The organism is Amycolatopsis sp. NPDC059235 (assembly GCF_042754125.1).
Lineage (GTDB): Bacteria > Actinomycetota > Actinomycetes > Mycobacteriales > Pseudonocardiaceae > Amycolatopsis > Amycolatopsis albidoflava.
In genome coordinates, this window is record NZ_JBHZAG010000040.1 from 1 (window position 1) to 56,899 (window position 56,899).

General features: G+C 69.7%; 48 protein-coding genes and 1 pseudogene (1 of these 49 cut by a window edge). 21 read left to right on the forward strand and 28 right to left on the reverse strand.

Annotated elements, in window-relative coordinates; genetic code table 11:
* Positions 1-124: 124 nt before the first annotated feature.
* Entirely contained in the window at positions 125-727 is a 603-nt protein-coding gene (locus tag ACFXI3_RS24705; protein ID WP_378402450.1) for a hypothetical protein, read from the reverse strand.
* Positions 728-951: 224 nt separating this feature from the next.
* Here ACFXI3_RS24705 and ACFXI3_RS24710 point away from each other — a divergent pair, with 224 nt between their 5' ends.
* The 13 genes from ACFXI3_RS24710 (at position 952) to ACFXI3_RS24770 (ending at position 12,626) form a co-directional block, all read left to right on the forward strand.
* Positions 952-1,812 carry a TetR/AcrR family transcriptional regulator gene (locus ACFXI3_RS24710; RefSeq protein ID WP_344275504.1) on the forward strand — a complete coding sequence of 287 codons (861 nt, stop codon included), beginning with the start codon at positions 952-954 and terminating at the stop codon, positions 1,810-1,812.
* Complete coding sequence (locus tag ACFXI3_RS24715) at positions 1,812-2,705, forward strand: 3-keto-5-aminohexanoate cleavage protein (RefSeq protein WP_344275507.1); 894 nt, start codon at positions 1,812-1,814, stop codon at positions 2,703-2,705. The genes ACFXI3_RS24710 and ACFXI3_RS24715 overlap by 1 nt, the downstream gene beginning before the upstream one ends.
* On the forward strand, positions 2,698-3,639 hold the full coding sequence (locus tag ACFXI3_RS24720) for a 3-hydroxyacyl-CoA dehydrogenase NAD-binding domain-containing protein (RefSeq protein WP_378402452.1): 942 nt from the start codon (positions 2,698-2,700) through the stop codon (positions 3,637-3,639). Before ACFXI3_RS24715 ends, ACFXI3_RS24720 begins: the two co-directional genes overlap by 8 nt.
* On the forward strand, positions 3,632-4,057 hold the full coding sequence (locus ACFXI3_RS24725; protein ID WP_378402454.1) for a thioesterase family protein: 426 nt from the start codon (positions 3,632-3,634) through the stop codon (positions 4,055-4,057). Before ACFXI3_RS24720 ends, ACFXI3_RS24725 begins: the two co-directional genes overlap by 8 nt.
* A 75-nt stretch (positions 4,058-4,132) precedes the next feature.
* Positions 4,133-5,725 carry an ABC transporter substrate-binding protein gene (locus ACFXI3_RS24730; RefSeq protein ID WP_378402456.1) on the forward strand — a complete coding sequence of 531 codons (1,593 nt, stop codon included), beginning with the start codon at positions 4,133-4,135 and terminating at the stop codon, positions 5,723-5,725.
* Positions 5,722-6,678: an ABC transporter permease gene (locus ACFXI3_RS24735; RefSeq protein WP_344275520.1), complete on the forward strand. Its 957-nt coding sequence runs from the start codon at positions 5,722-5,724 to the stop codon at positions 6,676-6,678. Before ACFXI3_RS24730 ends, ACFXI3_RS24735 begins: the two co-directional genes overlap by 4 nt.
* Positions 6,675-7,571: an ABC transporter permease gene (locus ACFXI3_RS24740; protein ID WP_378402458.1), complete on the forward strand. Its 897-nt coding sequence runs from the start codon at positions 6,675-6,677 to the stop codon at positions 7,569-7,571. The genes ACFXI3_RS24735 and ACFXI3_RS24740 overlap by 4 nt, the downstream gene beginning before the upstream one ends.
* The gene (locus tag ACFXI3_RS24745; protein WP_378402460.1) at positions 7,568-9,133 is read left to right on the forward strand and encodes an ABC transporter ATP-binding protein; all 1,566 of its coding nucleotides are present in this window, start codon (positions 7,568-7,570) and stop codon (positions 9,131-9,133) included. The genes ACFXI3_RS24740 and ACFXI3_RS24745 overlap by 4 nt, the downstream gene beginning before the upstream one ends.
* 10 nt (positions 9,134-9,143) lie before the next feature.
* Positions 9,144-10,244 (forward strand): serine hydrolase domain-containing protein, encoded by a 1,101-nt coding sequence (locus ACFXI3_RS24750; RefSeq protein ID WP_378402462.1) that lies wholly within the window; start codon positions 9,144-9,146, stop codon positions 10,242-10,244.
* 15 nt (positions 10,245-10,259) lie between these two features.
* Positions 10,260-11,165, forward strand: a complete 906-nt coding sequence (locus ACFXI3_RS24755; RefSeq protein WP_378402464.1) for a cobalamin-binding protein — start codon at positions 10,260-10,262, stop codon at positions 11,163-11,165.
* A gap of 140 nt (positions 11,166-11,305) precedes the next feature.
* The gene (locus ACFXI3_RS24760; protein ID WP_378402466.1) at positions 11,306-11,905 is read left to right on the forward strand and encodes a hypothetical protein; all 600 of its coding nucleotides are present in this window, start codon (positions 11,306-11,308) and stop codon (positions 11,903-11,905) included.
* Positions 11,902-12,105 (forward strand): DUF6186 family protein, encoded by a 204-nt coding sequence (locus ACFXI3_RS24765; RefSeq protein WP_344275539.1) that lies wholly within the window; start codon positions 11,902-11,904, stop codon positions 12,103-12,105. Before ACFXI3_RS24760 ends, ACFXI3_RS24765 begins: the two co-directional genes overlap by 4 nt.
* 41 nt (positions 12,106-12,146) lie before the next feature.
* Positions 12,147-12,626, forward strand: a complete 480-nt coding sequence (locus ACFXI3_RS24770; RefSeq protein WP_378402468.1) for an SRPBCC family protein — start codon at positions 12,147-12,149, stop codon at positions 12,624-12,626.
* Here ACFXI3_RS24770 and ACFXI3_RS24775 read toward each other — a convergent pair.
* The 6 genes from ACFXI3_RS24775 to ACFXI3_RS24800 form a co-directional block, all read right to left on the reverse strand.
* Positions 12,623-13,399 (reverse strand): SDR family oxidoreductase, encoded by a 777-nt coding sequence (locus ACFXI3_RS24775; RefSeq protein WP_378402470.1) that lies wholly within the window; start codon positions 13,397-13,399, stop codon positions 12,623-12,625. The genes ACFXI3_RS24770 and ACFXI3_RS24775 overlap by 4 nt on opposite strands.
* A 77-nt stretch (positions 13,400-13,476) precedes the next feature.
* Positions 13,477-13,827 (reverse strand): hypothetical protein, encoded by a 351-nt coding sequence (locus tag ACFXI3_RS24780; RefSeq protein WP_344275547.1) that lies wholly within the window; start codon positions 13,825-13,827, stop codon positions 13,477-13,479.
* Positions 13,828-13,904: 77 nt separating this feature from the next.
* A complete protein-coding gene (ligD, locus tag ACFXI3_RS24785; protein ID WP_378402472.1) occupies positions 13,905-14,846 on the reverse strand; it encodes a non-homologous end-joining DNA ligase in 942 nt (313 codons plus the stop codon).
* A gap of 33 nt (positions 14,847-14,879) precedes the next feature.
* On the reverse strand, positions 14,880-16,427 hold the full coding sequence (locus ACFXI3_RS24790; protein ID WP_378402547.1) for a hypothetical protein: 1,548 nt from the start codon (positions 16,425-16,427) through the stop codon (positions 14,880-14,882).
* A gap of 154 nt (positions 16,428-16,581) precedes the next feature.
* The gene (locus tag ACFXI3_RS24795) at positions 16,582-18,621 is read right to left on the reverse strand and encodes an MDR family MFS transporter (protein ID WP_378402474.1); all 2,040 of its coding nucleotides are present in this window, start codon (positions 18,619-18,621) and stop codon (positions 16,582-16,584) included.
* Positions 18,622-18,767: 146 nt separating this feature from the next.
* Positions 18,768-21,749 (reverse strand): arabinosyltransferase domain-containing protein, encoded by a 2,982-nt coding sequence (locus tag ACFXI3_RS24800; RefSeq protein WP_378402476.1) that lies wholly within the window; start codon positions 21,747-21,749, stop codon positions 18,768-18,770.
* Positions 21,750-22,102: 353 nt separating this feature from the next.
* Here ACFXI3_RS24800 and ACFXI3_RS24805 point away from each other — a divergent pair, with 353 nt between their 5' ends.
* Positions 22,103-23,494: an amino acid permease gene (locus tag ACFXI3_RS24805; protein WP_378402477.1), complete on the forward strand. Its 1,392-nt coding sequence runs from the start codon at positions 22,103-22,105 to the stop codon at positions 23,492-23,494.
* Between the two features lie 84 nt (positions 23,495-23,578).
* On the opposite strand, the gene ACFXI3_RS24810 is transcribed toward ACFXI3_RS24805, so the two are convergent.
* Both ACFXI3_RS24810 and ACFXI3_RS24815 read right to left on the reverse strand, forming a co-directional pair.
* Positions 23,579-24,040, reverse strand: coding sequence for a nuclear transport factor 2 family protein (locus tag ACFXI3_RS24810; RefSeq protein ID WP_378402479.1), 462 nt, complete (start codon positions 24,038-24,040; stop codon positions 23,579-23,581).
* Between the two features lie 13 nt (positions 24,041-24,053).
* Positions 24,054-24,965: a pyridoxamine 5'-phosphate oxidase family protein gene (locus tag ACFXI3_RS24815; RefSeq protein WP_344275566.1), complete on the reverse strand. Its 912-nt coding sequence runs from the start codon at positions 24,963-24,965 to the stop codon at positions 24,054-24,056.
* A 103-nt stretch (positions 24,966-25,068) separates the two neighbouring features.
* Here ACFXI3_RS24815 and ACFXI3_RS24820 point away from each other — a divergent pair, with 103 nt between their 5' ends.
* The gene (locus tag ACFXI3_RS24820) at positions 25,069-25,677 is read left to right on the forward strand and encodes a CGNR zinc finger domain-containing protein (RefSeq protein WP_378402481.1); all 609 of its coding nucleotides are present in this window, start codon (positions 25,069-25,071) and stop codon (positions 25,675-25,677) included.
* On the opposite strand, the gene ACFXI3_RS24825 is transcribed toward ACFXI3_RS24820, so the two are convergent.
* Positions 25,637-26,197, reverse strand: a complete 561-nt coding sequence (locus tag ACFXI3_RS24825; RefSeq protein ID WP_378402483.1) for a TetR/AcrR family transcriptional regulator — start codon at positions 26,195-26,197, stop codon at positions 25,637-25,639. The two genes, ACFXI3_RS24820 and ACFXI3_RS24825, sit on opposite strands and share 41 nt — an antisense overlap.
* A 36-nt stretch (positions 26,198-26,233) precedes the next feature.
* On the opposite strand from ACFXI3_RS24825, the pseudogene ACFXI3_RS24830 reads away from it, so the two are divergent.
* A pseudogene (locus tag ACFXI3_RS24830) lies at positions 26,234-27,055 on the forward strand (DMT family transporter); the annotation flags it as partial.
* Between the two features lie 22 nt (positions 27,056-27,077).
* On the opposite strand, the gene ACFXI3_RS24835 reads toward ACFXI3_RS24830, so the two are convergent.
* A complete protein-coding gene (locus tag ACFXI3_RS24835) occupies positions 27,078-29,384 on the reverse strand; it encodes a glycoside hydrolase family 15 protein (protein WP_378402549.1) in 2,307 nt (768 codons plus the stop codon).
* A 634-nt stretch (positions 29,385-30,018) separates the two neighbouring features.
* Here ACFXI3_RS24835 and ACFXI3_RS24840 point away from each other — a divergent pair.
* The gene (locus ACFXI3_RS24840; RefSeq protein ID WP_344275578.1) at positions 30,019-30,477 is read left to right on the forward strand and encodes a single-stranded DNA-binding protein; all 459 of its coding nucleotides are present in this window, start codon (positions 30,019-30,021) and stop codon (positions 30,475-30,477) included.
* A 188-nt stretch (positions 30,478-30,665) separates the two neighbouring features.
* On the opposite strand, the gene ACFXI3_RS24845 is transcribed toward ACFXI3_RS24840, so the two are convergent.
* The 3 genes from ACFXI3_RS24845 to ACFXI3_RS24855 all read right to left on the reverse strand — a co-directional run bounded on the left by ACFXI3_RS24845 (position 30,666) and on the right by ACFXI3_RS24855 (position 36,279).
* Entirely contained in the window at positions 30,666-34,394 is a 3,729-nt protein-coding gene (locus ACFXI3_RS24845; protein ID WP_378402485.1) for a S8 family serine peptidase, read from the reverse strand.
* Between the two features lie 90 nt (positions 34,395-34,484).
* A complete protein-coding gene (locus ACFXI3_RS24850) occupies positions 34,485-35,675 on the reverse strand; it encodes a CU044_5270 family protein (protein ID WP_378402487.1) in 1,191 nt (396 codons plus the stop codon).
* A complete protein-coding gene (locus tag ACFXI3_RS24855) occupies positions 35,668-36,279 on the reverse strand; it encodes an RNA polymerase sigma factor (protein ID WP_378402489.1) in 612 nt (203 codons plus the stop codon). Before ACFXI3_RS24855 ends, ACFXI3_RS24850 begins: the two co-directional genes overlap by 8 nt.
* A gap of 562 nt (positions 36,280-36,841) precedes the next feature.
* Here ACFXI3_RS24855 and ACFXI3_RS24860 point away from each other — a divergent pair.
* The gene (locus tag ACFXI3_RS24860) at positions 36,842-37,477 is read left to right on the forward strand and encodes a hypothetical protein (protein WP_344275591.1); all 636 of its coding nucleotides are present in this window, start codon (positions 36,842-36,844) and stop codon (positions 37,475-37,477) included.
* Positions 37,478-37,819: 342 nt separating this feature from the next.
* On the opposite strand, the gene ACFXI3_RS24865 is transcribed toward ACFXI3_RS24860, so the two are convergent.
* From ACFXI3_RS24865 to ACFXI3_RS24875, 3 genes are all read right to left on the reverse strand, one after another.
* Entirely contained in the window at positions 37,820-38,560 is a 741-nt protein-coding gene (locus tag ACFXI3_RS24865; RefSeq protein ID WP_378402491.1) for an SDR family oxidoreductase, read from the reverse strand.
* Positions 38,561-38,842: 282 nt separating this feature from the next.
* Positions 38,843-39,493 carry a cation transporter gene (locus ACFXI3_RS24870; RefSeq protein ID WP_378402551.1) on the reverse strand — a complete coding sequence of 217 codons (651 nt, stop codon included), beginning with the start codon at positions 39,491-39,493 and terminating at the stop codon, positions 38,843-38,845.
* 29 nt (positions 39,494-39,522) lie between these two features.
* Positions 39,523-39,855, reverse strand: coding sequence for an ArsR/SmtB family transcription factor (locus ACFXI3_RS24875; RefSeq protein WP_378402493.1), 333 nt, complete (start codon positions 39,853-39,855; stop codon positions 39,523-39,525).
* Positions 39,856-39,899: 44 nt separating this feature from the next.
* On the opposite strand from ACFXI3_RS24875, the gene ACFXI3_RS24880 reads away from it, so the two are divergent.
* Positions 39,900-40,706 carry a helix-turn-helix transcriptional regulator gene (locus tag ACFXI3_RS24880; RefSeq protein WP_378402495.1) on the forward strand — a complete coding sequence of 269 codons (807 nt, stop codon included), beginning with the start codon at positions 39,900-39,902 and terminating at the stop codon, positions 40,704-40,706.
* Positions 40,707-40,751: 45 nt separating this feature from the next.
* On the opposite strand, the gene gcl is transcribed toward ACFXI3_RS24880, so the two are convergent.
* The 4 genes from gcl to ACFXI3_RS24900 form a co-directional block, all read right to left on the reverse strand.
* A complete protein-coding gene (gene gcl / locus ACFXI3_RS24885) occupies positions 40,752-42,446 on the reverse strand; it encodes a glyoxylate carboligase (RefSeq protein WP_378402497.1) in 1,695 nt (564 codons plus the stop codon).
* Positions 42,447-42,448: 2 nt separating this feature from the next.
* Positions 42,449-43,339 carry a 2-hydroxy-3-oxopropionate reductase gene (locus tag ACFXI3_RS24890; RefSeq protein WP_378402499.1) on the reverse strand — a complete coding sequence of 297 codons (891 nt, stop codon included), beginning with the start codon at positions 43,337-43,339 and terminating at the stop codon, positions 42,449-42,451.
* Positions 43,339-44,163, reverse strand: a complete 825-nt coding sequence (locus tag ACFXI3_RS24895; protein ID WP_378402501.1) for a hydroxypyruvate isomerase family protein — start codon at positions 44,161-44,163, stop codon at positions 43,339-43,341. Before ACFXI3_RS24895 ends, ACFXI3_RS24890 begins: the two co-directional genes overlap by 1 nt.
* Positions 44,164-44,418: 255 nt before the next feature.
* Complete coding sequence (locus tag ACFXI3_RS24900; RefSeq protein ID WP_378402503.1) at positions 44,419-45,405, reverse strand: 2-dehydropantoate 2-reductase; 987 nt, start codon at positions 45,403-45,405, stop codon at positions 44,419-44,421.
* 94 nt (positions 45,406-45,499) lie between these two features.
* Between ACFXI3_RS24900 and ACFXI3_RS24905 the strand changes: the two genes are divergently transcribed.
* Entirely contained in the window at positions 45,500-45,622 is a 123-nt protein-coding gene (locus ACFXI3_RS24905; RefSeq protein ID WP_378402505.1) for a hypothetical protein, read from the forward strand.
* A 203-nt stretch (positions 45,623-45,825) separates the two neighbouring features.
* Here the strand turns inward: ACFXI3_RS24905 and ACFXI3_RS24910 are convergent, their stop codons facing one another.
* From ACFXI3_RS24910 to ACFXI3_RS24920, 3 genes are all read right to left on the reverse strand, one after another.
* Complete coding sequence (locus ACFXI3_RS24910; protein WP_378402507.1) at positions 45,826-46,773, reverse strand: sucrase ferredoxin; 948 nt, start codon at positions 46,771-46,773, stop codon at positions 45,826-45,828.
* A gap of 316 nt (positions 46,774-47,089) precedes the next feature.
* Positions 47,090-48,277, reverse strand: coding sequence for a cupin domain-containing protein (locus tag ACFXI3_RS24915; RefSeq protein WP_378402509.1), 1,188 nt, complete (start codon positions 48,275-48,277; stop codon positions 47,090-47,092).
* A gap of 270 nt (positions 48,278-48,547) precedes the next feature.
* Entirely contained in the window at positions 48,548-49,555 is a 1,008-nt protein-coding gene (locus ACFXI3_RS24920; protein WP_378402511.1) for a pyridoxamine 5'-phosphate oxidase family protein, read from the reverse strand.
* 728 nt (positions 49,556-50,283) lie between these two features.
* On the opposite strand from ACFXI3_RS24920, the gene ACFXI3_RS24925 reads away from it, so the two are divergent.
* Positions 50,284-51,018 (forward strand): GntR family transcriptional regulator, encoded by a 735-nt coding sequence (locus ACFXI3_RS24925; protein ID WP_378402513.1) that lies wholly within the window; start codon positions 50,284-50,286, stop codon positions 51,016-51,018.
* A gap of 67 nt (positions 51,019-51,085) precedes the next feature.
* Here ACFXI3_RS24925 and ACFXI3_RS24930 read toward each other — a convergent pair whose 3' ends face one another.
* The 4 genes from ACFXI3_RS24930 to ACFXI3_RS24945 form a co-directional block, all read right to left on the reverse strand.
* Positions 51,086-52,480: an OFA family MFS transporter gene (locus ACFXI3_RS24930; RefSeq protein WP_344275630.1), complete on the reverse strand. Its 1,395-nt coding sequence runs from the start codon at positions 52,478-52,480 to the stop codon at positions 51,086-51,088.
* A gap of 162 nt (positions 52,481-52,642) precedes the next feature.
* A complete protein-coding gene (locus ACFXI3_RS24935) occupies positions 52,643-54,781 on the reverse strand; it encodes an acetate--CoA ligase family protein (protein ID WP_378402515.1) in 2,139 nt (712 codons plus the stop codon).
* A 2-nt stretch (positions 54,782-54,783) separates the two neighbouring features.
* On the reverse strand, positions 54,784-56,013 hold the full coding sequence (gene frc / locus ACFXI3_RS24940; RefSeq protein ID WP_378402517.1) for a formyl-CoA transferase: 1,230 nt from the start codon (positions 56,011-56,013) through the stop codon (positions 54,784-54,786).
* A 16-nt stretch (positions 56,014-56,029) separates the two neighbouring features.
* Positions 56,030-56,899 carry the 3' portion of a thiamine pyrophosphate-binding protein gene (locus ACFXI3_RS24945; RefSeq protein ID WP_378402519.1) on the reverse strand. Its footprint extends 945 nt past the window's final position, so 870 of the gene's 1,815 nt are visible here — the last part of the coding sequence; its start codon lies beyond the right edge, outside the window; the stop codon is at positions 56,030-56,032.

Genomic DNA, 56,899 nt, shown 5'->3' on the forward strand with positions numbered 1-56,899 from the left:
TGTCAAGGCATCTTTCCCGCCTTGACAAGCACCCCCGAACCGTCAGCACAATCAACCTTCGGGGTGCCCCACGCAACCAAGAGGGGCCGATGTCGCCGCCAGGCGACGAGCCGACAACAAAAGATCACAACGGCGGCTGACGCGTGATCCCCAGATCGATCCGCATCGCAAGCCGCGCCTTGGCGTGCAATTTCACCAGCTTGTCGAGAAGCTCGATGACGTCGTCGAGAATGCGCGCCCGCACGGTCGCGTCCGGCTCGTGCTCGGCCGACCTGAGCATCCGGTAGGCGACAGTCAACTGCCGGTTCATCCCCTTCTCCGCGGCGAGCACATCATCGCTAGCCGTCATCTGCGCCTCCGCCCGAGTGTCGCGCTGCGCGCGACGGGCAGTCTGCACCTCGGCGGCCTCGGCCTCCGCCGGAATTCCGGCCTTGAGCGCGTGCGCGTAGGTCAGCATCGCGTCCCGGTAATTCCGGTTGTTCGCGGTCAACTGGATGTAGCACTCGCGCAACTGCTCGGCTTTCCGCTGCTTCTCCGCGGCTTCGAGTTCCGCGCTGCGCAACCGATCCGCGTGTTCCAGTTCCTGCAGCTTCGCCCGGAGCCCGAGCCGCTGGGTGAGAACTGCGGAAGCGAGCGTCCCGCACACCCCGACGACTCCGATGACCAGCGCGACGACAGTGGCGAACACCCGGACCTCATCGAGTTCGATCGGCTGACGGACGGACACGTTCGGCTTTCCGGCACAGCACGTTAGCGGCAAGCCCGGCTCCAGGACCAGCGCCGCGCACGACCGCGTACCCCGGCCCGGTGTGGACACCTCAGCCTCACCGACTGATCCGCCAGTCAACCCAAGATCGCAACTCCTTGACACACAACCGATATCTCAAACCGTTACGTGTCCAACCCCACCAGAGTTGCGATTTTCGCAACGCGGCGTTAGCGTCTCCGGCCATGGACGAAACCGACCAGCTGAGAGAACGAGTGCGCCAGCTGATCCAGTCCATGCCCGTCCCCCAACGCGAGTTCGCCGCCGCCATCGGCCTGGACCAGACCAAACTCTCCAAGGCCCTCAACGGCGCCCGCCGCTTCTCCCCGCACGAGCTCGTCCGCGTCGCCGAATACTCCGGCGTCACGGTGAACTGGCTGCTCAACGGCAGCGACGACGCCAAAACCGTCACCGCCGTCCCAGCCCCCGCGGCGGGAACCGCCAGCGACCCCGACGACCTGGCGCACTCCGAGCCAAGGCGGCGGATCCTCGAAACCGCCTGGCAGCTCATCGCCGAGCGCGGCTATCACCGGGTGCGCATCGCCGACATCGCGCAAGCGTGCGGCACCAGCACCGCGGCCATCCACTACCACTTCCCCACCAAAACCGAAGTTCTCGACGAAGCGTTGCGGCGCAACGTGAAGCTCGCCTTCGACCGGCAGGTCGCCGAGTTGCACGCGGTGCCCGGCGCGCACGACCGGCTGCTCAAGCTGGTCGAGCTCCAATTGCCCACCGAGGGCCTGCTGCGCGCCGAATGGTCGGTGTGGCTGCAGGTCTGGAACGAGGTCGCGCTCGACCCGCGGCTGCGTTCGCTCTACACCGACTCCTACGACCGCTGGTACCAGACCATTCTCATGACCATCCGCACCGGCCAGGAACAGGGCGCGTTCCGCCTGGCCGACCCCGAGGCCGCCACCGCGCAGCTCACCGCGCTGATCGACGGCCTCGGCATCCAGGTGCTGACCGGACGGCCCGGCAGCACGGTGGGCGCGATGCGCGCGCACCTGCACGACTTCATCGACCGCTCGATCGTCCAAGGAGCCTGATGAACCACGAGGTCATCGTCACCTGCGCGCTCACCGGCGCGGGGGACACCACCCGCCGGAGCCCGCACGTCCCGGTCAGCCCGGCGCAGATCGCCGAAAGCGCCATCGAGGCCGCCAACGCCGGCGCGGCCGTGGTCCACATCCACGTGCGCGAACCCGAAACCGGAGCCCCGTCGCGGGACGTCGCGCTGTACCGCGAGGCGGTGCGCCTGGTCAAAGAGTCCGGTGTGGACGTCGTCGTCAACCTCACCGCGGGCATGGGCGGCGACCTCGTCATCGACGCCGAAGACCCGCTCAAGCCGGTCGACGGCACCGACCTCGTCAACGCGCACGACCGGCTCCCGCACGTCGAGGAACTCCTGCCGGACATCTGCACGCTCGACTGCGGTTCGCTGAATTTCGGCGAGGGCAACCAGCTTTACGTGTCCACTCCGGACATGCTGCGCACCGGCGCGAAGCGGATCCAGGAACTGGGTGTGAAGCCCGAGCTGGAGATCTTCGACACCGGCAACCTCTGGTTCGCCACGAAGATGGTCGAAGAAGGCCTGATCGACCCGCCGCCGCTGTTCCAGCTGTGCATGGGCATCCCGTACGGCGCGCCGCCGGATCCCGGGCTGCTGCAGGCGATGGTCCACCTGCTGCCGGAAGGCGCGCAGTGGGCGTCGTTCGCCATCGGGCGCGACCAGATGCCGTGGGTCGCGCAGTCGGTGCTGCTGGGCGGGCACGTCCGGGTCGGGCTGGAGGACAACCTCTACCTGGCGCGCGGCGTCAAGGCCACCAACGGCCAGCTCGTGGAACGCGCGGTGGACATCGTGCAGAAGCTCGGCGCGGACATCGCCAGTCCGGACCGGGCGCGGGAAATCCTCGGGCTGAAGGAGCGCGTGAATGCCTGAGACCACTGTGGACACTGTCGCCTGCATCGGAGCCGGAGTCATCGGCGGCGGCTGGGTCGCGCACTTCCTCGCCCAGGGCTTCGACGTCCGGGCCTGGGACCCCGCGCCGGACGCGGCCGAGAAGCTCGAACGGCTCGTCAACGCGGCGTGGCCCGCGCTCACCGAACTGGGCCTCAAGCCGGGCGCGAGCCGAGACCGGCTCACTGTCACCGCGACGCTCGCAGAAGCCGTCGACGGCGTGGGCTTCGTCCAGGAAAGCGCGCCGGAAGACTTGGCGCTCAAGCAGAAACTCCTCGCCGACATCGACGCCGTCACCGCGCCGGACGTCGTGATCGCCTCGTCCACCTCCGGCTACGGCATGACCGAAATGCAGGTCGCCGCGAAGACGCCGGAACGGCTCGTGGTCGGGCATCCGTTCAACCCGCCGTACCTGATCCCGCTGGTCGAGGTCGCGGGCGGGAAGCTCAGCGCGCCGTGGGCGGTCGAGCGGGCCGCCGAGTTCTACCGCCGCGTGGGCAAGTCCGTGATCACCATGGACCGCGAGGTGCCCGGCTTCATCGCGAACCGGCTCCAGGAAGCGCTCTGGCGAGAAGCCCTGCACATGGTCGCGAACGGCGAGGCGACCGTCGAGCAGATCGACCTCGCGATCACCGACGGGCCGGGCCTGCGCTGGCCGATCCAAGGCCCGATGCTCACCTTCCACCTCGCCGGCGGCGAAGGCGGCATGGCGCACATGCTGGACCACTTCGGACCGTCGCTGAAGTCGCCGTGGACCCGGCTCGAAGCGCCCGAACTCACCAAGGACCTGCGCGACGCCGTGGTCGACGGCTGCGACGACGAGGCGGCCGGGCGGACCATCGCCGACCTGATCGCCGAACGCGACCGGGCGGTCATCGCGATCCAGCGCGCGGTCGGGCAGGCCCGTCGTGGCTGAGTACCGCGACCGGGTCCGTCCAGAGTGGATCGACTACAACGGCCACCTCTCCGAGCCCTACTACGTGCTCGTCTTCGGCGACGCGACCACCGCGCTGATGGACATCGTCGGCCTCGGTCCCGGCTACCGCGAGAGAACCGGGGCGTCGCTGTACACAGTGGAGGCTCACGTCCGGTATCTGCGCGAAGTCGGCGCGGACGCCGAGCTTGAAGTGACCACCGCCGTGCTGTCAGTCGGCGCGAAAAAGGTGCGGCTCTGCCACGAAATGCGGGTCGGCGACGAACTCGTCGCCACCGAAGAACTGCTGTGCCTGCACGTTTCCGGGGGCCGCGCGACGCCGTTCCCCGCCGAGGTGGCCACCGCGCTGGAGGCGCATCTCGCCCCGGTCCCGGACTACGCGGGACGCGCCATCGCCTGATCCCCTCCCCACCCCCTCGTGAGCGGCAATCCCGGTTCGCGCCGGGATTGCCGCTCACCCGCTCGAAAGTCACCCATGGAAGCCCGATGTAAACCGACCAACGTTTCCCGCCGCCGATTCCTCACCACCGCGCTCGCCGGTGCCGCGCTCGCCGGCACCGCACCCCTGCTGGCCGCCTGCGGCTCCACCGTCGCCGCGGCCGTCCCCTCCGGACCGCCCAAACGCGGCGGCGCCCTCCGCGTCGGCGTCACCGGCGGAGGCGCGTCCGACACGCTCGACCCGCACATCCCGGCCACGAACCCGGACATCGCGCGGGTGCTCAACCTCTACGAGCCGCTCCTGCTGCGCGATCACGACTACCGGCTCCAGATGCTGGTCGCCGAATCGCTGAAGTCCTCGCCGGACGCGCGCACCTGGACCGCCGTGCTGCGGTCGGGCATCCGCTTCCACGACGGCCGCCCGGTGACCCCGGCCGACGTCGTCGCGACCTTCCGCCGGATCACCGACCCGAAGGACCCGAAGAGCGGCGCGGCCGGGCTGACCATGCTCGGCGAGGTCGTCGCCACCGGCGACCGGACCGTCGAATTCCGCCTCACCTCCCCGAACTCCGGGTTCGACGACCTGCTCGGCCAGTACAGCCTCGGCATCGTCCCGGCCGACTTCGACGTCAAGCGGCCGATCGGCACCGGACCGTTCAAAGCCGACACGTTCACCGCGGGCCTGCAGAGCACCTTCGTGCGCAACGAGCACTACTGGCGGCCGGGCGAGCCGTATCTGGACCGGTTGTCGCTCATCAACTTCTCCGACGACGACGCCCGGATCAACGCCCTTCTCTCGTCCCAAGTGGACGCGATCGACCAGGTTCCCGTCGCGCTCGTGGACGTGCTCCGCAGCGACCCGCGCATCCAGGTGCTGCGGTCGGAAACCGGGACCTGGCTGCCGTTCACCATGCGGGTGGACCGCCCGCCTTTCAACGACGTCCGCGTACGCCAAGCGCTGCGCTTGGTGGTCGACCGCGAGCAGATGATCAACCAGGTGCTCAGCGGACAGGGCCGGGTCGGCAACGACCTGTACGCGCCCTTCGACCCCGCGTACAACCGGCAGTTGCCGCAGCGAAAGCAGAACATCGAGGAAGCGAAACGCCTGCTCGCCGAAGCGGGCAAGCCGAATCTCGACATCGAACTGGTCACCGCGCCGATCCAAGCCGGCGCGGTCGAGGCCGCGCAGGTGTTCCAGCAGCAGGCCAAGGCGGCCGGGGTGAACGTGCGGATCCGGAAGATCGACACCACCACGTTCTACGGCGAGAACTACCTGTCCTGGGATTTCGCGCAGGACTTCTGGTACACGCGCAACTACCTGCCGCAGGTCGCGTCCGGTTCGCTGCCGAAAGCGCCCTACAACGAAACCCATTGGAACGACCCGGAATTCACTGACCTCGTCACGCGGGCGAGCGCCACGGTCGACCCGAAGGCGCGCGCGGAGCTGCTCCGCCGGGCGCAGCAGATCGAGTACGAACGCGGCGGCCTGATCGTGTGGGGCTTCGTCGACCAGGTCGACGCCTATCAGTCCTATGTGGCCGGTTTCGTACCGGACCGCACCGGGATTTCGCTGTCGGGCTACCAGTTCCGGCAGGTCTGGCTCGGCACGGCGGAAGGCGGCGCGGCATGACCAGGCTGATCCTCAAACGGCTTCTCGTGAGCCTCGTGGTGCTGTGGCTGGTCACCCTGCTGGTGTTCGTCGCGACACTGCTGCTGCCGGGCGATCCGGCCCGGGCCATCCTCGGCCAGCAGGCGACTCCGGAGCGGATCGCCGCGCTCCAGCACACGCTGCACCTCGACGAACCGGTCTGGCAGCGCTACCTCTCCTGGCTCGGCGGCCTGTTCACCGGCGATCTCGGCACTTCGACCTCGACCCAGGGCCCGGTCACGACGCTGCTGGCGGACCGGGTGTCCGCCTCCCTGGTGCTGCTCGTGCTCGCCGCGGTGATCGCCACCCCGCTCGGGCTCGCGCTCGGCACGTGGAGCGCGATGCGCCGCGGCCGCGCCGGCGACCAGGTGGTGTCCGGAATCAGCCTGGTGATCGCCGCGCTGCCGGAGTTCGTCATCGGCGTGGCACTCATCGTCCTCTTCGCGACCACCGTGTTCCGCTTTCTGCCCTCGGTCACGCTCACGCCACCAGGCGAAGCGGTCTGGGCCCAACCAAGTCAGCTTGTCCTCCCAGTGCTCACCCTCGTGCTCGTCGTGACGCCGTACATCACGCGGATGATGCGCGCGACGATGAACGAGGTCCTCGATTCCGGGTACGTGGAAATGGCTCGGCTCAAGGGAATGCGCGAGCGGACTGTGCTGCTGCGGCACGCCTTGCCGCACGCGGTCGGCCCGGTCGCGCAGGTCGTCGCGATCCAGCTGGCGTGGCTGGCCGGCGGCGTCGTGGTGGTCGAATTCCTGTTCCGCTACCCCGGCATCGGCCAGGCGCTCATCGACGCGGTCGGCAAACGCGACGTCGCCGTGGTCCAGGCGGTGACGCTGCTGATCGCCGCGGTCTACATCGTGGTGAACCTGCTGGCCGACGTGATCGGCATCCTCGCCGATCCCAAGCTCCGGACGGAGGCAGTGCGATGACCGCGGTCGAAGAAGAACAGGTGGTCCCAGCCGTCCCGGAAACGCCGCCACGCGCGGCCGGGCTGATCCGCGCCGCCTGGGCGTTCCCGCAGGCCAAGGTCGGCACCGTACTGGCCGGAGTCGTGATCCTCGTGGCGCTTGTCGGCCCGTGGCTCGGGCCGATCATCACCGGCCACACCACCACGGACTTCGCCGGGAAGCCGTTCAAACCGGACGGACTGATGGGCACCGACGGCCTAGGCCGCGACGTCCTCACCCGCTTCCTGGCTGGCGGCACCACGCTGCTGCTGTACGCCGTCCTCGCCACCGCCCTCGGCATCGTGCTCGGCGCGCTGCTCGGCATGATCGCCGGATACGGCGGCGGCTGGCTGGACAGCCTGCTGATGCGCGGCAACGACGTCCTGCTGTCGTTCCCGCAGCTGGTCATCGCGCTGCTGGCGATCGCGGTGATCGGCCCGAAAGGCTGGCTGCTGGTGCTGGTCATCGGGCTGACGCACGCGCCGCGGACCGCGCGGGTCGCCCGGCAGGCCACCGTCTCGGTGCGCAATCACGACTACATCCGCGCGGCCGAGATGTACGCCGTCCCGCGCAGCCGGATCCTGTTGCGCGAGATCCTGCCGAACATCACCGGCCCGCTGATGGTGGAGCTGGGCCTGCGGCTGACCTATTCGATCGGCTACATCGCCTCGCTGTCGTTCCTCGGGCTCGGCATCCAGCCGCCGGCCGCGGACTGGGGCCTGATGATCAACGAGAACCGGATCGCGCTCGTCGTGCAGCCGTGGGGCGTGCTGCTCCCGGTGGTCGCGATCGCGGTGCTGGCCGTCGGCACGAACCTCGTCGCCGACTCGCTCGCCTCGGCCGCGGCCGGGCGGACCCGGGAGGGACGCGCATGACGACCGCTCTGGAGGTGACCGGACTGGCCGTGCGCACCGCGGCGGGCCGTCCGGTGCTGCATTCGGTGTCCTACGAGATCGCGCCCGGCGAGGTCCTCGCGCTCGTCGGCGAATCCGGCTCCGGCAAGACGACCGCCGGACTGGCCGCGCTCGGCCATTTCCGGCGCGGGCTGGTGTCCGGCGGCGGCAAAGTGGTGCTGCATCCGCGCGACGGCGAACCCGTCGACGTCCTGACGCTCGACGACGCCGCGCGCCGCCAGTTGCGGGGCAGCGCCGTCGCGTACATCCCGCAGGACCCGGCGCTGTCGCTGAACCCCGCGCTGCGGGTCGGGCGGCAGATCGCCGAGGTGCTGGAAACGCACGGGTATCCGGGTTCCACCGAGGAGCGGGTAGCCGAGGTGCTCGCCGAGGTCGGGCTGCCGTCCGACGAGGCCTACCAGCGGCGATACCCGCATCAGCTGTCCGGCGGGCAGCAGCAGCGGGTCGGCATCGCGATGGCATTCGCGTGCCGCCCGAGCGTCGTGGTGCTGGACGAGCCGACCACCGGGCTCGACGTGAAGACCCAGGCGCTGGTGTTGGAAACCGTCCGGCAACTGACCTCCGAACACGGCGTCGCGGCGCTCTACATCACGCACGACCTCGCCGTGGTGGCGCAGCTCGCGGACCGGGTCGCCGTGATGTACGAGGGAAACCTGGTCGAATGTGGCGTCGCCGACGAGGTGTTGCGGCGGCCGAAGCACGCGTACACCAAGCGGCTTCTCGCAGCGGTGCCCGACCTCGGTGCGGAACCCGCCGCCGCTCCCCCGCCGGACGACGCAGTGCTCGCCGCGCGCGACATCCGGCTGGCCTACGGGCAGCAGAAGGTGTTGCGCGGCATCGATCTCGCCGTGACGCGCGGCGAAAGCGTGATGCTGCTCGGCGAATCCGGCTCGGGGAAAACCACGCTGTCGCAATGCATCGCCGGGCTGAACCGCGGCTTCACCGGCACCGTCGCGCTCGAAGGCACTCCGCTGGCCCCGGCTGCCCGCCAGCGCAGCACCGACGAACTGCGGCGGATCCAGTACGTCTTCCAGAGCCCGTTCTCGTCGCTGAACCCGCGCAAGACGATCGCGCAGTCGATCGAGGTTCCGTTGGTGCGCTTGACTTCCCTCTCCCGCACGGAGCGCCGGAAGCGGGTCGCCGAGACCTTGGACCGCGTACGCCTGCGGCAAGACCTCGCGAACCGGCTGCCCGACCAGCTCAGCGGCGGCGAACGGCAGCGCGCCGCGATCGCCCGCGCGCTCGTCACCACGCCGGACGTCCTCGTGTGCGACGAGGTCACTTCAGCGCTGGACGTGTCCGTGCAGGCCACCATCGTGGAGTTGCTCGGCGAACTGCGCCGGGAACTCGGCATGGCGATGCTGTTCGTGACGCACAACATCGCCCTCGCCCCGGAGGTGGCGGACCGGATCGCGGTCCTGCGCGGCGGCGAGATCGTCGAGGAAGGCACCGTCGAGTCGGTGCTGAGCTCTCCGTCGCACGAGTACACCAGCGAACTTCTCGCTACGACGCCGAGGCTGTGAGGAGCCGATCATGACTGTGCACGGAGCGGTGAAGCCCGGTTACGAGGGCGTGCGAGAAGCGATGGGCGACATCATCGAAGCGACCACCGGCGGAGCCGCGTTCAGCGTCTTCCGCGACGGCGCGCCGGTGGTGGAGCTGTGGGGCGGCTCGGCGGCGGACGGCGTGCCGTGGACCGAGGACACCCGGGCTGTGCTGTTCAGCGGCACCAAAGGCGTGGTCGCGACCGTCCTGGCGATGCTGACCGCACAGGGGAAGCTCGACCCGGACGAGCGCGTGACCCGCTACTGGCCTGAATTCGCCTTGGCGGGCAAGGAGGAGGTGCCGGTCTCGCAGGTGCTGTCGCACACTGTCGGGCTGCCCTACGTCGAGCCCGACCTGCCCATGCTGGACAACGCGGCGAACGCGAACGCCCTCGCCGCTCAACGTCCATTGTGGACTCCCGGCACGAAGGTCGCGTACCACGCGCTCACCTACGGCTACCTCGCCACCGAGCTGGCCCGGCGCGTCACCGGCGAGGACCTTGGCACCCTCGTCCGCGACCTCCTCGCCGAGCCGCACGGCCTCGACCTGCGGCTCGGCACCCCGCCGACCGTCCCGGTGGCGACCCTGCGACGCGCGCCCGGCTACCGGATCAGCACCTTCCTCCAGGACGAGGAACGCCGCCGGATCGTCGAACGGATGTACCGCGGCCTGCTCGATTCCGGCGACTCGATGAACTCGCCGGAGTACCGCGGAGCGACGCTGGCCGCAGGCGGCGCGGTCGGCACCGCAACCGCGATGGCCCGCCTGTACGACCTGCTGCGCTCCGGCAAGCTCGTCCCGGACGACGTCCTCGCGCAGGCCACCCGCACCTGGTCCGAGGGCATCGACGCGATCAACGACCGCCCGCTGCGCTTCGGCCTCGGCTTCGAACTGGCCGACCCGATCGGCACCTACGGCCCCGCCGACGCCGATCCCGCCGCCTTCGGCCATTCCGGCGCCGGCGGCGGTCGCCACGGCGCGTGGCCGACCCGGGGTTTGTCCTTCTCCTTCGTGACGAACGAACTCCAGGCCGAGGATGTCGACTACCGGGCTTCCTCGCTGCTGGAGGCGCTGCACGAGGCCGTCTGACCTACCGTGGACCGCATGCGGATCGTGTCCCTGCTGCCCGCCGCCACCGACCTGGTCGCCGTTCTCGGCAAGGCTGGCGACCTAGTCGGCCGCACCCACGAATGCGACTGGCCCGCCGAAATCGCGTCCGTGCCGGTGGTGACCGCCGCGGACCTCGACTCCGACACGCTGACCAGCCGCGAAATCTCCACCGCGGTCGGCTCGTCGCACCAAGGATCGTCGCTCTACTCAGTGGACCTCGACCAACTGGCCGCACTCGCGCCAGACCTCGTGCTCACCCAAGACCTGTGCGAGGTCTGCGCGGTGTCCTACACGCGCGTCGCGGCGGCGGTGCGGATGCTCGACGCCGGACCGCGCGTGCTCAGCCTCGAACCGCGCACCCTGGACGAAGTCCTCGACTGCCTGACCACCCTCGGCGACGCGCTGGGCGTCCCGGACGTCGCCGCTGCCCGCGCAGCCGAACTCCGCTCACGGCTCACCGCCTTGCGGAACAGAGTCGCCGGGCTCCCCCGGCCAAGGGTGGTCGCGCTCGAATGGCTCGATCCGCTCTGGCCCGCCGGACACTGGGTGCCCGAGCAGATCACGGCCGCGGGCGGCACGCCGCTGCTCGCCGAACCGGGCGAGCACACCAAACCGATGACCTGGGACGCCGTCGCCGCCGCCCGCCCGGACGTCCTGCTCGTCCTCCCCTGCGGCTTCTCGCCGGACCGCGCCGAGGCCGAACTCGACGTCCTCACCTCCCGCCCAGGCTGGGCCGACCTGCCCGCAGTACGGAACGACCGGGTCTGGCTCCTCGACGGCCCGTCCTACTTCAACCGGCCGGGTCCTCGAGTGGTCCGCGGAGCGGAAATCCTCGCGACAGTGCTCCACGGCCTCCCTGCTGATCCCCCCGTCGGTGCCGACGAAGCCCGCCCGATCTGACCCTCTCGCCCGCTGCGTCTCGCGGAACTCGCATCCGCCGTACCCCGCAAATCCGGCCGTTCCCCCGAAAAGATCGCCCGTCCGGGAAGCCAATCGCCCCCTTTCGTGTTGTCCTCCAAGCAGGACCGGCACGAAATGGGGTGCGTCGCTTGAGCTCATCCGAACGGCACGCGGCGGACTACCCGGCGCACCGGCTGGCCGTCGATCTCCCGATCGCCGCCCTCCTCATCGCCTCCCTCGCCCACTGGATCCGCGGCGCTCCCGCCGACGGCGTCATCTTCTTCGCCGCCGCGATCCTGCTGCTCTTCACCGAACGCCACAGGGCCGCCGACGCGCTCCTCGCACCGTCCACCCGGCTCCCCGGCACCTCGCTGATCGCCGCTGCCGCACTGGTAGCGCTCGTCTTCGGCCGCCAGACCGTGCCGATGTTCCTCACCATCGCCGCGATCGGCATCGGCGCGTTGGTCGTGGAATGGCGGGACCCCTCGCTCCCGCCGCAGCCGGTCCCACGCCGAGGCTGGCTGTGGGTCGCGCTGGCGATCTCCTGGTGCCTCTGGGAACTCGTCTCCTTCATCTACGAACAGGCCGCGGGCGGACTCTCGCTCACGCACCCGACGATGAGCGACCTCGTCGACCCGATGCTCGACAACCGCGTCGTCCAAGCACTCGCGCTCGGCGTCTGGGTCGCGGCCGGGCTGGCGATGCTGCGCGCGGCCGCCGCGGCGAGGAGAACGGCATGAGCAGCAGGCTGATCACCGAAATCGGCTTCGGCGCGATCGTGGCCGCCGCGATCCTGCTGTGGCTGGGCAGCCATCTGTTCCCGAAGAAAATCCCGCCGCTGACCCGCGTGCTCTCGGCGCTGATGCGCAAGCGGTCGACCCGGATCGCGCTCGTGCTGGCCTGGTGGTGGGTCGGCTGGCACTTCTTCGTGCAGAGCTGAGAGCAAGCTAATCATCGATTATTGCTGCTATAGTCGATGACATGACCAGCACCGAACGCCTCGAGGTCTCGCGGATCGTCCCCGCCCCCGCCAGCGCCGTCTTCGCGGTCCTCGCCGACCCGCAGGGCCACGTCGACATCGACGCCTCCGGAATGCTCATGGACGCCGAAGGCGAACCGGTAACCCAGGCCGGAGACCGGTTCGTGGTCCACATGGACCGCGAAGCGCTCGGCGACCGGCCCATCGGAAAATACGACGTCGAGGTCGTCATCACGAAGCTCGTCCCGGACGAGGAGATCGCCTGGACCGTCGAGGGCAGCCTCCGCCCGCACGTCCGCCACATCTACGGCTACCGGCTCGAACCCGCCGACGGCGGCACCCGCGTCACGTCCTATTACGACTGGTCGGAGCTCTCCGAGGAGTGGAAGGAGCGCCTCACGTTCCCGGTCGTTCCCGAGTCCGCGCTCAAGGCGACGCTCGGCATCCTGGAGCGCACCGTCCGCCGCCGCGCGGCCCGCTAGCGGTACCGCAGCGCAGTCGGCTTGCCCTGCTCCGCCAGATACTGCTCGAAGGTGACCACGCCGTCGGCATGGTTCGGCGCCAGATTCGCGCCAGTCGCGTAGCCGTGCCCGATCCGCCCCGGCACCGGCACCGAAACGAGCCGTTTGCCCTTCCCGGCCGCGGCGAGCAGGGCACGCGCCAGATCCTCCGTAGTCCGCACTTCCGGGCCGCCGAAATCGGCGGCCCGGCCCCGCGGTTCGCCTTGGGCCAGTTCGACGAGCCGCGCCGCGACGTCGCGGACGTCGACGGGCTGGAACCGGAACTTCGGCACCGGCACGACCGGCAGCCGCGCGGCGCCGGCGAGGATCGTCCGCACCAGCGAGTGGAACTGTGTCGCCCGCAGGATCGTGTGCGGCATCCCGGAATCCGCGATCACCTTCTCGGCGGCCAGTTTCGCCTGGTAGTAGCCCATCGGGATCTTGTCCACGCCGACGATCGAGACGTACACCAGATGCGGCGTCTGCCCGCTCCACCGCGCGGCCTCCACGAGCGTGCGCACCGTCTGGACCTCGTGGCGATAGTCCGTGGCGCAATGGATCACGGTGCCGACCCCGGCGACCGCGACGTCGATGCCCCGCCCGTCGCGGAGGTCGCCGGCCGTCCACTCGACACCTTCGCTGGACCGCCGTCGCCGGCTCAGCGCCCGCACCGGCGCCTCCGCGGCCCGGAGCCGTTCCACGACCACCCGACCCAGTTGTCCGGTCCCGCCGGTGACGAGGATCTGCTCGGCCACGTGGTCCTCCCGCTGCCGCACCGCCCGGGCTCAGCCGGCTCTCGTCCGCCATCCTGGCATGCCCGGCACCGCGGGGGTCAAAACTTCGAGCGCCACCGCACAGTCGGCTCGTCCGTGCTGTCCCGGCGCGGCGCGTCCTTGCGCAGCAGCACCGACAACCGTCCGTAGGCGGTGATCAGCTCCGACGTCGCCTCGTTGCCCCGTCCCGCGCGAGCGTGGTCGAACGCCTGCCGCAGGGCGGCCAGCGCGGCCGGTTCCGCGGTCGAGAGCAGGCCCGCGGCTTCGGAAACGGTCTCCGCGAGCCCGTCCAGCATGGCTTTCGTTTCCGGCCGGCCGGGCGCGACTGTCAGCACCGGCGACAGCACGCGCAGCTGGTGGTGCAGGCGATAAAGCACGGCGAGCGGATCGTTGTGCCCGGCACTGTCCATCGTGCTGTCCTCCGCTCCGTCCCCGGGGAGACTCGGCGGGCGCTCCCCCATGACGCCAGGCGCCCGAATGATTTCGCTCAGGAGTCGTCCGCCTCCACCCCGTCCCGGTCGGCCCACTCCAGCAACGGCTCGAGCGAATACGCCACGTCGTCGATGCCCGCGTGCAGGTCGCCGAGTTCGGCGAACCGGGCGGGCACGGTCGCGATCGTGCAGTCGTGCGGGTCGACGTCGTCGACCTCGTCCCAGCGAATCGGCGTGGACACCAGCGCCTCCGGCACGCCGCGCACCGAATAGGCGCTCGCGATCGTGTGGTCGCGAGCGTTCTGGTTGTAGTCCACGAACAGCTTTTCCGGATCCCGGTCCTTGCGCCACCAGGTGGTGGTGACCTCGTCCGGAGCCCGCCGCTCGACCTCGCGGGCGAACGCGAGCGCCGCCCGGCGGACGTCCGCGAATCCCCAGCGCGGCTCGATCCGGACATAGATGTGCATCCCGCTGCCGCCGGACGTCTTCGGCCAGCCGCGGATGTTCAGCTCGTCGAGGATTTCCTCGGCGACGTGCGCGACCCGGCGCACCGTCTCGAACCCGCATTCCGGCATCGGGTCGAGGTCGATCCGCCATTCGTCCGGCCGTTCGGTGTCCGCGCGCCGGGAATTCCACGGATGAAACTCCACAGTGGACATCTGCACCGCCCACGCCACGTGCGCCAGCTCGGTCACGCACAGCTCGTCCGCGTGGCGGTGGTAGCGCGGAAACTGCACCCGCACCGTCTCCAGCCACGGCGGCGCACCGTTCGGCACCCGCTTCTGGTGCACCTTTTCCCCGGCCACCCCGGACGGGAACCGGTGCAGCATGCACGGCCGCTCTCGCAGCGCGCGCACGATCCCGTCGCCGACCGACAGGTAGTAGCGGACGAGATCGAGCTTCGTCTCGCCGCGCGCCGGGAAGTAGACCCGGTCCGGGTTGGACACCCGGACCGTCCGGTCCCCCACCTCGAGCTCGACGGCCTCGCCCTTCGCCATGGAACCGACCGTATCCGGAAATCGGCCGGTGCGTCAGCGGTCGAACGGCACGAGGGTGAAATGCCCGACGCCCTTGGCCGCGGAATAGACCGTCCACTGGTCCGGACCGTTGCCCGGGCCCTTGTCGTAGAGCAGCCGGTAGTCCGGCTTGCGCAGCGGCAGCCGGTGGAACCAGTGGTAGTTGATCCGGAGGATCGTTTTGCTGAAGAAGCCGTCCTCGGCGAGCCGCTTGTTCACGATCTTCGTGACCTGGCTGCGGTCGGAGAACACGTCGAGGATCTGGCAGTCGCAGTAGTAGGCCAGCGTGCCGATCTCCCCCGGCCCGGCCACTGACTTGCCTTGCAGCCGCGCGCCGAGTTCCTTGCCGACCCGCGCGTAGTCGGTCGAACTCGCCCAGTTGCCGAAAATGACCGGCGACTGCCAGGGCACGCCCTGCGCGAGGTCCACGCCCACGTTGGCGAGCGCGACCGCGCCGCCGAGCCCGAGCGCGACAAGCGGCGGGACGCGGTTCAGCTTCGGCCGCTTCTTCGTCTCGGCGTGCCAGACGCCGATCATCAGGACCGCGAACGAAGCCGTGCTGACGATCGGGGTGACGTAGTACCAGTGGTACGGGCCGACGCCGAGCGTCGAGTAGACGATGTAGTAGACAACGCCGCCCGCGCCGAGCGAGACGACCGGGGCCAGCTGCGGGAAGTCGTCCCAGCGGCGCGCGAAGCGCAGGGCCAGCCAGCCGAGCAGCACGGTCACGCCGACGAGCGCCGAGGCGAAGGCGACCATCACGGTGAACGGCAGGTACAGGAAGTACATCATCGGACCGCTGAAGTAGCCCCAGGCGCCGAAGAGGCCTTCCTGGTCCTGCTTGATCACCAGGGTGTCCGGGATGAAGGAGCCGAGGGCGAACCAGCTCGTGAGGAACCACGGCGCGGACACCACGACCGCGGCGGCCACGGCCGTCCAGAACTTCTTCCGGATCGCCGCGGTGGAGAAGGCGATCACCAGGACGAACACGACCAGGTCGAGGCGGGTCAGCACGGTCAGCGCGGCGACCGCGCCGAACAGCACCGGCCGCTTCTCCAGCGCGGCCACGACGAGCCACAGCAGGACGGTCGGGACGAGCAGCACCTCGAGGCCGGTGGCCGACAGCAGGAACGGGTTGGCGATCACCAGCAGCAGGCCCAGCACGCCGACCCACGGCGACAGGCCGAAGCGGCGGGTCAGCCGTGCCCACGCCCAGCCGATCGCGGCGCTGCTCAGCACGGTGAGCGCGCCCAGCGCCACCACCGTGTGCGCGGAGCCGCTGATCCGGGTGACGAAGGTCAGGAACCCGAGCAGCAGGACGTCGAGCGGCGACGTCGCGGAGTTCGCGATCGAGCCGGGAACGAGCGCCCATTCGCCGTGCAACGCGAGATTCTTCGCATACGACAGGGTGATGTACCCGTCGTCGGTGAGGCTCCCGCGCACGAGCAGGAACGAGAGCAGGCCGAGCACCGCGGCGGCCAGCGGCAGCCACGCGGCGAGGCGGGACCGGACGGGAACGCGCGCGCTTTCCGCGCTGTTCGAGTCGTCCGAAGTCGTGAGCACAGATTCATCCACCGACATGATCCCGGAACAGTAGAGGGTGTCTGACAGGCAGATGCTAACGGGCTGTCCGAAACGTCGGCGCCTCCGCACCCGTTGCACCAGCGGTACCGGTTTCGCAACGGTTTCCCGCCGCGCGGCGCAATTTCCCGCAGTTTCACGCCAGTGCGTGCCGTCCCCCGGCGCGGTCGGCGCCCTGGTCGAGGATCCGCGTCGCCACGCGGGTGATCGCGGCGTCCAGTTCGGACCGGTCGCCGGCGCCCCAGTCGCCGAGGCGTTCGGCGATCCAGTCGTGCCAAGCGCGGACGAGCTTGTCCCATTCGCGCGTCCCGGATTCGGTGAGCGACCAGCTGTCCCGCGCGTAGTTCAGGTGCCCGGTGAGTTCCAGCCGCGCGAAGGCCGGTTCGAGAACCTGCGCCGGGACGCCGTGGTCCTCGCCGATCGCTTCGAGCGTCGCCGGACGGCCGGCCCGCTCGCGAAGCCGGACCTGCAGAACGCACCACAGCCCGCCGACGTCCAGTTCGGACCCGGCCCGCGCGACGATCGCGGGCGCGGCTTTGCGGCGTTCCCGGAACAGCAAAGTCGCGATCGCCCGTTCGAGTTCCCGATCGGGTTCGTGCGCTTCGGGCATCGCGAATCCGTCGCCGAGGTCCGGCGCGGCGGCGCGGGCGGTGTCGCGCAACGGCATTTCCTTGAGGAAGAACGCGAGCACGAAGGCGACCAGCCCGACCGGCGCGGCATAAAGGAACACGACGTGCAGCGAATCCGCGTACGCGCTGATCACCGGTTCCGAAATCGTCGCGGGCAAATGGTGCAAGGCCAGCGGAACCTGGACGGCTTTCGGGTCGACGCCCGGCGGCAGCGGGTGTTCGGCAAGCGCTTTGGCCAGATTCGGGCCGAGCTGATTCGCGTAAATGGTGCCGAAAATGGCCGCGCCGAACGAACTGCCGATCGAACGCAGGAAGGTCACCCCGGACGTCGCGACGCCGAGATCCTTGTAGTCCACAGTGTTCTGCACCGCGATGGTCAGCACCTGCATGCCGAGCCCGATCCCGAGGCCGAGCACCGCCATGTAGAGCGCGGATTCCCAGAACCCGGTGTGCGGGCCGAGCCGCGACAGCAGATACAGCCCGACCGTCATCACCGCGGATCCGACCAGCGGATAGATCTTGTACTTCCCGGTCCGGCTGACCAGCGTGCCGGACAGGATCGAGGCGACCAGCAGCGCGAGCACCATCGGCAGCAGCCGCACACCGGACGTCGTCGCCGACACGCCCTGGACATACTGCATGTAGGTGGGCAGATAGGACAGCGCGCCGAGCATCGCGAACCCGACGACGAAGCTCATGATCCCGGCGACGGTGAACACCGGATTCCGGAACAGCCGCATCGGCAGCATCGGCTCCGGCGCGCGCAGTTCGACCGCGACGAACCCGCCCAGCAGCACCACCGAGCCCGCGGCCATGCCGATGATCACCGGCGAACCCCACGCGTACGTGGTCCCGCCCCAGCTCGTGACGAGCGTCAGCCCGGTCGCGGCGAGGCCGATCAGCAGGATGCCGAGGTAGTCGATCACCGGCTTGACCGCGGCGCGCACGCTGGGCATCGCCGACGCGGCCACCGCGAGCACCACCACGGCGAGCGGGATGTTGACGTAAAAGGCCCAGCGCCACGACAGATGGTCGACGAACAATCCGCCCAGCATCGGCCCGGCCACGGTCACGACGCCGAACACCGAGCCGAGCGCGCCCTGGTACTTGCCGCGCTCGCGCAACGGGACGACGTCGGCGATCAGGGCGGTCGAGGTGACCATCAGCCCGCCGCCGCCGAGTCCCTGCACCGCGCGCCAGATGATCAGCCAGGTCATGCTGTCGGCGAACCCGCAGAAGAACGAGCCCACGCCGAACACGATCACCGACAGCTGGAACATCAGCTTGCGGCCGAACAGGTCGCCCAGCTTGCCGACGACGACCGTCATGATCGTCTCGGCCAGCAGGTACGCGGTGACCACCCAGGACAGATGCCCGGCCCCGCCGAGGTCGCCGACGATGGTGGGCAGCGCGGTCCCGACGATGGTCTGGTCCAGCGCGGCGAGCAGCATGCCGAGCACCACCGCGCCGAACACCGCGTGGATCTTGCGCCGGGACAGCGCCGCCGGCGCCGGTTCTTCCCGGATCTCCTCCGCCGTGGCCGTCATCGGCTCCTCCTCGCGCGCCCGCGCCGGGCCGCTCCCGGCGCGTCCACGTAAGCACCTCGGTCCACTGTGGAATAGCCGCCGGGCCCCGTTGTCGCCCGTTCCGGTGACCGCGGCGGAACGACGGTCGGGCGCGCTTCACGTCTTGCCTACCCGTCGCCTCCTCGGGTCGAGTCGAGCACGGCCGTCTGTTTCGCCAGCCCGGACGTCGGCCGGGTGCCGTGTTCGACGGTCAGTCCCCGCATCGCGACCGGGTAGTCGAACCGGTACACCGCGACCGGCTCGCGCAGTTTGTCGCCGCGCAGGTACGTCGGGACTTCGGTGGCCTTCGCATCGGCGAACAACGGCACGTACGGCCCTCCGGCGTCCGCGGAGTAGGCGACGCTGGCCAGCGACTGCGCGTCCGGACCGGGGGCGAACCGGTAACGGACCGGCTGCACGATGCCGTCCGCCAACGAGGCCGGAGTCCGGCACGGCACGACGAAAGCATTGGTCCAGTCCAACGTCACCGGCGCGCTCGGGGGGATCTCCTTCGTCAGCGGCGCCAGTCGCGGAATCCGGGGTGCGGTGACCCCGACCCAGCCGGACGGACCGGGGTCCGCGTCCCGTGCGACGACCCGGACCCGTCGCGCGCCCGGAGCCTGCCAGCGGGGATCGAACCGCGCGTCGCTCCACTTCCCGCTGCCGTCCCCTTTGGCCTTCACGGCCGCGAGCACGGTCCCGTCCGCTTTCGCGAACTCCGCCGACACCTGCACTTTCCCCCGCCCGGCAAAGGAAATCACGACCGGAGCCGAATCCTTCGCCCCGATGTCGGCGGGCAGGTCGTACCACCCGGTGGTGAGCGTGCCGGTCTCGGACGGCGACCGGTAGGAACTCCACGCCGGGTGCGCCGGGTCAGTGCCGTACGGGGTCCGCGGCGCCGAGCCCGGCGGGAACGCGGCGTTCATCGCGAACCCCTCCGCCGCGGCCGGGGCGGACGGCCGGAGCACCCCGGCGCCGACGTCCGGCTCGACGTCCAGCCAGTCCTCGACGCCGCAGGAGCTTCCGGCGCTGCCAGCACTTGGCGCGAGGCCGAGCGAAGCCAGGTTCGACCGGCCGACGGAGTAGGTGTCCCACCGCAGTTTCACCGCTTGCGCCTGCCCGGCCAACTCGACCGCCACCGTCGCGGCGGCCACCGCGACGATCGCCCAGCCGGACCTCGGCAGCCAGCGCGGCGCGCGCCCCGCCTCCGGCCGCCGCTTCGCGCTCAGCCAGACCCCGGCGAGCACGCCGCCGAGCGCGACGGCCAGCCCGGCCCAGAGGACCAGATCCGCCAGCCGCACGCCCTTCACCGAGGGAACGGAATCGCCCCAGCGGACGTCGTAGTCCGACTGCATCCACCACCGGTCCGGCGCCGACCAGGCCAGCCACGTCGTCGCCGCGGCCAAGCCCAGCGCCGCCGCCCGTGCCCACACCGAGGACAGCGCTCCGCGCGCCACGGTGTGCACCAGCATCACGGTCACCAGCGTGCCGAACCCGGCCAGCGCACCGAAGTGGTGCGTCCACTTCGTCGGCGTGAACGCGAGCACGACGAGACACAGGACGCTGACGACGACCATCCGGCGGGCAGGCCCGACGGCCAGTCCCGGAGCACGGCGCCGGATCAGCAGCACGGCCGTCAGCGCCATCGCCAGGAACATCAGCAGCACCGGCACCCGGCGGTTCAGCGCACCCTCGACCACCGACGGGTCGAGCAGGGTCGTGTAGCGGGTGATTTCGCTCTGCCACGGGAGATCCGGGCCGATCTGCTGACGGACGACGGTCGACTGCAGGACGGCAGTCAGCGGCTGGTCGTAGAACGCCGTCAGCAATGCGCTGCCCACGGCTCCGGCGACGACCGCGATCGTGCCGAGCACCCGGAGGTCGGCCCGCCTGCGCACCAGCCGGACGAGGGGGCGCACTCCGGCGACGAACGGCAGGAATGCCGCGACTCCGAGCGGGTTGGTCGTCGCGGTGGCGCCGGCGACCACGAGCCCGACCGCGACCGGCGTCACCGCACCGGTCGCCACGGCACGCTCGACCAGCGCGAACACCGCCAGCGAGCCGAACACGATCCACGGCTCCGGCCGCAGCCCGACGTCGAAGGCCAGGTACCACGCCAGGAACAGCGCCGCGGCCGCCCAGCGGGTCCACCGGCCCGGCCGGTCGACCAGGCGCGGCAGCACCAGCCGATCGATCAGGAACCAGGACGCCAGCCCCAGCAGCACCGAGGGCAGCCGCATCCACACCATGGCCGGCGAGATGCGGCCGAGCAGCGCGTACAGCTCGTAGTACCAGCCCCACGGCGCTTCCGGCGCGTTGAACCAGCGGAAGTAATTGCCGGTGAACCCGCTCGATTCCCGAGCGCGCAGCATCGTCGAGATGTATCCGTCGTCCACGGTGAGCGCACCGATGACGGACCAGACTCCGAGCACCCCGGTCACGACGACGTCCGCCGGCCGCGGCACCCACGCCCGCCGGGGGAACAGCCGGACCTTTCGCGCGGCACGCCGGTCGCGCCGGATCAGCAGCACGATCATGCCGAGCAGCGCGAGCAACGAGACCGCGCCGAGCGCGACCTTGAGCACGCTCGGCGAGCTGACCCATCGGGTGTCGGGTTCGACCTGCGCGGACACCGTGCCCGGACGCTCGGTGTACAGGCCGGTGACGGCCGGGCGGCTCGCAGTCCTGGCGGTGCCGACGGCAGTGCCTTGACCGTCCGAGTGCACGGTCAGCCGGCAGTCGCCGCCGGACGGCCGGCGCATCAGTTCGGTGCCGCCGAGTTCGGCTCTGACCGTGCCGCCGACCGCCCTGATCTCCAGCCCGCCGCCGAGCGGCTCGGCGCCTTGTTTTCCTCCCGGCGGAGTGGTCGCCAGGATCAGCCCGTTCGGGTCGGCGCATCGGACGGTCGCGTCCATTCTGGCCGGGTGGTACGGGTACGACGGCAGCGCGGTGTCCTGCGCGCCGTTCCAGCGGTAGGTCGTTGTCTCGGTGTTCACCGGCGCCACGGTGAACAGCACCGCAGTCAGGGCGGAAAGGAGCCCGAGGCCGATGATGAGCCAACGATCGCCGGGTTGTCCGCGTGCGGTGGCGTCGGAATCTGGGGACGGCATCGCGCGCAGTTTAGTGTTCCGGGGTTTCCCCGCCGTGAAGCGGCCTCGCCGCGCACCGGTTCCGTCCGTCCACTGTGGAACAGCCGCCCGCCGTCGGCATCGCCCGTTCCGGCCGCCTCCGCGCTCTGGCGGACGCCCGCTTCCGCCGATACCCTGGATACCCCCGGCGGCTGCCCGAAAGTCTCCGCGCGCACCGTCCATCGTGGACATCCGCGCAGCTCCAGCGCGATTTCCGGATTTCAAACGGGTCCTGCCCGATTTACCCGGTTCCTCCACGGTGATCTGGAGCACACCTTAAGTCCAGCCTAGGTGTGCTGCGTCACGCCGCCCGGTACCGCTAGCGTCTCGCAACCATGGAATCCACAGTGGTCGCCAAAGAGGGCGACAACTACACGAAAGCACTGGGCAATCGCCAGGTGCAGATGATCGCGATCGGCGGGGCGATCGGGGTCGGGCTCTTCCTCGGCGCGGGCGGGCGGCTCCACGAAGCGGGACCGTCGCTGGTCCTTTCCTACGCGCTGTGCGGCATCGCGGCCTACTTCGTGATGCGGGCACTCGGCGAACTCGTCATGCACCGGCCGAGCTCCGGCAGTTTCGTCACCTGCGCCCGCGAGTTCATCGGGCCGTGGGCCGGCTTCGTCTCCGGCTGGATGTACTGGCTGAACTGGGCGATGACCGGGATCGCGGAGATCACCGCGGTCGCGATCTACGTGCACAAGTGGCTGCCGGACGTGCCGCAGTGGATCACCGCGCTGGTCGCGCTCGGCGTGCTGATGGCGGTCAACCTGCTGAGCGTGAAGCTGTTCGGGGAGCTGGAGTTCTGGTTCTCCGTCGTGAAGGTCCTCGCGATCATCGTGTTCCTGGTGACCGCGCTCGGGCTCGTGTTCACCGGCGCGAACATCGGCGGCACCACCGCCGGCGTGCACAACCTGACCGACCACGGCGGGTTCTTCCCGGCGGGCGTCGGCATCGCGCTGATGACGCTGCAGGCGGTCGTGTTCGCCTACTCCGCGATCGAGGTCGTCGGCATCGCGGCCGGCGAGACCAAGGACGCGCGCAAGGTTCTCCCGAAGGCGATCAACGGCGTCGTGTGGCGGATCGGCGTCTTCTACGTGGGTTCGGTGCTGCTGCTGGCGATGCTGATGCCGTGGCCGTTCTACAACGGCGGCGAAAGCCCGTTCGTCACGGTCTTCTCGCGGCTGGGCATCGGCGGCATCGGCGACGTCATGAACGCCGTCGTCCTCACCGCCGCGCTTTCCTCGTGCAACTCGGGCCTGTACTCCACCGGCCGCATCCTCCGCGCGCTCGCCGACGAGGGCGAGGCGCCGAAGTTCGTCGGCAAGATGAACTCGCGGCACGTGCCGTACGGCGGAATTCTCTTCACGTCGGTGGCCTACGTGCTCGGCGTGGTGCTGAATTACATCGTGCCGTCGAAGGCCTTCGACATCGCCACCGCGATCGCGTCGCTCGGCGTGGTCGCGACATGGGCAACCCTGGTGTTCTCGCAGATGCGCATGCGCCAGGCGGCGTTGCGCGGCGAACTGGAGCGGCCGAGCTATCGGATGCCCGGCGCGCCGTACACCGGCTGGGCCACGCTCGGATTCCTCGTGCTGGTCGTGGTGCTGATGGGATTCTCCGACGGAGCCGAGAAGATCGCGTTCTACTCGATCCCGGCGATCGTCGTGGTGCTCGCGCTCGGCTGGCGCATCGTGTCCCGCAAACGGCAGGCGCGCACCGGCGCCTGAGCAAAGCCCGCGTTCCCCCATCCCCGCGAACGCGGCACCGGCCCGGCCGCTCCTCCGACACCACCGGAGGGGCGGCCGGGTTTCTTACCACAGCGGGAAGTCGACCCCGTGTTCTGCTTCCGGCCGCGGTCCGAAGATGCGCCGCTCGGCCTCCTCGATGCGCCGGTCGTTGATCGACGCCTCGCGCCTGCTCATCAGGCCGTTCTCGGCGAATTCCCAGAGCTCGTTGCCGTAGCTGCGCCACCATTGCCCGTCCGCGTCGCGGCTCTCGTACTGGAACCGGACCGCGATGCGGTTCTCGCGGAATCCCCACAGTCCTTTGCGCAGCGCGTAATCCTGCTCGCGCTCCCACTTCGCCGCAAGGAATTCGACGATCGCGGCGCGGCCGACCACGTGCGCGTCGCGGTTGCGCCACACGGAATCCGGCGTGTAGGCGAGCGAGACTTTCTCGGGATCCCGGGTGTTCCAAGCGTCCTCGGCGGCCTGGACCTTCTTCAGCGCGGCGGACAGGTCGAACGGCGGGAACGGGGGCCGCGATTCGGTCATGACGGGGGTCCTTTCAGTTGATGAGCTGGGGATTGCGCGGATACGGCGTGTGCGCGACCTGACGCGGCGCCGGACCTCCGGAGACGATGCGCCGCACCTCGAGCCGGACGATCCGGCCGGTGTAGCCGTCGTCGCCCGAGCGGCCCGCTTCGCCCCATTCGATCGCGGCGGTCCCGGAGACCTGCAGGACGCGGCCGGTGGCGAAGTCGAAGAAGAGCAGCGCGGCTTCCGGGTTCGCGGCGATGTTGCCGAGGCTGTTGAACAGGTTGTTGCCGGGATAATCGGGCCACCACAGGGCATTTCCCTCGACACGGACGAACCCGGGCGCGCCGCCGCGATGGGACGCGTCCGCGCCGTGGCCGGGGTTGACGGTGCCGAGGAAGAACGTGTCGGCTTCTTGGATCAGCTCGGTGTCGCCAGGACTCAGCTCTGGGCGGGTCTGTGCTGGTGCTGTCGGTTCGATTTCCTCGGACAGCACGCGCTGCTGGATGTATTGCGGGCAGTTGCCGTACGCCTGCTCGATGTCCACGATCAGGTGGTCTTCGGCGACGGTCGAGAGACTGCCGTTGATCCGGACCCGGCGGCGCGTGGCGAACTCGATGCTCGTCATCCCGAGCTGCTGCCCGGCCGGGAGCCCGTGCAGCGGATCGCCCTCCGGGATCCCGCGGCGGATCGCGAGCGTGGTCGCCGACCTGGTTTCGAGGAACCCGGGCGGGCCGACGATCGGCGACGTCCACAGCTGCCCCGCTGCGTCGCGTCCGGTGATGACGAGAAGCGTTCGCTCGGCCAGGAACCCCGCCATTCCCGCGGAAATCCCGGCTGGTTCGGCCATCCGCGACAAGCGCGCGGCCTGGCGTTCGACTCCGGCCTCGCGCTGGACCGCCAGCTCGCCGGCGTGGAAGACCTGCTGGATCGCCTGGTTCATGCCACCTCCTTTTCTCACGGGTCGCACGATGATGTTCCGTGAGAAGTTCTAGCAGTCGCTTCTCACGGATGCAACCCATTCCATCCGTGATACGGTCTCGGCCATGGGGATGCTGCCGGACGAGGTCGTGCCGGTCCGCCTGATGGCGACCGTCTGGGCCGACACGAGCGGGCTCCACGACGACCTCCGGACCCGCGAAGACCTCGACGCGTGGCTCGACGACGTCGGCATCGAACGCGGGCCGCGGCAGTCGTCCGCCGCCGAACTCTCGCTGGCACAGCGGCTTCGCGACGCCGTCCGTCGCCTCGCCGCCCAAGTCACCGCCGACGACCGGCAGACCCCGACCGTCGATCTGGACACCGCACTGGGCGACTTGAACGACCTCGTCACTCACCTGCCTGTCCCCCAACTGACTTTCGTGGCCGGGAAATTGCAGGAGAGTGCCTCGCGCGGCACTTCGCCTGTTGTCACTGGATTAGCCCGCGTGGCACGAGAATCGATCGCGCTTTTGGGCGGCCCAGAAGCGGCGAAGCTGCGCGCCTGTTACGCGCCGGGCTGCGTGCTCTACTTCATGAAGACGCATCCGCGCCGCGAGTGGTGCTCCGTCGCCTGCGGCAACCGAGCGCGCGCCGCGCGGCATTACGAGAAGGTCCGCTCGACGCGCTCACGGCTCAGCCCAGCAGCACCACCGCCGTTTCCGCCGCACGCTTGAAGACACCCTTCGCGACCCGCATGCCCGCCATCACGACCGCGCCCTCGTGCAGCAACATGATCTGCTCGCCCGCCTGACGCGGATCCGAAACCCCCGCCGACTCGGCCAGTTCGACGAAAACGCCGAGCATCCACTTCTTGCTCTCGGTCACGACCGCGTACGCCGGATGCGCGGGATCGCTGATCTCCGCGTGCGCGTTGATCATGCTGCAGCCCTTGCCGCCGTACTTCTTCGCCCACGCCTCGGACGCGTCGAACGCCGCTGCCACCCGGTCCCGCGGGTCCGTTCCGGCCTTCTCCAGCCACTCGCCCAGAAACTCCCGCCAGCGCGCGTCCCGGTCGGACAAGTACTCCACGACCAGCCGGTCCTTGGAGCCGAACCGGTCGTAGAGAGTCTTCTTCGTGACGCCCGCCTTCGCCGCGATGACGTCGACGCCGACCGCGTGGATCCCGCGTTCGTAGAACAACTCCGACGCGGCCGTCAGCACCGCTCGCGCCTTCGGGGTCCAGTCGATCGTCATGGCCCCAGTGTATACCGATCTGTATAGTCCGGTGCCATGGGTAAACCGATCGGTATAGTCGGAGCGGCCGTCCTGTTCGTCGTGTGCTGGTCGTCGGGGTTCATCGGCGCGAAACTCGGCGCGGCGGACGCGTCCGTGCCGACCGTGCTGATGTGGCGGTTCCTGCCGCTCGCGCTGCTGCTGGCACCCTTCCTGCGGGTGCGGCCGGTCGGCGAGCTGGGCAGGCACGTCCTGATCGGCCTGCTGTCCCAGTCGGGCTATCTGCTCACCGTCTACTGGGCCATCGGCGAAGGCGTCAGCACCGGCACGACGGCGCTCATCGACGGCGTGCAACCGCTGGTCGCCGCCTCGCTCGCCGGTCCGCTGCTCGGCGTCGCGGCGACCGGACGGCAGTGGCTCGGCCTCGGGCTGGGCCTCGTCGGCGTCGTCCTGGTCAGCTGGTCGGACGCCGCTTCGCACGCCCCGGCCTGGGCGTACCTGATCCCGTTCGCCGGCATGCTCGGGCTAGTCGCCTCCACCGTGCTCGAACGCCGGGCTCGCGTCCCCGCTCCCCCGTTGCGCGCGCTGGCCATCCATTGCGCCACCTCGGCCGTGGTGTTCACCGCCCTCGCGCTGGCGACCGGGAGCGCGGTGCCGCCCGCGTCCGGGCACTTCTGGTTCGCCCTGACCTGGCTGGTCGTGCTGGCGACCTTCGGCGGGTACGGGTTGTACTGGCTGCTGGTCGGACGGATCGGCATGACCGCGGTGAACAGCCTGATGTTCCTGATCGCGCCGGTCACCTCGGTGTGGGGCACCCTGTTGTTCGGCGAACCGTTCACCGTGCTGACCGGCGTCGGCCTCGGGCTGGCCCTGATCGCGGCCGTCGTCGCGAACGGACGGGTCAGCCGCCGTAGCGCTGCCGGACCACCTCCGGAGTCTCGAGGTTCTTCCCCGCGGCCATGTTCTGCGCGAGCCGGAGGTATTGGCCTTCCGCCCACATCAACGGCGCCGCGCTCCCGGTCGGACGGCCCAGCCCGAAGCACGCGACGTCGGCGCGATCCCACACCTGCTCGGGAATGAAATAGCCGTCGTTCGCCGCGTCCGCCATCGACTTCAGGTACACCGCCGCCGGGCGCCCGTTGGCCAGTTCGTACTCGCCGCGTTCGCCGGACAGCACCGGCCAGAGCCGCCCGAACCGCTGCGGCCCGTTCGCCGGCCAGCCGGTGCAGGCCGTGGTGCTCTCGCCGTAGTTGTCGTGCGGGTAGCGGTGGAAGTAGATGTCGCCGTTCGGGGTCGTCACCTGCATCGGCGCGTTGCCGTCGCGGGCCGCCGCGGTCGGTGCCACCGACTCCGCGACCGCCGGGTCCGCCGGCGCGCGGAGCCCCAGCCGGACCAGGTCGAGGAAGCCGAAGTCGACCACGTCGTGCTCGTAGAAACACCCCTCGTCGAAGCAGATCTGGCCGGTGTCGTTCGGGTCGGTACCCTTGTCCAGCCGCTCGTAATAGGTGTGGCCGCCCCAGTACCCGGAGGTCGTCCGCGTCCAGCCGTCGAGCTGCGCCCGCCACGAGTCCGCGGTGGACTCCCACTGCTGCGCCGCCGCGGCATCGCCGTTCGCCCGCGCGATCGCCCCGGCCGTGACCAGCCCGGCGACCTCCGCCGCGATCGACGACGGCGACCGCCCGTACTGCTCCTCCCACCGCTCGGTCGTCGCGGGCCCGCTCGTCCGGATGTGCTCCGCCGTCACCTTGACCCGCGCATACGTCGCCGCGTCGGTGAGCCCGGTCGTCCAGGCGAGGACGATCGCGTCGGAATCCTGGTCGAGCTGCTCGCAACAGCCGAGCTGCTGCGGCGTCGCCCCCTGGACCCCGCTCACCGGGCTGTACCGGGGAAACGCGCCGGCCGGATACGTCGTCCCGTCGCCTTGCGTGGGCGAGGAAATCCACTGCGAGGACCACAGGAATTGCGCCATCCGCTTGGCCTGCGCCGCGTCGCCCGCCGCGAGCAGCCCGGTCGCCTGCTGGTACAGATCCCGGCCCCACACGCGGTGGTACCCGTCGCCCAGCGTGTCACCGTTGACGACGTCGCCCCACGGCGTGGCCAGCCCCGCGACGCTCGCGCCGCGATGCGTCTTGTCCTCCGCCGCGTGCAACGCCATCAGCGCGACGTAATACGCCCTCCGCTGCCGCTCGTCGCCCGCCACACTGCCCGGCGCCGCCTTCAGGCTGCCGACATACTCCTCCCATCCGCGCCGATACGCCTGTTCCAGATTGTCGAATCCGCTCGCCAGCGACCCGTCCGCGGCCGCCGCCGCGCCGTGAGCGTCGCTCCCGTACCCGAGCGCGACCGAGAACGTCGTGTCCTGCCCGACCGGGATCTGTCCACATTGGACTACATTGCCAGAATTGGTGGAATCGAATTGATTCGCAATACGTTGATGTGCCCGCAAGTCTACCAGGCAATCGCTCGCGGCGCCGGAATATCCGTTGTCATGCGCGACGAACCCCGTCGAGGCCCGCAACGCCGACGCAACCGTTGTCTTCGCCCCGAACAGATCCTCCGTCCCGCTGGCCGTCAGCCCAGTCCCGTCCCACGCCGCGAGGTCATTCGCCGCGCCGCCCGCCATCGACGGATTCGCCAGCAGGTAAACCTGATACTGACCGCCGTCGAGCGACTGAAACCGCGTGCGGGCAAGAAGAGTCGGCCGCCCAGAGTCGGTGACGTACGTCGTGGTGATGCGGTAACGACCGTTCTTGGCGGTGTTCGTGATCGTGTACTCGAGCGCCTTCTCGTCCAGCATCGAAACGACGTGATCCGTCGCGTCGCGCTCCAGGTCCACAAAGGACTTCCCGTCGGTGACGACGTACTGCATGTCCTGCATGTTGGCGACGTCCGCACGCGGATAGAACACCTCGGACGTAACGCCCTTCGCGACCGTGAACCACAACGGGCTCGCCGTCCCGGCGGCGGTCCCGAGGGCGGATTTGTCCCCAGTTGTCCAAGATGACGGCCCGCCGCAGCAATCTCCCGGCGTGCCTCCCGCCGCCGGCCGCGCCGCTCCTTGCCCGCTGCCGCCCGCTCTGCCTTCCACCGCCGAACCGGGCTTCGCCCCCACTTCGGCAGGCGCTATCCCCTGTCCCGCCACCGAAATCCCCACGACTGCGACCACCGCCGCCGCCCGTCCCCACTTCCCACCGACCATGCCGCTCATGCTGCCCGCCGCCTCCGCCCGGAACAACAGCCGAACGGTGGGAACCGCTCCGCCGTCGCCGCGAGGCAAGTCCCACCCGATGGAGTGACCGAGAAGCCCCGGAAACTGTCGTACCCGGATGGTCTCCTGATTCCCGAAGCGGCGCCCGCCCCGGGCCCGCACCGAACAGAGGAGCGTCACCATGGCCGGAGAAACCGTCCGCACCGGAAACCTCGCCGCCGAGCCGGAGCTCGCCTTCGCCGTCTCCGTCGCGAACACCCTTCAATTCCTGGACCGCCAATCCCACGATTTCGCACGACGGCGAGCTTCCCCGCACAGACCCGGAGCCACTGCGCCGCCCGGTCAGCCCGACTCGCCGTCGAGCCCGGGTTCAGGCGGCATGGGCAGCCCGAGTTCGCATCGTCGGCGGAGGACGATCGCCCGAACCTGCTTCGCGACGTCTTCGAGCTGCGCCTGCGCCGCTGCTCGACAGCAGCGCAGGCGCCAACCGTGCCCGACGTGAGTGATCCCGAGACGGGTCTCATTCACCCCAACTGAACGCGCACATCTTTCGACCAACGAAAACTGATCGAGTCCACTCGATCGTCACCTTCGCCGCCACGGACTTGGCGGCACAAGACCAAGGAGCTTCATCATGGCCGGAGAAACTGTCATCACCGTGGTCGGGAACCTGACCTCAGACCCCGAACTGCGGTTCACCCCCTCAGGAGCCGCGGTCGCGAATTTCACTGTCGCGTCAACGCCCCGCACACTCGATCGGCAGTCCGGCGAGTGGAAGGACGGCGAGGCACTGTTCCTCAGGTGCAGCATCTGGCGGCAGGCAGCGGAAAACGTCGCCGAAAGCCTCACCCGGGGCGCGAGGGTGCTCGTCACCGGACGTCTGGTCCAGCGGTCATTCGAGACCAAAGAAGGAGAGAAACGCACCGTAGTCGAACTGCAGGTGGACGAGATCGGCCCGTCGCTGCGGTATGCCACCGCCCGGGTCACCAAGGTCAGCCGCAACAGCGGCGAAACCGGCGGGCTGAGCGGAGAAAACTGGGGCGCCGCGCCGGTGCCCGCCGGAATCGGCGCGGGTGGTGAGCCGCCATTCTGATTCGCACCGGTGGCGGCCGGCTGAGACCCAGTCGCCCATACGGCCAACCTGCATGTCGAACCGAAGGGAACGCTGCCTCAGACACGCTTGCACCACCGGAAAGCCACCGCACGCCTCGGATGGCCTCCCCGCACCCGACCGGCGGCCGGGTGCGGGGGTTCGCCCGACGCGGCAAACCCCCGCACCGCTCAACCGATCTGATAGGCGCGGGTAATCGTCTGGCTCACCGCATTGCCCTTGTCGTCGGCAGCCTTCGCCCGCAACGAAGCGAACCCGCTCGCCGGATTGCGGACCTTGGCCGTCCACTTCGGACCGTCCGCGGTCAGCTCCACCGGTTGCCAGGTCGCGCCGTCGTCGTAGGAGATCTCTACCGTCAGCTCGGTGACCTTCGGCGGCGAATCCTGCCGGGTCACGGTCACCGGGAAGCTGATCTCCTTGCCGCCCGGCACGACGTTGCGCAGGTCCGCCGGCGGGGCGAAGCCGACCGCGAGCATGCCCAGCGGGCCGTCCTCGAACAACGTCGGGGCGACCGTCCACTCGCCGCTGACCTTCGTGGACGTCGGCCACCAGGGCTTGTCCCGGGTCACTTCAGTGGTGATCCGGTACGTGCCGAACCGCGCCGGGGCCTGGAAAACACCTCGGCCCGGAGAGTTCTGGGCACCGAGGAGCTGGCCGTCGAGATAGGCCGAGGTGGTGCCTCGGTCCAGTCCGTTCAGGTAATCCGCACTGCTGCTGTGCCCGGCCGCGTCGGAGAACACCGGCACCGTGACGTCGAGCGCCCAGTCCTTGGTCCGCGACACCCACGGGCGGCCCGACGCGGTGGGACCGGTGAAGGAGGGGCCGATAACAGCGGTGTTCCAGTCGATGCGGTAGGACTTGCCCGCCGCGAGGGTGCGCTGTCCCTCGACGAGGGTGCCGCCCTCGGCGACGCTGACATCGGTGAACTCGACGCCCTGCACCTGGAGCCGCCAGTCGCCCGGGGTGAAGTAGCGCCGTTGCTCGGACTGCGGCGCGGTACTCGCCCCGCCCCGGTTGACCTCCCCATCGGCACCCACCACGATCGCGTACACCATCGGGAGGAATTCCTTGGCGTAGCCGTGGTAGGCCATAGTCACCGCGGCCACGTCCGCGGCCCTCGCCTCGTGCGCCAGGTCGGCGGGGATGCTGCCCGCCGACGGGTAGTACAGGTCGTACTGGTAATCGCTGCGGTCCCGCGTGGTCAGCGAGGAGGTCAGCCCGCCAGCCTTGGCCAGTGTCACGTAGCGGTCGCCGGTGTAGCCGTCCAGCTGAAGGGTCGGCAGCGACCACTTCTCGGGCAGGGCGCCGAGCAGTGCGGCCGAGGCGACGGGGTCGACGAGGCGGAAGGCCGCGAGCCGCCCGCCCGCCGCCTTGACGTTGTCGATCCGCTTGCCTGCCTCGACGACGGGCATGCCGTCCGGGAAGTCCAGCACCACCAGCTTGTCCTTGGCGTCCACTTTGGACAGGTCGGCCGGCGTGCCGGCACCGCCGTAGACGGTGCCCAGCCGCTGAGTGGACGGCGGAGGGCTGTCGGAGAACCGGGTGAAGCCCGCGTCCACCGCCAGCGGCTGCGTCCCTTCCGCGGTGAGTTCGATCCACGGCTGGTAGAGCTGCACGTCCTCGGTGAAGCGGAAGTACTTCGAACTCACGCCCGGGGTGGAATAGGCGTAGAGCCGCTGGAACTGCGCGCCGGCGGCCAGCCCGAGCGACACCGGCTCGTGCGGTCCCTCGGGGCGGGTCTCCAAGCGGGCGCCCAGTCCGCCGTCGAGGGCTCCCGTCTGGTCCGTGCGCACCGTCACCGGCTTGGCCTGGCGGGCATCGAAGGACACCTTCGTATCGCGGGCCACCTTCACGACGGGGTTGGCGAACGCGGTGATCTCCGGCGGCCCGCCCGGCTTGCGAGCCGTGAGCCCCGCACTCAGCGTGTACTCCCCCGGCGGCACCCGCATCGGCTTGCCCGCGTAGCCCAAGAAATTCTGTCCGGTGTGGACGTTCACCGCGACGGAGGTTTGGAGGTCCTGCTCGCCCGGAGCCTTGCCGTCCCTGCCCAGCAGGTTCGCCGACAGGTCGTACAGCTCCGGCTCGTCCTTTACTCCGACCGGGGTGCGTACCCGGGTCTTGCCGTCCGCGGTGCCCGCCAGCAGCAGACCTGCGTAAGTCCCGGGCTTGCCGGACCTCGCGGTGAACGTGATGTCCACGGCGGCCTTGCCGCCGGCGGGCACGGTGACCGAGTTCGCCGAGATCTTGGCCAGGTTCGCGGCGGGCGGCTGCCCCTGCTTGTCCGCCAGGCTGAAGGCCAGGTTGAGCGTGACCGCCGCGGTACCGGGGTTCGTGTAGGTGACGGTGCGCTTGCCGGGCTTGTCCGACCAATGCACCACAGTGTTCACCGTCGCGGGCTCGGACTGGACAGCCTGGGTCACCGCCGCTGCCGCGTCGAGCCGGCCGCCGCCGATCGCGGCCACTCCGATGCCCGGCAGTTCCTTGGCCGCGCCGACCAGCCCGGACTTCAGTTGCTCGCCAGTCCATTCGGGGTGCTCCTGGGCCAGGATGGCTGCCGCTCCCGCGGTGTGCGGCGTGGCCATCGAGGTGCCGGAGAGCCTCGTGTAGTGCTCGTCCACCGGATCGCCCAGCGCGGTCCCCTTGGCGCGCGCGGCCACGATGTCGCTGCCTGGCGCGCCGATCTCCGGCTTCACCGCGCCGTCGCCGACGCGCGGGCCGCGGTCGGAGAACGGGGACAGCGCATCGGATTTGGTCACGCTTCCCACCGCCAGCGCGGCGTCGGCCGTCGCTGGGGAACTCACCCCCTCATCCTGGCCCGAGTTGCCGGCCGCGATCACGAACAGCGTGCCGTACTGACGGCTCAGCTTGTTGACCGTCTGAGAGCTGGGATCGGTGCCGTCCGTGGGATAGGTGCCCAGGCTCAGGTTCACTACCTTCGCCTTGGCCTCGCGCGCGGCCCACTCCATGCCGGCCATGATGTCCGACTCGCGGCCCGAGCCGCCGTCGTTCATCACCTTGCCGATGGCCAGCCGCGCGTCCGGGGCGACCCCCTTGTACTTGCCGCCCGAGGCCGCGCCGGAACCGGTGATGATGGAGGCGACGTGCGTGCCGTGCCCGTTGCCGTCGACCACGTCGCCCTTGCCGCTGAAGTCCTTGCTCTGCGCGACTTTTCCGGCCAGGTCGGGATGCTCCGCGTCCACTCCGGTGTCCAGGATGGCCACGGTGACGCCCTTGCCGGTGTACCCGGCCTGCCAGGCCGCGGGCGCGCCGATCTGCGGCACGCTCTGGTCCAGCGAGGCGTGCACCTGGTGGTTGAGCCAGATCTTGCTCGGCCCGCCCGAGAGCACGGCCGGTCCTGCCGCGCTCAGCCCGGCCCAGAACCCCCTGGCGTCCTTTTTGGACTCGGCGAGTTCGGAGTAGCCCAGTGCGTCGAAGCTGCGGCCGCGCTGAGCACCGGACGGCGCGGCCGAGCGAGCGGCCACACCGTCCGGGTACTCGGCCAGCAAGGGCAGTGTGTCGGTGGCGGCGTCGTCGTAGCCCTGGCGGATCAACCCGGTGACGTTGAAGAGTTCCTGGTCTAGCCGACCTGATTGGAGGAGAGGAATGGCTGAGGCGGGCACCAGGTAGGAGTCGGTGCGGTCGCCGTGCCGGGCGCCGAACTGGACGTACGGCGGGTGCCCGGAGCGGGCGTCGTCCTGCACGGCCAGCGACCAGTGGCCGCGCGCGTCCTTGCGCGCGCTGACCCGGTCGCCGGTGATCAACGTGACCTGGTGACTGGCACTGTCCCCGGGCGCGGCCGGTGCACCGGCCGCGCCCGCCGGACCGGGCAGGGCCGTCAAGGTCGCCGCCGCGCAGGCCGTGGCCAGCGCGACGGCGGTCAACCGTCTCCGTGGTGTCATCAGTTCTCCCTGGTGAGGTGATGCCGGATTTGCCGGAGCAGCGGGGCAATTTCGGATGGTTCGCCGAGAACAGGAGGTGACACGGCGGGGTCACTGTCCGGGCGGGACGACTCCCTGCTCGTCAGCGACCGCGGTCTGGACCGAACTGGAGAAGGTCACGGTGCCGGGATTGATGCCCGCTGTCGTGATGTCGTTGTCGTCACGCTTGAGCCGGGTCCGGCGTTCTCCGATGAATTCGCCGGTGGCGGGGTCGACGATGATCTCCATGCGGAAGGTGCCGTCGACGGGATCCACGCCCAGCGCGACGCCCGTGCGGCCGTCGAGGTTGGCGACCTGCTCGGTCACTTTGAGGCCGGGGATCTTCGCCACCGCGCGGTACAGCGACTCCTTGAGATCGGCCGGCAGGGTGCCGGTCTTGAGCAGTTGCGCGGCGATGTCCAGCACCCCGCCGAGCTTGGGTTTGTTCACCACCGAGAGGTCGGCCGCCATCAGGTCGTACAGCTGCTGCGGGTCGCGCGGCAGGTCGGCCAGCCGCTGTTCGGTGGGTGCGCCCCATTCGTCGGCGGACCGGCCGACGATGGCCATGGCCTTGCCGGAGAACTTTCCGCCCGCGGCACGCCATTCGCCGCTCGGCCAGTACTCGCTGAGGTCGGCGCCGTGGCCTCCGTTGAGCTTCTCGGTGCCCGCCTTGAGCGTTTGCTCGTCGCCGATCAGCCACTTCCGGCTGCCGGTGGGCGCCGTTTTGAGCAGCCATTGCCCGGCGAAGTCGCTGGGCTGCCAGGTCTGGGTCAGTTGCTCGCCGGCAAAGGCGGCCGGGACCCGGCTGTCGTTCCACAGGAGCCAGGTGCGGGTCGCGACATAGCGGAACTTGCCCGCCGGGACGGGAGTCTCGCCGATGACGTGGATCTTGTCCGCGGCGGTATTCAGCGCCTGCCTCACCGACAAGAACTTCACTCGTGGCGCGGACGCTGAAGTCGGCCCCGAAGAGTCGGCTCCGGTGGTCACCACGGTGACGCCGACAGCGATGACCGCTGCCGCGGCGGCCGCGCTGATCCACCAGCGTCGCCCAGCCCGGGATGCCGGCTTGCCCTTGAACTCGGTCAGCGGGGCAGTTTCCGGCGCGGGGATGCTTTTCCCTTCGAGGGACCGCACGGCGTTCACCAGCGCGTTGTTGGCCGCGGCCAGGGTCCGCCTGCCGGTGGGTTCCTCGGCACGCAGCGAGGCCAGCGCCTCGTCCAGCTCGTCGTTCGTCCACAAGCGACGGACGTTGTTCTCAGTCATCGTCGCGCTCTCCTTCCAGACTGGGCGGGGCCTTCGGCGTGGCTCGGGCTCGAAGCAGCCGCCTGACCCGATGCAGCCGGGAACGGACAGTGCCCGCGGGAATGCCGAGGACCGCACCGATCTCGCTGGCGTCCAGCTCTCCCCAGCTGGACAGCAGCAGGACGTCCCGGTCCCCCGGCGCGAGGCCGGCCAGCGCGGCGGCCAGTTCCCGGACCCTGACCTGAGCGTCGACCTGGTCGGCGACCCGGTCCGCATGACCGTGCGCGACCGGCGTGCCGTGGTCGCGGGCGGTCATCCGCAGGTACCGGATCTCGGCCCTGGCATGCTGGCGCAGCAGGTTCGTCGCGATGCCGAACAACCAGGCGCGGGCGCTGGCCCGTGCCGGGTCGTAGCTGGCCCGGTGCTGCAACGCGATCAGGAAGGTCTCGCCGACCAGATCGTCAGCCGCGCCGGGCCCGGCGCGGCTGGCCAGGTATCGGCGCACGTCCCGGGCGTGCCGGTCGAACAAGCTCTGGAAGATCGGCTGCAGGTCGGGCCCGCACAAGTCCGGTCGATCGTCACCGTCCGCCGCGCCCGCCGCGGCGTACCGCTCCGCCCTAGTCACATCGGATATTCGCCGGAGCCGCCGGAAGTGTTCATCCCGACCCAGCGACGCCACGGCCCACGGCCGCGGACAACCGGCCCGGCCTGTTCGCCACGAGAGACCGCGCCTGGTCGCCGACCCCGGCCTCCGCCACAAGAGACCGTGCCCGGCAGCCGCCACAAGAGATCGCACCTGGCAGCCGACCCTGGCCTCCGCCACGAGAGACCGTGCCCGGCAGCTGGCCCCGAGCTTCGCCACGACAGATCGCGCCCGGCAGCCGACCCCGGCCTCCGCCACGACAGATCGCGGCCCGCACCCGACCCCGGCCTTCCCACGAGAGATCGCGGCTGGAAGCCGACCCGGCCTTCCCCCACGAGGGACCGCGCCTGGTTGCCGACCCCGGCCTCTGCAAGCCGGACCGTCGCCGCCGTGCGCCCAGGTCCCGACGTCAACCGGCCGCACGCCTCGATCCCCGCTGAACTCCGCGGGTGGTCTGGTCCTTTCCCAAAAAGGTCCATACCACTGACCGAAAGCCGACTATCGGCCCTGACCGGCCGGAAATTCCGCTGGTAGCTTCCGATCCATGCCCGCATCCCGCCGGACCAAGGCCGGAATCCCAGTCCTCGCCGCGATTTCCGTACTGCTGCTGGCTCCGCTCTCCGCGCCAGCCGCGCAGGCCGCTCCCGCCGGGCACCCCGGCGTCAGCGTGCAAGACGAATGCAGCACCCCGTCGATCAACCGGCTGCAGAAGTGGCTGGCCAGCGGCGAAGGAACGACCGTCCCGCCCACCGGCAGCCTCCTCGTCCCCGAAGGCGACGGCTACGCGGCGAAGGTCGTCTTCCAGAACAACGAATGGCACGTCGCCGTGGTCTGGCTGGGCAACCAGTTCGACGCACAGGCCGACCTCGGCCATTCGTCCGGATTCTGGCTGACCTACAGCGCCGACGACGACCTTTACGTCCAGCTGCGCCCCGCCTCCCACTGGAGCGGCGGCGACAAATGGCTCACCCGCATCCCCTCGACCGGCGGCCAGCTGGTCCGCAAGTTCTTCCCCTTCGACGCCGACGCGTGGACCTGGCTTCCCGAACTGGGCCAGCCGCAGTATTCGTTCGCCTCCGCGCTGACCGAAGCCCGCGGCCTGGTCTTCGTCGGCAAGACCCCCAACACGCTCGACTTCCGCGAACTGCTCATCGACGGCTACCAACCGCCCTGCCTCTGACCCCGCCCGCCGCCTCGGCCCGAACCAGTCGCCCCGCCGAGGCTCCGGCACCCCACCGAGGTTTCGGCGCCCGGCAGGCCAGGAACAGCACCCGCTTCTTCCCGGCCTGCCGGTTCCGTCGCACCACCGACAGCCACGACAGCCACAACCGCCACGACCGCAGCAACCGCTGCCAGTCGCGGGCACCGGACACCGCCACCACCGACCGCCACGACCGCTGCCGGGCACCGGGCACGGGCACCGGGCACCGGGCACGGGCACGGCCGCCACCACAGCCGCTGACTGCCGCGACCGCCAGGACCGCCAGGACCGCCAGGACCGCCGAAAACGTTGCCGGACCCGCTAGTTCTGCACCGCGGGCCGAATAGTGATGTCCCCGATCTCGACATCGTCCGGCTGCTCGATCGCGAACCCGATCGCCCGCGCCACCGCGGCCGGGTCCAGCGCGAACTCTTCGACCCGCCGCCGAATCGCATCCCGCTCCCCCGGGTCGTCGATCGAATCCGCCAGCTCCGTCCGGACGAACCCCGGCGACACCGACGTCGTGCGAAGAACCCCGTCCGTCGATTCCTGCCGCAGCGCCTCCAGGATCGTCCGCACCGCGTTCTTCGTCCCCGCGTAAACCGCCTGCGCGGGAACGATCTTCAGCCCGGCCGTCGACACCGTCGTCACCAGATGACCGCGGCCCTGCCGCCGGAAAACCGGCAGCGCGGCGGCGATCCCGTGCAGCACCCCGCGCACGTTCACGTCGATCATCGCCGTCCAGCCCTCGACGTCGGCGTCCGCCACCGGTCCCAGCTTGGCGATCCCGGCGTTGCCCACCAGCACGTCGAGCCGGCCGAACTCGTCGACCGCCCGTTGCACGAGCCGGTCCAGGTCCGCGCGGAGCGTCACGTCGGTGACGCACGCGACCGCGCGACCTCCTCCGTCGCGGATTTCCTTCACCAGCGCGGCGAGCCGATCCTCGCGGCGCGCGCCCAGGACCACCGCCGCGCCCCGTGCCGCCAGCAGCCGACCGGTCGCCTCGCCGATTCCGCTGCTGGCACCGGTGATCGCGACTACTTTCCCAGCCAGCACTGACATTCCCACCCCTGACACCTAAATGGACACGTGTCCGCAAGCTTACCGGACACGTGTCCGCATACGCCAGCGAGCATCGGCGGCATCAACATCGGCCGGAGCGCAGTCAAGGAAGCGTGAGCGCCGCCGAAATCCGGCCCCGCGCCACGTCATGCTCAACCGGCCCGAACGACCACCGGAGAAAGGCCCGCAGGTGAGCGACCTAGCTGCCGCACTGACGCTGATCGGCGTGTTCATCGCCTTCGCCATGACTTTGCGCGCCGTCCAACGCCGCATGACCCGCGATCAGCAGCAGTGCTCGCCCCGCCAGGCCTCAAGCCCCTCGCGCACCGCGACGGCCGCGATCACCAATGCCGCGACGGGATCCGCCCAGTACCAACCAAACAGCGCATTCACCAGCAACCCGACCAGCAGCACCCCGGAAAGGTAAGTGCAGAGGAGCGTTTGCTTCGAATCGGCGACCGCGCTCGCGGACCCGAGTTCCCGCCCGGCCCGGCGTTGCGCGCTCGAAAGCACCGGCATCACAACCAAGGACACGGCGGCAAGCACGATCCCCGCTGTCGAATGCGAGGCCTCGCCGCCGCCGAACAGCGATCGCACCGAATCGACCGTGACGTAAGCCGCCAGCAGGAAGAACGACACCGCGATCACCCGCAGCGCGACCCGTTCCCGACGCTCCGGATCCGCACTGGCGAACTGCCACGCCACCGCGACCGCGGACAGCACCTCGGCCACCGAGTCGAGCCCGAACGCGACGAGCGCCGACGAGGACGCGATCGTCCCGGCCGACACCGCAACGATCGCCTCGACCACGTTGTACGTGATCGTCCCGGCTACTAGCCACCGCACTCGCCGGTGCAGGACCGCCCGCCGCGCCGCATCCACTGCGGGGCGCGACCCGCAGCTGGCCTGCGACAAGGTCTCGCCGCCCGACATCTCCGAGCGACAGTCCGGGCAGTTCTCGGTCATCGAACGGCCCGCGATTCCTCGTCGCACGCATTCGTCGGCGCGACAGCCAAAACCACCTGCGTCAGCTCCGACAACGCGTGCGCGAGATGCGGATCGGCGATCGCGTACCGGACCTGCCGCCCCTCATACGTCGCGATCACCAGCCCGCACCCGCGAAGGCACGCGAGATGATTCGAGACGTTCGACCTACTCAACTCCAGCCGCGAAGCCAGTTGCGCCGGGTACACGACCCCGTCCAGCAGCGCCACGAGAATCCGGCAGCGCGTCGGGTCCGCCAGCGCTCGGCCGAGCCGAGCGAGCGCCAGTTCGCGAGTCTCAGAGATCAGCACAGCCGCAACAGTACAGCTGCCGCTGAATCAAATACACTGGCGAAGTGGACAACCTCCTCGGCGACTTCCTCCGCGCCCGCCGCGAACGGATCTCGCCTGCCGACGTCGGGCTGCCGGACAGCGGACGGCGTCGCGTACAAGGACTGCGCCGCGAGGAACTCGCGCTCCTGGCGGGAATCAGCAGCGACTACTACATCCGGCTGGAACAGGGACGCGACCAGAACCCGTCCGCCCAGGTCCTCGACGCGCTTGCCCGGGCACTCGGCCTCGACGAACCCTCCCGCCGGCACCTGCATCAGCTCGCCGCCCCGACGCAGCCGAGCCAAGTCGAACCGCACGTGCCCGCGAGCATCGTCGAATTGATCTCGACTTGGCCGACGAATCCGGCGTACGTCCAGGACCGCCTCACCAACGTCCTCGCAGCGAATCCCGTCGCAGCAGCGGTTTCGCCGAACTACACGGTCGGCCGGAACCTGCTCCGCGCGGTCTTCCTCGACCCGGCCGAGCGAGACCTCCGCCGCGACTGGGAGCAGATGGCAGCCGACGGCGTCGCCGGCCTGCGCGCCGCTCTCGGCCCGAATATCGCCGACCCGGCCGCCGCCGCGCTCATCGCCGAGCTGACCGCCAGCAGCGAAGAATTCCGCGCTCTCTGGGCCCAGCACGACGTCAAACCGAGGACCGGCCACCTCGTCCGCTTCCGCCACCCAGCAGTCGGAGACCTCGACCTGCACAGCGACAAACTGGACATCCCCGGCCCGGCGACCCTGCAGCTGGTGGTCTTCCACGCGACCCCCGGCACCCGCGACGCCGAGGTACTCGCCTCGCTGGCAGACCTGATTCCCGCGCGATGACACCAGAAACCGGGCCGGAGCGCGCACGCCCCGGCCCGGCTCCCGTCAGTCGGCCGCTTCGAACTCGCGCACCGCGTCCAGTGCGGCGCCCATCGCGGCGTTGCCCTCGCGTTCGATCATGATTTCGACCAGCACCGGCCGCCGGGTGCGTTCGGCTTCCTTGCGCGCCCATTCGAGCGACGACCGGATCTCGCCCGGGTCCTCGACGCGCGTGCCGGAGCAGCCGTAGGCCTCCATGATCTTCACGTTGTCCGTGCCGTGGTCGTCGTAGTGGATGTCGACCTGGTAGTTCATCTCGTACGGCAGCTCGGACTGGCGGATCAGGCCCAGGTACTCGTTGTTGAGCATGACCAGCACGAACCCGACGTCGTACTGTGCGGCGACCGCCAGCTCCTCCACCAGGAACTGGAACGAGTAGTCGCCGACCACGCCGACGACCTCCGCCTCCGGCCGGGCCTTCTTGACGCCGATCGCGGCCGGGATCTCCCAGCCGAGCGGCCCGGCCTGGCCGCACACCTGGTAGTGCCGGGGCAGGTGCGCGCGCTGGAACTGCCCGGACCAGATCTGGTACAGCCCGATCGCGGTGACGAAGTAGGTCTCCGGTCCGTAGAACTCGTTGAGCTCCTTGAACACCCGCGGCGCCTTGATCGGCGTGCACTCGAAGTCCTCCTTGCGCGGCAGCTCGGCCTTGAGGTCGCCGAGCCGCTTGACCCACGCGCGGTCCCGCGCCGGAGCGGTGCGCGCGTCGAGCGCCGCCAGCAGCGCTTCCAGGAACTCCCGCGTGTGCGACACGACGCCGAGGTCCGGTCCGAACACCTTGCCCAGCTGAGTGGGCTCGATGTCGACGTGGATGAACTTCCGGTCGCCTCGGTACACCGACAGCTCGCCGGTGTGCCGGTCGCCGAACCGCGCGCCCAGCGCCAGGACCAGGTCGGATTCCAGGAACGCCGCGTTGGCCCAGCGCTGCGACGTCTGGATGCCCGCCATGCCGGCGAACAGCTCGTGGTCCTCGGGGAAACTGCCCTTGCCCATCAGCGTGACGCCGACCGGGACGCCGAGCCGTTCCGCCAACTGCCGCAGCGGGTCGCTCGCCTCGCCGAGCACGACCCCGCCGCCGGCCAGGATCAGCGGGCGTTCGGCGGCCAGCAGCATGTCCAGCGCCCGCTCGACGCGCGCCGGCGACGGCTTGACCGTGCTGACCGGCAACGCCGAATCGATCGACGAATCCCACTCGATCATCTGCTTCTGCACGTCGATCGGCAGGTCGATGAGCACCGGGCCGGGACGTCCGGACCTCGCGATCCGGAACGCCTCGCGGAAGATCCACGGCAGCTGCGCGGCTTCCTTCACCTGGACCGCCCACTTCGTGACCGGCCGCGCGATCTCGACGATGTCGACCGCCTGGAACGCCTCCTGGTGCAGCTTCGTCGTCGCGGCCTGCCCGGTGATGCACAGGATCGGGACGGAGTCCGCGTGCGCGGTGTAGAGGCCGGTGATCATGTTGGTGCCCGCCGGACCGGACGTGCCGATCGCGACGCCGACGTTGCCGGTCGTGCGCGCCCAGCCGTCGGCCATGTGCGTCGCGCCTTCTTCGTGGCGGACCACGAGATGGTCGATGCCGCGGCCCTGCATCGCGTCGTACAGCGGCAGGATCGCCGCGCCCGGGCAGCCGAAGGCGACGTCGATCCCTTCGTCGACCAGCACGTCGACGACTGCCTGCATAGCGGGGACTCGGGCCATGGTCAAACCTCCTCGGACGAGCGGCCGGACAGTTCTTCGACGACCTTCAGCAGCGCGGAGTGGTCCAGCGAGCCGTAGCCCATCGCCCGCCCGGCCGCGACCAGCTGCGCGACCAGGCCGGTCAGCGGGAGCGCCACGTCGGACTGCCGGGCCGCGGCGAGCGCGATGCCCATGTCCTTGTGGTGCAGGTCGATCCGGAAGCCCGGCTCGAACCGCCGCTCGACCATCGACTTCCGTTTCAATTCCAGGATCCGGCTTCCGGCGAGACCGCCCGCCAGCACGTCGAGCCCGGTGCCCGCGTCCACTCCGGACGCTTCCAGCAGCACGATCGCCTCCGCGACCAGCCCGTAGATCCCGCCCACCACCAGCTGGTTGGCCGCCTTCACGACCTGGCCCGCGCCGTGCGGGCCGACGTGCACCACGGTCTTGCCGAGCGCGTCGAACACCGGCTTCGCCGCGGCGAAATCGGCCTCGTCGCCGCCGACCATAATGGACAGTGCGGCCTGCTCGGCTCCGGCCTGGCCGCCGGACACCGGCGCGTCCAGCACGCGGATCCCCTTGGCCGCACCGGCTTTCGCGACCTCGATCGACGTCTCCGGCCGGATGGTGCTCATGTCGGCCAGCAGCGTGCCGGGCGCGATCGTGTCGAGCACGCCCCCGGGGGCGAGCACGACCTGCTCGACCTGCGGGTGGTTCGGCAGCATGGTGATCACGACCTCGGCCCCGGACACCGCGTCGGCGACGTCGTCGGCCGCGCGGCCGCCCGCGGCTTCCAGTTTGGCCAGCGCGTCGGCGTTGAGGTCGAACCCGCTCACCTCGTGTCCGGCGGCGGCCAGGTGCGCGGCCATCGGCGTGCCCATCACGCCCAGTCCGATGAACCCGATCCTGCTCATCAGTTTCCCCTTCGCTCGTACGGCAGCCAGGTCAGCGAGTCCACAGTGGAACCGTCCGGTTTGTATTCGATGCCCACCGGTCCGGCGTAGCCCGCCGCCTGCAGCTTTTCCAGATGTCCTTCGAGATCCAGCTCCCCCGTGCCCGGCTGGTGCCGGCCCGGCGCGTCGGCGATCTGCACGTGCCCGGTGCGCGGGGTGTGGCGGGCGATCACGGTGTCGAGGTCGTCGCCGTTGACCGCCAGGTGGTAGAGGTCCGCGAGCAGCCGGACGTTGTCCAGGCCCAGCTCGTCGAGCACCGCGACCGCGTCGGCCGCGGTCTTCAGCGGGTACGCCGGGGCGCCGGACAGCGGTTCGAGCACCAGCTGCGCGCCGATGCCCTCGGCCGCTTTCGCCGCGGTCGCGAGGTGCGTGCGGGCCAGATCGTCCTGTTCGGACGGTGCGACCCCGTCGATCCGGTTGCCGTACAGCGCGTTGAAGCTGCGGCAGCCGAGCCGTTCGGCGAGCCCGAGCGCGACCGTCAGGCTCGTCGCGAACTCCGCCTCGCGGCCGACCCACGACACGAGCCCTCGCTCGCCCGCGGCCATGTCGCCCGCGTAGAAGTTCAGCCCGGTCAGCTGGACGCCCGCCTTCTCGACCGACCGCGCGAACCGGTCGACGTCGGTTCCGGACGGGTCGGCGCTGTCGAACGGCCACCAGTACTCCACCTTGGTGAAGCCCGCTGCCCGAGCGGCCTGCGCGCGCTCGAGCAGCGGGAGTTCGGTGAACAGGATCGACAGGTTGGCGGTGTAGGGCAGCGAGTGCCGCTCCCCGGCGGGACCGGTCATGAGTACCTCGGCTCCTCACATCTCGATCAGCTAATTTCGCTTTGTGGAAGTTTTCTTCCGTAGTTCGAGAATAGCTGGACGCAGAGGCTTCGGTCAACGGTCGACGGGCAGGTTTCCCCGGCGCGCGGGGGCGGCAAGATCCACAGGGGCGTCGTTCGACATTGGTCGCGCGCGTGCCGCAGAGAGAGGATTCAAGGCCAACTGTCCACAGTGGTCATCTCTGAGTCCACAGTGGACTTTTCGTCACTTTTTGTTTCAGCCGACTGGAATCGGCGTGCTCGTGCGATTGAGCAGCCCGATCGCGGCGTGGACGTGCCGCAAGGCGGGAGCCGGGACGCCGGTCAGGTCCGCGAGTTCCACGACCGCGCCGACGATCGCGTCGATCTCCAGCGGTTTGCCCGCTTCCAGATCCTGGAGCATGGACGTCTTGTGGTGCCCGACCCGCCACGCGCCGTCGATCCGCTTCTCCACCGAGACCTGCGGATCCGCGCCCGCGGCCCGGGCGATCGCGAGGGTTTCGGCCATCATCTCGGCGACGAGCGCGCGGGTCTCGTCGTGCTCGCACATCTGCGCCATCGTCGCCCGGGTGAGCGCGGACAGCGGATTGAACGCGACGTTGCCCATCAGCTTGACCCAGATGTCGTCGCGCAGCCTCGGCTCGACCGGGGCCTTGAGCCCGCCCGCGACCATCGCGTCGGCCAGGTTCCGGCAGCGGACGGAAGTTTCGCCGGACGGCTCGCCAAGGGAGAACCGCGTGCCCTCAAGATGCCGGATGACGCCCGGCTCCTCGATCACAGTCGAGCAGTAGACGACACAGCCGATCGCCCGCTCGACGGCGAGCACGCGGCTGGTCGCCCCGCCGGGATCGACCGCCTCGACGCGACGTCCGGCCAGCGGATGGCCGGTCAATCCGTGGAAATACCACCACGGAATCCCGTTCTGCGCCGCGACGAGCGCGGTGTTCTCGTGGAGGAGAGGCTCCAGAAGCTCGCCGCAGTCCGGGTACGAATGTGCTTTGAGGCCAAGGAAAACGTAGTCGACCGGCCCGATGTCGCGCGGGTCCGAGGTGACGTGCGGACGCGCCGTGAAGTCGCCGCGCGGGCTCAGGACGCGCACCCCGTCCGCCGCCATCGCAGCGAGGTGCGCTCCGCGTGCGACGAGGTGGACTTCGGTGCCGCCGCGATGGAGGGCCGCGCCGACGTACGCGCCGATCGCTCCCGCGCCCAGAACCGCCACCCGCATGGTTGCCTCCCGGTCCGGATCCTGCCGACGTTAGATTGCATACAGTATCCCGTGTGGTGGATGCGGGGCCAGACTTTGGTTATCGGAAGCGGCGATGACGCAGGGGCGGCTTGTGGTGACGCAAGAACGGCCGTGGCGATGCGACGAGGACGTGGTGACGCAGGGGCCGCCGTGGCGTTGCGAGGACGCCGTGGTGACGCAGGGGCCGCCGTGGTGACGCGAGGATGCCGTGGTGACGCACAGCGGTCCGGTACGGCGAGGAAGGACTCCCGCAGTCATTCCGGCGGGATGGCGCGGTCAGAGCATTCCGTCAGCCTGCTCGAGGTTCGCGGAACTGCCTTGCTCAAAGTCGCCAACTGGCCTGTCACTCTGCCTGTGGCTCAAGGGAAACTGCTGAACCGAACGGTGCAGCCAGCGAGGTCAGACCTCGCGCACCGACTCCGCCACGAACCCGGACAGCACCAGCCGCGCAGTGCACCGGCTGTGCCCGGAAGCCGTCGACGCCCTCCGGCGCACCACCACCTCGTACCGCCGCCCGCCCGCTTCCACGAGCACGCTCCGGCCCTCGCCCCGGGATTCCTCAGCGACGGCCAGCACCGCGTCGAGTCCGCGCAGACCGGTACGGCCCCGGACCTCGATCTCGGCGAACTGCGACCACGCGCTCTCCGCCGAGGTGCGACCGCGCAGATTCTCGAACCGGACGTTGCCGCCGAGCGCCTCCTTCGCCACCAGTTCGGCTTCGGGAACCGCGAGGCTGCCGTGGAGGTAGCCGTCGGGCACGGTCAGGAGGTTGCCTGCCCAGCGGTCCCCACCGACGTGGCTGACCTCCCACACCCGCCCGGGATGGTTCTGCGCCAAGCTGGCCACCAGCGGGCGGCCGAAAACCGCGCAGCACATGTCCTTGCTGCCGTGCGTGCACACGAGAAAGAGCGGACCGGACACCGGTTCGCCGTGCCCGCGCCGTCCGGCGGCGACCGCTTCGAGGTCGAAGTGCGCGAGTTCGTCCAGGTCAGCGACGTCGAGCCGTTCGGTCCAACGGTTGCCGGGCAGCCCGCTGGCCAGGTAAACCGCACGCGGAGCGCCGGGTTCCCGCACGTGCCGCCCCGGCTTCCGGATCAGCAGCGGACGCAGGCCGGCGGCGCGCGCGGCATCGAGACGCTCGGCGGGAAATACGGCGGCCAGCACGTCTTCGAGCGCGTCCGGACCCCACGAACCTGGCTGCTCGACCAGCAACCAGGACGTCATGCGCGCAGCAGTCCCGGCAGGCTCGCCACCGAGCTCGCGAGTCAGCGCGGCGCATCCGGGCGCGGCATTCCGGCCCGGGAAGCAGATTCCCGGGCCCGAGTGCCGCACGTCGGGCTTAGGCATGCCTAAGTATAGCTGACCGCTCGTCGCGCCCCTCCGAGGCGACCGTCCCCGGCGCGCGACATCACTCGATCGGGCAGTGCTCGGCCCCCGAACCGCGGGCGAGGCGGCAGGTTCGCCCAAGAGCCCGTCGCCGGGAGCACACCGAACACGCTTCGGCCACCATGCCCTGCGCAACTACTTCCTCAAGGGCGCACCCACGATCGCCAGGGCGCGCCCGGAAAAGTCCCGGCTCAAGCCCGAGCCGCCAGTCCCTGCGCCACCAACTCCGCCGAGAGCGCACCCGCCATCGCCAGGGTGCGTCCGGAGAAAACCCGGCTCAAGCCCGAGCCACCAGCCCCTGCACCACCAACTCCCCCAGCAAAGCCCGCACCGTCGCCGGAGGCACCCCCGGCGCGGCGTCGACAAGCACCTTGAACGGCTGCGGCCCGCACCCCAGCAGCGCAGCGAGCACCGGCCGCGCGGCCTCGGCGAAGACCAGCCGCTTCCCCGCCCCGACCAGGGCCACCGTGCCCTCGCCGTCCGCCAGCGCGGCGCGCGGGACGAGCAGCCGGACCTCGAAGTCGTCGTCCGGCGGCAGCAGTTCCGCCGTCGCCGCCCACGGCAGGCCGACGCGGGTCCGGGCCGGGGCCTGGGCGTCCCGGTCGGCGAGGAACCGGTCGACCACGTCGCCCGCCGCCAGCTCCGCCAACCGACTGCGCAGCGCTTCGGCTCGCTCGGCCCGCGCGTCCGGATCGGCGAACCGGGGCAGGTCTTCGCGGAAGAGTTCGTCGGACCGCAGCTGGTCCGCCAGCCACGCCACGAGGTCCACGCCGGTGGCGGCGTTGAACCCGATCGTCAGATGCAGGGACTCCTCGCCGACGGCGGACACGTCGTGCCAATGCCCGCGCGGCAGGTAGAGGACGTCGCCGTCCTCCAGCAGGAAGTCGTCGTGCGGCTCGCCCTCCGGACGTTCCGGGAGCTCGACGTCCCGCTGCAGCGGCGAACGCCGGGTGACGCCGTGCAGCCGCCACCGCTTGCGGCCGGAGAGCTGGATGATGAACGCGTCGTGGTCGTCCCAGTGCACGTCGAAGCCGTGCGTGGTGCCCCAGCCCGCGTACAGGTTGACCTGGATCCGCTCGCGCAAGTCGTGTTCGAGTCTGCCCGCCAGCTCGCCGACCTCGTCGACCAGTTCGTTGACCGAGTCGAGCACGAGCGTCGCGCCGGCGCGCAGGTGTTCGGCGAACGGGGCCGAAAGCACGCGCGGGACCTGGCCGTTGCGCCGGGTCGAGACCATTTCGGTGTAGGTGTGGGCGGGGACGACGTCGCCGTCGCGCGCCAGCCGCAGCCGGGGGAACTCCAGCCGGTGCTGGCGCAGCACCCGGTCCAGCTCCGGCCACGGGAGCAGCGCCGCGAACCGCCCCTTCTCCCCCGGGAACCGCCGCGGCTCCTTGCCGAGGACCTCTGCGAAGAACTGGCCGGCCTCGAGCGGTGCCACGAGGCCGGCCAGTCCGGGAATCTCCGTCATGGAGCGGGACAACGGCTAGTCGTTGCCGTCGTTGTCGGCTACGGCTCCGTTGGCCTTGCCGCGGTCGACCGCGGCGGTCAGCGGTTCCACGCTCAGCAGCAGGCCGCTGGCGGCCGCGTCGGTGTCGGTTGTCATGCGTTCTTGAGCCATCCGGACCTCGCAACGTCGACGACTGGGCCCGCCTCACGCTACGGGAGATCGCCGAGGCGGACATCGGTCATTTGAGTTATCTTCCCCGGTCCCGCGACCACCCTCGGCAGCCTTGGCGCGTCACAGATTCTGCTGGTAGTCCTGTTCGAGACCGGCTCGCAGCTGCTGCTCGTTCACCCCCGTGCGCACCAGGTTCGCGGCCTCGCCGGCGGTCTCGTTCAGGTTGAGGTGGTCGGTCCAGATCGTCGACGAACGCGGCAGGTCAGCCGGGTCGACGTGCCGGGCGGCGTCCCACAATCCGGCTTCGCGCACCGCTGCGTTCCGCGCGAGCCGGACGGTCTCGATTTCCACCTTCAGCACCGTCTTCGGAGTGCGATTGCGCTCGGTCATCGACTCGCGCAGCGCGGACTCCGTGCTGATGAACGCCTTCCCGGTGATCTCCACCGTCCGGGTGTCCCCGGGGACGACGGCCACTACAGCCACCTCGGGACGCTCGACGACATTGTGGAACGTGTCGGTGCGCCGGTTGCCCGGCCGATCCGCGAGGACGACCGTCGCCGGTCCGATCATTCGGGCCACTCCGGGAGGATCGCCCTTGGGACTGGCGTCCGCGCGTCCCGAGCCGTCCCGCGACGTGATCACCGCGAAGGGCGAGGCAGCGAGGAAAGCAGCCGCCGCGGGCCCGATCGCCGAGCCCTCCTCGACGACGTCGGTGTCCTGAGTCGCGGTCGGACCCCACAGGTTCGAGCGGATCACCGCCTTGCCGCAGTGCAGGAACGCTTCCTCGACGAGAAGCCCGTCCTCGGCGAGAGTTCCGTTGATCCGCAAGGTCTCGCGCCATCCCGGGATGAGCACGAGCAGCGCGGCCCCGGTGCCTGGTGCGACGTCCGACGGAACCGGGAGTTTCAGCCGCGACTCGGTCTTTGGCTTCGCGAACCCGGGAGTCCCGCCGACCATCTCGGCCCGCTGCCGACCCCCGGCATCGACGTAGCCGAGCACACCGGCGGGACTGTGACGGAGCAACGTGCGGCAATGCGGGTCGAGGTGGTCGATCGACTTCATCATGACCGGCAGCGGCCGTTCGCCCACGACGCGTTCCAGGTCCGGCACCGCACGGATGATCCCCATGGAGTTAGGTTAGCCTAATTCGCTGGCGGGCTGCGGGGTGCTTGCCGCCGACGCTTCCGCGGACAGGCAGCGCGGGATTGACCCGCTGCCGGACGCGGGCGACAGCCGGACCGAGCTGGGTTCACGCCGCCGGGCGCGGCACCTGCTGGCTGACGGAGAGTTCGATTCACCGCCAGGTGCATGCGGCGGCCGGCCTCGCTCCGCCGCCAGTCACTGGCGACCGGTTTCGCGGGACTCTCTCCGCTGCAGAGAGACCGGCACCTTCAGCGTCGACCCCCTCCATGGCCACGAGGCCCAGCCGCCCCACGCCAGGCCCGTCCCGCGGCGGCATCCGGTGGTGCTCCCACCCCGTCCTGCCCTGCCTTGCCCTGCCCCGCCCTGCCCTGCCCTGCCTTGCCCTGCCCCGCCCTGCCTCGCCTCGCCTGGCCTTGCCCTGCCCCGCCCTGCCTCGCCTCGCCTGGCCTTGCCCTGCCCCGCCCTGCCTCGCCTCGCCTGGCCTTGCCCTGCCTCGCCTCGCCTGGCCTTGCCCTGTCTTGCCTTGCCTTGCCTGGCCGGGCCGGGCCGGAGGCCACCAGCCGTCCATCCGCCTCCGTCACCACCCGCCCATCCACTTCCGGCGGAACATCGCACACCCGATCCAGAATCCCGGGATTTTGCATACCAAAACCTGTATCCTGAAAACTGAGTTCCTCGAATCCCGCCGCAGATCCCACCACCCGAGGTGCACCGTGACCGAGTCCGTTTCCCCCCTGCCCGAACGCGGGCCTACCGGCCGCCGGACGGCGAAAGGGTCGCTTGCCGGCAAGAGCGGCAGCCGGGTGGAGCGGCCCGCGCCGTTGCGGCAGGTGGTGTACGACGCGCTCGCCGAGCTGATCATCAACCGCACGCTCGAACCCGGGCAGCATCTCGTCGAGGCCGATCTCGCCGAGTACCTCGGGGTCAGCCGCCAGCCGGTGCGCGAGGCGCTGCAACGGCTGCAGAGCGAAGGCTGGGTCGACCTCCGGCCGGCGCAGGGCGCGTTCGTGCACCTGCCCACCGACGAAGAAGCCGACCAGTTGCTCGGCGTCCGGGCGGTCCTCGAGACCCATTCCGCGCGGCTGGCCGCTGCCTGCGCGACCGACGAGGACATCAAGCGCCTCTGGGAATTGCAGGACGTCGGCATGAAGGCCCTCGCCGCGGACGACAGCGAGCGGCTCGTCGCGGCGAATGCCGACCTGCATTCCTACATCACCGAGCTGACCGGCAACGCGGTCCTGTCCGAGCTGATCGGCCTGGTCGACCGCCGCGTGCGCTGGTACTACACGCCGATCGCGCGGCCCCGCGGGCGCGACGCGTGGCAGGAGCACGCCGCGCTGATCGAGGCGATCGCCGCGCACAACGTCGACAAGGCTGAGAAAATCATGGCGCAGCACACCGAACGCACGCGCCGGGCGTTCCACGAACGGCCCGGCGCGTCGGAGTAGAGCACAGCGGTCCGGGAGCGACGGGGCGGATGCCAGCCGTCCCGTCGCTCCCGGACCAGCGGGGTGCTCAGCTGCCGGCCGCCGGGGCGGTGCGGGCGATTTGCTTGCCCGCCTTTTCCGTTGCGCCACGCCCGGAACGCCCAGGCTGGCGCAAGAACAGCGTCATCACCGCGGACAGCAACGCGATGCACCCGGCCAGCACGTACGCACCGGTGTAGCCCCACGCGGCGATCACCCCGGCCGCCAAGCCGCCGCCTCCGACACCGCCCACCAGTTTCGCGCTGTAGACGATGCCGTAGTTGGTCGCGTTGTGGTTTTCGCCGAAGTAATCCGGCACCAGCGCGGCGAACAGCGGATAGAACGCGCCGCTGCCGAAACCGGTCAGCACCGCGAACACCATGAACCAGAACAAACTGTGCGTCTTGCCCGACCACAGCACGCCGAATTGCGCGAGCGCCGCGATCACCAGCACCCAGAACAACGTCGCTTTGCGCCCGATCCGGTCGGACGCCCAGCCGACGATTCCGCGGCCGACCCCGTTCACGATCGCCAGGATTCCCGCCGAGGACGCCGCTACAAACGCGCCGAACTGGCTTTCCTTGGCGAAATCGACCTGGAAATTGATCCCGAACAACGAAACGCCGCCGATCACCACGAGCGTGACCCACATCAGCGGAAGCATGCCGGTGCGGATCGCTTCCATCGGCGTGAACTGGCGCACCGCGGGCGGGTTCTTGGCCAGGCTCTTCGCCTTGCCCGCCGCGCTGCCCTTCAGCCAGGCGATCGGGTCGACCTCGGCGGGCCACCAGTTCTTCGGCGGGTCCTTGAACAGGAAGCCGCACAGCCCGACCACCACGAGCATGTACAGGCCGATCGCGTCGAGCGTGATCGTCACGTTCTCATGCCCGAGGAAAGCGCTGAACAGGTAAATGAACGGCACCGAACCGTAAGCGAACCCGCCGTTCACGAACCCGGTGCGGGCGCCGCGTTTCTCCGGATACCATTTGCCGACCATGTTGATGCACGTCGCGTACACCAGCCCGGCGCCGATGCCGCCCAGCACCGAATACCCGATGAACGCCACCACCAGATTTCCGCTGTGCGCGATGGAGAAGTAGCCGATCCCGGAACACACCGCGCCGGCCAGCATCGCCGTTTTCGCCGACACGATGTTCTTCTCCCGCAGCCGCCCGGCCGGGAAAGCGACCCCGGCCTGGAACACGGCCCAGATGCTGGCCAGCCAGAACGCGTCCGACAAGGACCAGCCGTATTTCTCTTCGAGCGTTCCCTCGACGGCTCCCCAGCCGTATTCGAACACGCTCACCGCCATCATGGCCACCCACGGCAGCCAGACCATCCAGCTGCGGGACCGGCCCATCAGGTCCCGGGGGCTCTCCCCGATCCGGTACGTCCGCCCGTTTTCGTCGACGATCTCCTGGTATGTCGGTTGGGCTGCGGTCATGAGAATTCTCTTTCGTCACCGTTGACTTCGGTTCCCGTGCCGGGCTGTCTCCGTTCTTCCCCCGAGCCGGGACACGACCGCGCGTCCCGGCTTCCCTTCCTCGCCGCACTCCGCTGACCAGCGGTTAGGTGTCGGGCAACGTACGCCTCCCTCCGGACTTGATCAAGGCAGCAGCCCCGCCGAACGCGCCCAGCGGTACTTCGCGCCGAGCACCGCGACCGGCTTTTCGGTCGTGTAGGGATAAGCGACGACGCCGTGTGCGTACAGGTGCTCGCTGGCCTGCTCGACCTCGACATCCCCGGACAGCGAGGCCACCACCGGCTTGTGGATTCCTTTCCGCCGGAACTCCTCCACGACGTCCACGACCAGCTCCGCGAACACCATCGGCGGCGTGACGATCGTGTGCCAGTAACCGAGAACCAACGAGTGAATACGATCGTCGGAAAGGCCGAGCGCGATGGTGTTCCGGTAGGTCGAGGGCGGTTCGCCGCCGGTGATGTCCACCGGGTTGCCGGCCGCGCCGAACGGCGGGATGTATTCGCGGAACGCGGCGTCGAGGTCGGTCGGGATCTGCATCAGCGTGAGCCCGTTGTCCACACAGGCGTCCGACAGCAGCACCCCGGAACCGCCCGCGCCGGTGATGATCACGACGTTTTCGCCCTTCGGCGTGGGCAGTTTCGGCACGCCTCGCGCGTATTCGAGCAGGTCGTTGAGCCCGGGCGCGCGAATGACGCCGCTCTGGCGCAGGATGTCGTCGTAGACCCGGTCATTTCCGGCTAGTGCACCGGTGTGCGACCCGGCCGCTTTCGCGCCTTCCGACGTGCGCCCGGCTTTCAGCACCACCACTGGTTTCTTCGCGGACACCCGTTTCGCGGTTTCGGCGAACGCGCGACCGTCCTTGAGATCTTCCAGATGCATGGCGACGAGTTCTGTGTTGTCGTCATGCTCGAAGAACGTGAGAAGATCGTCTTCGTCGATGTCTGCCTTGTTTCCGACGCCGACAATCGCCGACACACCCATTCCCGCCGACCGGCTGAAGCCCAGAATCGCCATCCCGATCCCGCCGCTCTGCGACGACAGCGCCACGCCGCCCTTGACGTCATACGGAGTGCAGAACGTCGCCGACAGGTTCTCCGGCGTGTAGTAATAGCCGTAGATGTTCGGGCCGAGAATCCGCACTCCGTGCTTGCGCGCGATGGCCAGCACTTCGTTCTGCAGTTCGATGTTTCCCGTCTCGCCGAAGCCCGACGGGATCAGGATCGCCCCGGCCACGCCCTTCGCGCCCACCTCTTCCAGCGCCGCCGGCACGAACTTGGCCGGGATGGCGAAGACCGCGACATCCACGTCGCCGGGCACGTCCGCGATGCTCGGATACGCCTTGCGGTCGAGGATTTCCGCGGCCTTCGGATTGATCGGATAGATCTCGCCCGCGTACCCGCCGTTGACGAGATTCTTCATCACCGAATTGCCGATCTTGCCGTCCTCGGCGGACGCGCCGATCACCGCGACCGCGGCCGGCTTCATGATCCGGTTCATCGCGGTCAGGATTTCGTCCTGGCTGAACCGCACCGGCTCCGCGGCCGCCGCCGGATCGACGAGGATCCGCACGTCCACCGCAGTCGCCCCGTCGCCGGTGGCGAGCACCGGGTTGAGGTCGACCTCGGCCAGCTGCGGGAAGTCGGTGACCAGCTGCGACAGCCGTCGCACAATATCCGCCAGCGCCGCCTTGTCCACCGCTTCGCCGCCTCGTACTCCATTCAGGACTTCAGCCGCGGCGATTCCGTCCACCATGGACAGCGCCTCGTCGGTGCTCGTGGGTGCCAGGCGGAAAGTGATGTCCTTCAACACCTCGACCAGAACTCCGCCGAGTCCAAACGCGACAATCTTGCCAAAGCTCGGATCGGTGACCGCACCGATGATCACCTCCTGCCCGCTGGTCAGCATCTGCTGCACCTGGACGCCGGCGAGGCGCGCCGACGCGTCGTAAGCCTTGGCATTAGACAGAATGGCGGCGAAACCGTCCTCGACTTCCTGCTCGGTGCGGAGCCCGACGAGCACACCGCCAGCCTCGGTTTTGTGCAGGATGTCGGGCGACACGATCTTCAGCACCACCGGCAGGCCGATTTCCGTCGCCTGCGCCACCGCTTCCTCCGCCGACGTGGCGAGCCGTTCCTGTGGCGTCGGAATCCCGTACGCCTCGCAGATCGCGCGTCCCTCCGGCGCGGTCAGCGCGGACCGGCCTTCCTCGGCTGCTCGGGCCAGGATCTCCTCGACCGCCGCGCGGTCCATTTCCGTGGTCATCCTCAGATCACGCCCGCCGTCCGAAGGTGCTCGACGTCCGCCGTGCTGTAGCCGAGTTCGCCGAGCACTTCGTCGTTGTGTTCGCCCAGCAACGGAGAACGCTCGACGTCCACCGGCGAGTCCGACAGCTTCAACGGGCAGCCGACCGTCTTGAACGCCCCGCGCTCCGGATGCGGCACCTCGACCACCGACCCCAGCTCGGCCAGGGTCTCGTCCTCGATCAGCTCCTTAGTGGACAGAATCGGTCCACAAGGGATGTTGCGGGCGTTGAGCAGCTCCATCACTTCCCATTTGGTGCGCTGCTCGGTCCATTCCTCGACCATCGCGAACACCTTGTCCAGTTTGGACAGCCGCGCCTCGGGAGTGGCCCAGTCCGGGTCCTCGGTGAGCTCCGGCCGTCCGATCAGCTCGGTCAGCGGAGCCCAGCCGACCGGCTGGACGATGACGTAGATGTAGTCGTTGGGCCCGCCCGGCGCGCAGCGCACCGCCCAGCCCGGCTGGCCGCCGCCCGACGCGTTGCCCGAACGCGGCACCTCGTCGCCGAACCGCTCGTTGGGGTACTCCCCCAGCGCCCGGTGCGCGAGCCGCTGCTGGTCGCGCAGCTTGACCCGGCACAGGTTGAGCACCGCGTCCTGCATCGCCACTTGCACCCGCTGCCCGCGTCCGGTGCTCGTGCGCTGGTACAACGCCGCGAGAATCGCCGCGACCAGGTGGATGCCCGTGCCCGAATCGCCGATCTGCGCACCGGTGGCGGTCGGCGGCCCCTGTTCGAAGCCGGTCGTGCTCATCGAGCCGCCCATCGCCTGCGCGATCACCTCGTAGGCCTTGAAATTCGCGTACCTGCCGGGCCCGAACCCTTTGATGGACGCGTAAATCAGCCGCTCGTTGATCTCGTGCAGCTTCTCCCAGGAGAACCCGAAGCGGTCCACCACGCCAGGCCCGAAGTTCTCCACCAGAACGTCCACTGAGGACACCAGCTTGGTGAAGACTTCCTTGCCCTGTTCGCTTTTCATGTTCAGCGTGATGCTGCGCTTGTTCGCGTTCAGCATCGTGAAGTACAGACTGTCCACTCCTGGCAGATCGCGCAGCTGGCCCCGAGTGATGTCGCCGCGGCCGGGGGTTTCGAGCTTCACGACGTCCGCGCCGAGCCAGGCGAGGATCTGGGTCGACGACGGTCCTGATTGGACATGGGTCATGTCGAGGACGCGGACGCCCTCCAGTGCCTTTCCCATCTTCGGCTCCTCCCGACTACTTGTACATCGTCTGGTTCATGGTTCCGGGGGCGTAGGCGTCCGGGTCGACCCAGACGTTGATCAGCGACGGCTTGCCGGATTCCCGCGCGCGGCGCAGCGCCGGGGCGATGTCCGCCGGGTCGCGGACCTCCTCGCCGTAGCCGCCGAGCATCCGGGCGAACTGGTCGTAGGGGACGTCGCCGAGGGTGTTGCCGATGCGTTCGCGCGCGAGGCCGTATTTCTGCGCCTGGCCGTAGCGGATCTGGTTCATCGACGAGTTGTTCCCGACGATTCCGACGAACGGGAGATCGAACCGCACCAGCGTCTCGAAGTCCCAGCCGGTGAGGGAAAACGCGCCGTCGCCGAAAAGCGCGACGACTTCCTGATCCGGACGCGCGTGCTTCGCGGCCATCACGAACGGAATGCCGACCCCGAGTGTCCCCAGTGGACCGGGATCCATCCAGTGCCCAGGCGCCTTCGGCTGCACGACCTGCCCGGAGAACGTGACGATGTCGCCGCCGTCGCCGATGTAGATCGAGTCCTCGGTCAGGAATTCGTTGATCTCGTGCACCAACCGGTACGGATGGATCGGATTCGCGTCGGAATGCTGCTGCGGCAACCGCTTCTGCTTGGCTTTCTCCTCGACCGCACGCAACTCTTCCAGCCACGGCTTGCGCCCGACCGCCCCATTGTCCACGCGGCCCGACGCAGCATCCGCGACGGCGGCGAGGATCTGTCCGGCGTCTCCGACAATGCCGAGATCGATGTCGCGATTCTTGCCGACCGTACGGTAGTCGAGGTCGATCTGCACCACCTTCGCGTCGGGAGAAAGCCTTTTGCCGTAACCCATCCGGAAGTCGAACGGCGTGCCGACAATGACGATCAC

What these genes read in the sequence shown, in the direction of transcription:
- ACFXI3_RS24710 (WP_344275504.1), top strand. Translation starts at nt 952, where the DNA reads ATGGACGAAACCGACCAGCTGAGAGAACGAGTGCGCCAGCTGATCCAG.
- ACFXI3_RS24715 (WP_344275507.1), top strand. Translation starts at nt 1,812, where the DNA reads ATGAACCACGAGGTCATCGTCACCTGCGCGCTCACCGGCGCGGGGGAC.
- ACFXI3_RS24720 (WP_378402452.1), top strand. Translation starts at nt 2,698, where the DNA reads ATGCCTGAGACCACTGTGGACACTGTCGCCTGCATCGGAGCCGGAGTC.
- ACFXI3_RS24730 (WP_378402456.1), top strand. Translation starts at nt 4,133, where the DNA reads ATGGAAGCCCGATGTAAACCGACCAACGTTTCCCGCCGCCGATTCCTC.
- ACFXI3_RS24735 (WP_344275520.1), top strand. Translation starts at nt 5,722, where the DNA reads ATGACCAGGCTGATCCTCAAACGGCTTCTCGTGAGCCTCGTGGTGCTG.
- ACFXI3_RS24740 (WP_378402458.1), top strand. Translation starts at nt 6,675, where the DNA reads ATGACCGCGGTCGAAGAAGAACAGGTGGTCCCAGCCGTCCCGGAAACG.
- ACFXI3_RS24745 (WP_378402460.1), top strand. Translation starts at nt 7,568, where the DNA reads ATGACGACCGCTCTGGAGGTGACCGGACTGGCCGTGCGCACCGCGGCG.
- ACFXI3_RS24750 (WP_378402462.1), top strand. Translation starts at nt 9,144, where the DNA reads ATGACTGTGCACGGAGCGGTGAAGCCCGGTTACGAGGGCGTGCGAGAA.
- ACFXI3_RS24755 (WP_378402464.1), top strand. Translation starts at nt 10,260, where the DNA reads ATGCGGATCGTGTCCCTGCTGCCCGCCGCCACCGACCTGGTCGCCGTT.
- ACFXI3_RS24765 (WP_344275539.1), top strand. Translation starts at nt 11,902, where the DNA reads ATGAGCAGCAGGCTGATCACCGAAATCGGCTTCGGCGCGATCGTGGCC.
- ACFXI3_RS24770 (WP_378402468.1), top strand. Translation starts at nt 12,147, where the DNA reads ATGACCAGCACCGAACGCCTCGAGGTCTCGCGGATCGTCCCCGCCCCC.
- ACFXI3_RS24780 (WP_344275547.1), bottom strand. Translation starts at nt 13,827, where the DNA reads ATGGACAGTGCCGGGCACAACGATCCGCTCGCCGTGCTTTATCGCCTG.
- ligD (WP_378402472.1), bottom strand. Translation starts at nt 14,846, where the DNA reads ATGGCGAAGGGCGAGGCCGTCGAGCTCGAGGTGGGGGACCGGACGGTC.
- ACFXI3_RS24795 (WP_378402474.1), bottom strand. Translation starts at nt 18,621, where the DNA reads ATGACGGCCACGGCGGAGGAGATCCGGGAAGAACCGGCGCCGGCGGCG.
- ACFXI3_RS24800 (WP_378402476.1), bottom strand. Translation starts at nt 21,749, where the DNA reads ATGCCGTCCCCAGATTCCGACGCCACCGCACGCGGACAACCCGGCGAT.
- ACFXI3_RS24805 (WP_378402477.1), top strand. Translation starts at nt 22,103, where the DNA reads ATGGAATCCACAGTGGTCGCCAAAGAGGGCGACAACTACACGAAAGCA.
- ACFXI3_RS24810 (WP_378402479.1), bottom strand. Translation starts at nt 24,040, where the DNA reads ATGACCGAATCGCGGCCCCCGTTCCCGCCGTTCGACCTGTCCGCCGCG.
- ACFXI3_RS24815 (WP_344275566.1), bottom strand. Translation starts at nt 24,965, where the DNA reads ATGAACCAGGCGATCCAGCAGGTCTTCCACGCCGGCGAGCTGGCGGTC.
- ACFXI3_RS24820 (WP_378402481.1), top strand. Translation starts at nt 25,069, where the DNA reads ATGGGGATGCTGCCGGACGAGGTCGTGCCGGTCCGCCTGATGGCGACC.
- ACFXI3_RS24825 (WP_378402483.1), bottom strand. Translation starts at nt 26,197, where the DNA reads ATGACGATCGACTGGACCCCGAAGGCGCGAGCGGTGCTGACGGCCGCG.
- ACFXI3_RS24835 (WP_378402549.1), bottom strand. Translation starts at nt 29,384, where the DNA reads ATGAGCGGCATGGTCGGTGGGAAGTGGGGACGGGCGGCGGCGGTGGTC.
- ACFXI3_RS24840 (WP_344275578.1), top strand. Translation starts at nt 30,019, where the DNA reads ATGGCCGGAGAAACTGTCATCACCGTGGTCGGGAACCTGACCTCAGAC.
- ACFXI3_RS24845 (WP_378402485.1), bottom strand. Translation starts at nt 34,394, where the DNA reads ATGACACCACGGAGACGGTTGACCGCCGTCGCGCTGGCCACGGCCTGC.
- ACFXI3_RS24850 (WP_378402487.1), bottom strand. Translation starts at nt 35,675, where the DNA reads ATGACTGAGAACAACGTCCGTCGCTTGTGGACGAACGACGAGCTGGAC.
- ACFXI3_RS24860 (WP_344275591.1), top strand. Translation starts at nt 36,842, where the DNA reads ATGCCCGCATCCCGCCGGACCAAGGCCGGAATCCCAGTCCTCGCCGCG.
- ACFXI3_RS24865 (WP_378402491.1), bottom strand. Translation starts at nt 38,560, where the DNA reads ATGTCAGTGCTGGCTGGGAAAGTAGTCGCGATCACCGGTGCCAGCAGC.
- ACFXI3_RS24870 (WP_378402551.1), bottom strand. Translation starts at nt 39,493, where the DNA reads ATGTCGGGCGGCGAGACCTTGTCGCAGGCCAGCTGCGGGTCGCGCCCC.
- gcl (WP_378402497.1), bottom strand. Translation starts at nt 42,446, where the DNA reads ATGGCCCGAGTCCCCGCTATGCAGGCAGTCGTCGACGTGCTGGTCGAC.
- ACFXI3_RS24890 (WP_378402499.1), bottom strand. Translation starts at nt 43,339, where the DNA reads ATGAGCAGGATCGGGTTCATCGGACTGGGCGTGATGGGCACGCCGATG.
- ACFXI3_RS24895 (WP_378402501.1), bottom strand. Translation starts at nt 44,163, where the DNA reads ATGACCGGTCCCGCCGGGGAGCGGCACTCGCTGCCCTACACCGCCAAC.
- ACFXI3_RS24900 (WP_378402503.1), bottom strand. Translation starts at nt 45,405, where the DNA reads ATGCGGGTGGCGGTTCTGGGCGCGGGAGCGATCGGCGCGTACGTCGGC.
- ACFXI3_RS24905 (WP_378402505.1), top strand. Translation starts at nt 45,500, where the DNA reads ATGACGCAGGGGCGGCTTGTGGTGACGCAAGAACGGCCGTGGCGATGC.
- ACFXI3_RS24910 (WP_378402507.1), bottom strand. Translation starts at nt 46,773, where the DNA reads ATGCCTAAGCCCGACGTGCGGCACTCGGGCCCGGGAATCTGCTTCCCG.
- ACFXI3_RS24915 (WP_378402509.1), bottom strand. Translation starts at nt 48,277, where the DNA reads ATGACGGAGATTCCCGGACTGGCCGGCCTCGTGGCACCGCTCGAGGCC.
- ACFXI3_RS24920 (WP_378402511.1), bottom strand. Translation starts at nt 49,555, where the DNA reads ATGGGGATCATCCGTGCGGTGCCGGACCTGGAACGCGTCGTGGGCGAA.
- ACFXI3_RS24930 (WP_344275630.1), bottom strand. Translation starts at nt 52,480, where the DNA reads ATGACCGCAGCCCAACCGACATACCAGGAGATCGTCGACGAAAACGGG.
- ACFXI3_RS24935 (WP_378402515.1), bottom strand. Translation starts at nt 54,781, where the DNA reads ATGACCACGGAAATGGACCGCGCGGCGGTCGAGGAGATCCTGGCCCGA.
- frc (WP_378402517.1), bottom strand. Translation starts at nt 56,013, where the DNA reads ATGGGAAAGGCACTGGAGGGCGTCCGCGTCCTCGACATGACCCATGTC.